A 56,482-nucleotide genomic window follows, 5' to 3' on the forward strand; every position below is an offset into this window, starting at 1 on the left:
ACCTCCGCATCCATAGGAATCAGACTTCAGTCGAAAAGGGAATCCCAACGATTCACCCTATTCGCCCGACGCTCTAAGCCAGCAGATGCGCCAGAAGCGCCCTGAGTTGTGCCGGCTTCAGCGGCTTGCGCATCAGTTCGATGCCGCCGGCCCGGGCCGCCTTCGCAACGTCCTCGGAAGTGTCGGCGGTGACGATTAGCGCCGGCGCGGCGCGGCCGAGATAGTCGCGGACCTCCGATATGGTGGCGGTGCCGAGATCGCCGTCGTCGAGATGCTGGTCGGCGATGATGATGTCCGGAATCCAGTCGGTGTCGCCGAGCAGGTCGAGCGCGTCATCGGTCGAGGTCGCGGATCGCACCAGGCATTGCCAGCGCTCGAGCAGGAAGGTCATCGCCTCCAGTACCTCGGTGTCGTTTTCGACCAGCAGCACCTTGGTCCCGAACAGGCCGTAGCCGCGAGGCCGCTCCAGGCCGGCGGCGCTGGCGATGGCGTCGGCCGGCGCGCCGATGCCGACGGGGACATCGATATGGAAGATCGTGCCGCGTCCGACCTTCGATGAAAATGTCACGGGGTGGCCAAGCGCGCTGGCCATGCGGCGCACGATGGCCAGGCCGAGCCCAAGCCCGCCGCCGTCGAATTCGGCACCGGCCTGCGAGGTGCCGCGATGGAACTCCTCGAACACCACCTCGCGCTGATCCTCGGGAATACCGCAGCCGGTGTCGGCGACGTCGATGCGGATCGTATCGCCGCGATGGCGAGTGCCGACGAGAACGCCTCCTGAACGCGTGTAGCCCAGCGCGTTGGACAGAATATTCTGCAGGATGCGGCGCAGCAGCGTCCGGTCGGAGCGGACAACGGCATTGACCGGCCGGAATTTCAACGACAAGCCTTTTATTTCCGCGACCGGCTGGAAATCCGAGCGCAGCGACGAGAACAACGCCTCGAGGCTGACGTCGCCGATGTCGGGCCGCACCACGCCGGCATCGAGCTTGGAGATGTCGAGCAGCGTGCGCAGCAGGTCCTCCATCGTTTCCAGCGAGCGCTCGACCTGCCGCACCAGCTTCCTGCCTTCGTCGCTGGTCTGCACTTCGGCGAGCGCGGAGACGGACAGATGGGCCGCGTTCAGCGGCTGCAGCACGTCATGGCTCGCGGCTGCAAGGAACCGTGTCTTGGACAGGTTCGCCAGATCGGCGTTCTCCTTGGCGGCGCTGAGGTCGATGTTCGACTGCTCAAGCCGCCGCAGCGTGGAGTGCAACTCCTCGGTGCGCGTACGCACCCGGTTTTCCAGCGAGATCGCCGTCTGGAACAGCGAGAATGCATTGCCCTGCTGGTCCATCGACCGCTCGACGCGGCTGACCAGGGCGGCGTTGATCTTCTTCAATTTTTCGAGATCGGTTATGTCCCTGAGCGGCATCTTCTTCCGCCGCCCTATTCAGCCGCTTGGCGGTCACCGAATGCTATGCCGGTGAAAGTCTGGTTGAGGTGCATTGACCGGTACTGCTCGCCATAGGTGCCGAAGCCGATGACATTGTTGACCCGGTAGAGCTCCGAAATGTCGCGAAAGACCTGCCGGTTGCGCGCGTCGAGGCGGCGCAGCACGCAGTCGAAGCCGAGGATCAAGTCGATGCCGCCCAGCCTCTCCTCGACCTCGCGCAACGCCGCGCGCGTCGATTCCACCATGTCCTTGGGCTGCGCGATCGACAGCACGACACCGTCGTCGATGGCGCAGAAGAACGACAGCGAGCCGTCGGCGTGCATCCTCTGGATCGAACGGCAGTAATATTCGCCGCCCACCTTCACCACCACCGGATGCGAGGCGAAGCTCAGCGGCGTCAGGGTCTGCGGCACGATGCCGACGGAAGCGGCATATTCCTCGGCCGCGTTGGTGGCGTTGAACTGCCGCACGATGCGGTGATCGGCATCGGACGCCGTCACCACCAGCTTCTCGTCGGTTGGAACGAAATTGTCGGTCTTGAAGACGTGGAAGGGAATTTCCGTGGCGATCAGCACAATGATCGCGCTGTCGGAGGTGACCTTGCCATCGGAGATCAGGCGCGTCGTTTCGAATTTCAGATCGTCGCCGGCCGAGCCGCCGAGCAGCGGGATGTCGTCAAGGCCCCAGTGGATGGCGGAGCTGACCGCTTCCTCGGCATAGGACAGCCCGTCGATGAAGCAGAGGGCGAAGGTGTTCCTGGTGCTCTCGCCGCCGACCCGGCCGCGCAGCGTGCGCCGAAGCGCCTCGACCTCGCCGGTGATCGTGTCCATGCCCGAAGAGGACAGGTTGTCGACCATGGCGCTGACCGCGGTGAACGAGGCCGAAGGAAGCAGCATCGCCAGCATGTGGCCTTCCTCGAGCCCCTGCGGCGTGATCTCGCCGGCAGTGGAACAGCCGGCGTGATGGAGCCCCGGTGCATGGACCGAAAGCGCCCGCGATAGGGCGCCGGCTTCGACAAGGCTCTGGGAAAAGAACAGGAGGGCAAAGCCGGCGTCGATTGCGGCGGCTTCAGCGGCCACCGCGCGTGCGAAGGCATCCGGATCCGGCTCGTCCGTGGTCAGCGCCGACAAGCCGCATGCGTAGCGCGTCCGTGAACTGGCCAGCGGCGTTCTCCCGCATTTCCTCCAACGCTGTTTTATGCGCGGCTGTTACAAGCTTCTGGCGCGCAGCGTCGAAGGCATTGTTGCTTCCAATCGGCGGTTTGGCAATGGGGGCGAGGGGCGCGCACCTTTGGCCTTGGCCATGACCGAAAGTACAATGATCCGACTTTTCCGTCGCGCTGTTTTTTGCCGGTTATGCGGTGTACGAATGCGCATGGCCGAGTGCCAGCGGCGCGTCGGCAGCGTGATGACCAAGGTTGATATCCAGGGAGGATTCATGTCGGACGTTTCGTTGATGGTCAACGGCAGGCGGGTCAGTGGCGTTGCCGAGGACCGAACGCTGCTGGTTCACTTCCTGCGGGAGAATCTTGGCCTGACCGGCACCCATGTGGGTTGCGATACCTCGCAATGCGGCGCTTGCGTCGTCCATGTCGACGGCAAGGCGGTGAAGTCCTGCACCATGCTCGCCGTCCAGGCTTCAGGGTCGACCGTTGTCACGATCGAAGGTCTCGCCAATGGCGCCGACCTGCATCCCATGCAGGCCGCGTTCAAGGAATATCACGGGCTGCAATGCGGTTTCTGCACGCCAGGCATGATCATGGCTGCAACCGACATGATCAACCGCCATCCCGAAGGCCTCGATGAGGCGACGGTGCGGGCCGAACTGGAGGGCAATATCTGCCGCTGCACCGGCTACCACAACATCGTCAAGGCGATCCTGGCCGCATCGAAGACGATGTCGAAGGGCGCCGCCAAGGGCAAAGCGAAACAAGCTGCGTGAGACTTAGGGCATTAAGGGAGTAGGGCAGTAAGGCAGTAGGAATTGGGAGCCGATTTTTCCTACTGCCTTACTTCCCTACTGCCCTATTCCCCTACTTTTTCGGGAGGATTTCTGCAATGGGCATTGAAGGTGTTGGCGCTCGCGTGGCGCGCAAGGAAGACAAAAGATTCATCACCGGCGCCGGCCGCTATGTCGACGACATGGTGGTTCCCGGCATGAAGCATGCTGCCTTCGTGCGCAGCCCGCACGCGCATGCGCAGATCAAGAAGATCGACGTCAAGAAGGCACAGGGCATGCCGGGCGTCATCGGCGTCCTGACCGGCAAGGAGCTCAAGACCGACGGCATCGGCAATCTGATCTGCGGCTGGATGATCCATTCCAAGGACGGCACGCCGATGAAGATGGGCGCATGGTCGCCGCTGGCCGTCGACAAGGTCCGTTATGTCGGCGATGCGGTCGTGGTTGTGGTGGCGGAAACCAAGGGCCAGGCGCGCGACGCGGCCGAGGCCGTCGAAATCACCTATAAGGAGTTGAAGGCTGTCGTCGATGCGACCAAGGCACTCGAAAAAGGCGCGCCGCAAATCCATGCCGAGGCCGAGAACAATCTGATCTTCGACTGGGAGCTCGGCGACGGCAAGGCGACCGACGCCGCGATCAAGGCGGCGGCCCATGTCACCCGCATGAAGATCGTCAACAACCGGCTGGTGCCGAATGCCATGGAGCCCCGCGCGGCGCTCGGCCACTACGACAAGGCCGAGGACCACTACACCTGCTGGACGACATCGCAGAACCCGCATGTCGCGCGGCTGGTGATGAGCGCGTTCTACAACATCGCGCCGGAAAACAAGCTGCGCGTGATCGCACCGGACGTTGGCGGTGGGTTCGGCTCCAAGATCTACATCTACCCGGAAGAGATCGTCTGCCTGTGGGCCTCCAAGAAAACCGGCGTGCCGGTCAAATGGGTCGCCGACCGCACCGAGAGCTTCCTGTCCGACGCGCATGGGCGCGACCACGTCTCGACCGTGGAGATGGCCTTCGACAAGAACAACAGGATCACCGGGCTGAAGGTCGACACGATCGCCAATCTCGGCGCCTACATGTCGCTGTTCTCGTCCTGCGTGCCGACCTATCTCTACGCCACGCTGCTGTCGGGCCAGTACGACATTCCAGCGATCCACGCCAATGTGCGCGCCGTCTACACCAACACGGCTCCTGTCGACGCCTATCGCGGGGCGGGGCGGCCGGAGGCGACCTATGTGCTGGAACGCACGATGGAAGCCGCCGCGCGCGAGCTCGGCATCTCCCCCGCCGAACTGCGGCGGCTGAACTTCGTCACCTCCTTCCCGCACCAGACACCGGTGATCATGAACTATGATGCCGGCGACTATGGCGCCTCGCTCGACGCGGCGATGAAGACCGCCGACTATGCCGGCTTTGCCAGGCGCAAGGAGGACGCGGCGAGGGAAGGCAAGCTGCGCGGCATCGGGATGAGCTGCTACATCGAGGCCTGTGGCCTCGCGCCGTCGGCTGCGGTTGGTTCGCTCGGCGCCGGCGTCGGCCTGTGGGAATCGGCCGAAGTGCGTGTGAACGCCGTCGGCACGATAGAGGTGCTGACCGGCTCGCACAGTCATGGCCAGGGTCACGAGACGACCTTCGCGCAGCTGGTCAACCAGCGCCTTGGGGTGCCGATCGACAGCGTCTCGATCGTTCACGGCGACACCGACAAGGTGCAGATGGGCATGGGCACCTACGGTTCGCGCTCGGGCGCGGTCGGCATGTCGGCGATCGTCAAGGCGCTCGACAAGGTCGAGGCCAAGGCCAAGAAGATCGCCGCCCACCTGCTCGAGGCCGACGAGGGCGATATCGTCATCGAGAACGGCGCACTGAAGGTCGCTGGCACCGACAAGAACGTGCCTTGGTTCCAGATGGCGCTTGCCGCCTATACCGCCCATAATCTGCCGGCCGGCATGGAACCGGGGCTGAAGGAGACGGCGTTCTACGATCCGTCGAACTTCACCTTTCCGGCGGGCTGCTACATCTGCGAGGTCGAGATCGATCCGGAGACCGGAACGACCGAGATCGTCCAGTTCGTGGCCGCCGACGATTTCGGCAACATCATCAATCCGATGATCGTCGAAGGCCAGGTGCATGGCGGCATCGCCCAAGGCATCGGCCAGGCGCTGCTGGAAGGCGCCCATTACGACGCCAGCGGACAACTGCTGACGGCGAGCTACATGGATTACACCATGCCGCGTGCCGGCGACCTGCCGTCGTTCAAGGTCTCGACGTCGAATACCCCATGTCCCGGCAATCCGCTCGGCATCAAGGGCTGCGGCGAGGCGGGCGCCATCGGCTCGCCGCCGGCGGTCATCAATGCCATCACCGATGCCATCGGCATCGCCGATATCGCCATGCCGGCTTCGCCGTCCACTGTGTGGGCCGCGATCCGCGCCGCGACGAAGCACTGAGGAGGAACAACCATGTACTCGGTCAACTATCACCGTGCCGCCTCGGTCGCCGATGCCGCGAAGCTGGTCAAGAGCGGCGATGCCAAGCTGCTATCGGGCGGCATGACTTTGATCGCTGCCATGAAGACGCGGCTCGCGGCGCCCTCCGATCTCGTCGATCTGTCGCGCATCAAGGAACTGCAAGGCGTCAAGGTATCGGGCAAGACGATCACCATTGGCGCCGCCACGACGCACTATGACGTCTCCAACGACGAGAAGCTGCGGAAGGCCTGTCCGGCGCTTGCCAATCTGGCGTCGCTGATCGGCGACCCGGCGGTACGCTACAAGGGCACGATCGGCGGCTCGATCGCCAACAACGATCCGGCGGCCGACTATCCGGCGGCGCTGCTGGCGCTGGGCGCCACCATCATCACCAACAAGCGCGAGATATCAGCCGACAAGTTCTTCAAGGGGCTGTTCGAGACTGCCTTGAAGGATGGCGAGATCATCACGGCGGTCTCCTTCACGGCGCCTGCGAAAGCTGCCTATGAAAAGTTTCGCAACCCCGCCTCGCGCTACGCAATCGTCGGCGTGTTCGTGGCCAAGGGCAAGGACGGCGTCAGCGTTGCCGTCACCGGCGCCGGCGACGACGGCGTCTTCCGCTCGAAGGAGATCGAAGCAGCACTGGCGAAGAATTTCGACGCCGCTGCGCTCAACGGCGTCAAGGTGCCGGCCAAGAACCTGATGAGCGACATGCACGCTTCCGCCGACTACCGCGCCAATCTGATCACGGTCATGGCCAAGCGCGCGGTGGCTGCGGCCAATGCCTGACATTAGAGCGGCTCATCGTTTCCATGGAAACGCCGAACCGCTCTATCCCTTGGGTTTTGACGCAATTCCTGACGGAAAACCGCTTCACACTTTTCCTGGCATTGCTTGGCGGTTGCAGACAAGGCAAGGGGGCCGTCGCAGGCCCCTTTTTCGCGTATGCGGCGGCCTGTAGCTGCCCCAGTTCCCGATGGAATGGCTGCAGCGCACCATCCTTTTGCTTGAAGCAATTCCGACCCGTGCCTGCCTCGGACCTGCGTCGGCGGCAATCTCGCACTTGCACAAACTTATATTGCACTGCAGTATGGGTTGGGCGGGAATGCGAGCCGGGTTCGGAATGCGTATCGCCGTGCCCTTTCGCATGCCAATGCGAAGGGATCGGCATGTCCGAAATTTCCGCAACCCATATGGTTCCGTCCCGATCCGTCGTCGACAGATCGGCCAGAGCAAGACTGGCCTATCTCGATGGCTGGCGCGGCCTGTCGATCGCCCTGGTGCTGATCGGGCATTTTTTCCCGGTTCCCGGGATCAATCTCGGCGTGCTGGGCGTCGAATTCTTCTTCGTCCTCAGCGGCCGGCTGATGGCCGAGATCCTGTTTATCGAACGCTACCCGCTGAAGAAATTCTTCAAACGCCGTTTCTCGCGCATCTATCCGGCGCTTCTGGTCTTCGTCGTCGCTGCCATGGTCGCGCTCTCCGGCACATTCGTCGCCTTCAAATGGAAGGCGGCGCTGACGGCTCTGACCTTCACCTACAACTACGCCGGAATTCTCGTCACCCGCGCGGGGGCGCTGGACCATATCTGGTCGCTCTGCGTGGAGGAGCACGCCTATGTGATCCTGGCCCTAATCAGCGCGACTGTTGTCAGCCGCGATCGCGTCATCCCATTGCTGCTGGGGCTGGCCCTGCTCGCGATGGCGAATGGCGCGGTCTCGTACTGGGCGTTCAAGCTGGACTACGAGGCCACTTACTGGCGAACCGATGTGCACATCGCATCGATCCTGCTGTCAGCCTCGATCTGCCTGCTCAAGGCCGACGGCAGGCTGCCGGCGGTGTTGAAGGGGCCTTATGTCGCTCCGTTGGCGGCTGCGACCGCGGTCTTGCTGTTCATGGACGCAGTGCCGACGCCGATCCACTATCTCCTGGCGGTGCCGCTTCTGGCTCTGGCCGTCAATGCGCTCGATTTCAGCACTGGCTACCTCTGCGGATTGCTGTCGGCCCTGCCAATGACGATGCTCGGCCTGTGGTCTTATTCGCTCTATCTGTGGCAGCAGCCATTTTATAAATTCGTTTATGAGCAAGGCAGCAACCCGTGGCCGATGCTGGCCGGCGTTTTTGCCTGCGCACTCTGCAGCTATTACGTCATCGAGCGCCCGGCGCGCGAATGGCTCAACCGCAACTGGTGAATGGAGCAACTGCAGCAGATTGGGTTGGCCGACCTGCAGGGTTGTCCAGACGGCCGGCCGACTTTCATGGTAAAACTAAACGGATCGACCTCTCTTCTTCTCGAGCAGATAGCGCCGCAGACCCGCTTCGCCGCGCGGCGTGGTCCAGCGATGATTCCAGGCGAACGCCGGTCGCAGCAACGGGGCGAGGAATTTGAGGATCGGCCTCTCGACCGTGACTTGCCAGGTCAACCGGACATGTGTGCCGGTGTCTGATGGCGACAGTTCCGCCCGCCACAGCCCGTCGAAATCGCCAAGGGTTTTCACCACGACCAGCCGGGCGGGTTCAAGCTCCGCGGCCTCGATGATGAAGTTCAACTCATAGGGCAGGGCGCCGCGCGCCCTTGCCCTTGCACGCGAACCGATGGTCGCCTTGCCCTTCTTGTCGAGCGGCACCACCTCCTTGTAGACATCTCCCCACCAGAGCGGCAGCAATTCAGCGTCCGATAGCACCTCCCAGACCTCCTGCGGCGTGCCTTCGGGAATGTGCCAGTTTTCGTCGAAGCGGAAGACGTTGCTTGGCATCGCGGTTCCTCCGTTGGGAACCTTATATTAGGTGTGGCTTCTTTATGTGGCCAGCGCCATCAGGTCAGGCGACGATCGGCTTCATGTAGTAGCGTACCGCTTTCTTGCCGCCATGGATCACCGCGTCGCCCACCTCGGCAAAGCCAAGGGCGGCGTGAAACGCATCCGAGGTGGGGTTGGGCGGGTCGGTGTTGACCTCGCAGGTGACCAGCGTGTGGCCGGCGCGCCGTGCATGATCGAACAGGTCCTGATAAAGCCGACGTGCATGGCCGCGGCCCCTTGCATGCACCGCCACGACGACGCGATCGACATAGATGAAGCGTTCGTAGCGTTCGCGGAACCAGACGAAGTTCGGGCTGTCGTAGTTCGCTTCCTGGTCGAAGGTCATGATGAAGGCTTCGAGATCGCCGATGCGGCGCGCGTAGAAAGCCTCACCGAGCAGGAACGACAGCCGCTCGGCTTCGAGCCATGACAATTCGGCGGCATGCTCGTTGTTGAGCGCCAGTATGGCCGCTTCGTCGTCCTGCGCTATGCGGTCTATCGGAGAGGTCATGCCTTGGCCGCCGCGATCATTGCCGCAACCAGCGGTGTATCGGTCAGTGTGTTGCGATATTCGCGGTCGAGGTCGGAGCCGCCCATGCCGACCTTCGGATTGCGGTAGCGCATGGCGCTCGGCACGTCCTTGAGGGCCGCGAAATGCATTTCGGCCAGCCCGGTCTTCGCGCGCACCTCGGCGATATTGCCGAGATCGAGCCCGCCGCAGCCCAGGATGATGATACGGTCGCCGGCCTGCCGCACCAGATCGGCCAGTAACGGCAAGCCTTCGATCGCGGTGTCGCGCTGGCCACTGGTCAGCACGCGACCGATCTTGCAGCGGATCAGCGCTTCCAGCGCCTCGATGGCATCGCGCGTCATGTCGAAGGCACGATGGCAGGTGACGTTCAGGGAGCCTGCGGCCTCTGTCAGTTCGCCCATGCGCCTCTCGTCGATGGTGCCGTCGGCGTTCAAGCAGCCGAACACCACGCCGGGCACACCGAGATCACGCAATGCCGCGACATCGGCGAGCATCGAGCGGTACTCGGTCTCGCTGTAGAGAAAATCGCCACCGCGCGGCCGCACCATGACGTGGAACGGGAGGGTTGCCTGGTCCAGCGCGGCGCGCACCGTGCCGAGGCTCGGCGTGATGCCGCCTTCGATAAGGCTGGCGCACAACTCGACCCGGTCGGCGCCGGCAGCTTGCGCGGCGAGCAGGCCATCAATGCCTTCGACACAGATTTCGATCAGCGGCGGGCGAGTTTCTGCGGTCAAGGGGCGATCCGGTCCATGATGGTGTGGAAAGCCCTAGCACTCGGGCGCGCGGCGCGAAAGCGTGAGCAGTGCGCCGCCATTTGGACCAGATGACATTTCCCTTCTTGACAGTCTTGCCCATGAGGACACGGGAAGCGTGTGGCGCTTGCCTTCCCGCTTTCCGGGCATGGCTTGGTAGCTACTGACGCAATTCCGTATTCTTGGCCCCTTCCTCGACCTGATCGATCACCAAGAGCTTGACCGGGCCGTCGCCGATATTGGTGGCCTGATGCCACTGACCGATCATTTCGATGATGAAATCGCCTGTCTTGTAGGTGTTGCTGTTGCCGGTCTCGACATTGGTGACCTTCAAAGTGCCGGCCTCGACATAGGCGTAGCGGGGGAAGGGGTGCCGGTGCACCGGCAGGGTCGCCCCCGGTGCGATGTCGTAGGTCGACACCAGCACCTGGACATTCTTCTGCGGAAGCGTGATCGGCTGGCCGGAAGCGGTTGCCGTGCGTGATGCAAGCGGAGTGACAACCACCGGGGTTCCGCCGCTGTCCAGCGCAAGGGCGCGGGTTGCATAAAGCGCGGCCGGGACCAGTAGTGCCGGTATCAAGATTTTCCGCATGATTCCTCCCGAAGCCGCGCCACCATCGCGCGGTGGGCACTTGCGCGCAAGCTTTCCCAATTTCGTCATTTGAGGGCGAACGCGAAGGCCGCTCAACCCAGACCCGATTGCGTTACAATTGCCGAGGCGCCAACCGTTGGAGGCACCAATCGCTGACGGTTTAGTCTCGGCTTCCAGCCCGCCGCCGAATTTGACCGCAGGTGGCGGCGGCGCAATCGCGGGCTGGCGCTGACGTTGAAAAGCCAGCTCGGCAACCGACGTCAGGTTGGGTGTGTGGCGGAGGCTGCCGAGCTGCACCGGTGGTGTGAGTCACCGGCAACATTAGTGTTATCTAATCTATATTGGAGCGCGTCATCCAATCGACGGATGAGGGCAATGCGCCGCCCGCATAGACCGATACGTGTAGTTGCGAAATTGCGCTACGGAGCGCCAGTTGAGGAGTGTCCCCCCTCTACACGTTGTTAGTCTGGCGCATTGGCCCGTTGCGCACACCGCGCGGCGGGCCATTTCGAATAGTCGTATGCCGATAGCGGCCCGACAGCCTGTTGGGGTAAATTAGCACGGGCCGCCGGGCCTGACCGGCCAGGGCCTGCCGGCTGAGTCGAAGCGTAATATTAGCAATCCCGCATAAGAAAACCGCGGAGGCGTTTTCCAATCAATATCTGTTTCATTTCGATACAAAGACACAGGCATCCGTCTTGCACCGAAGTCGCTGCCGGTTGACCCCGGTCCTGATCGCGCACTTCCGATCAGGTTGTAGGCTCGCCGGGCTTGAGGTGTTGGGTCTTCGCCCGGCGGGCTTCCTCTCAGTTTCCCATGGCAACCGGTCAAAGTCGGGCTTCTGCCTCGTGCACGGTAGACGTCTTGGGTAATGTCGCTGCATCTGGCCTTCTCCGGGACGCAGGCAAGGGGCGGAATTCCTGGACATCGGTAAGGCCTCCACCTTAGAAACTCTCCATCATAGAGGTTTTCACAGCCGTTTACATGAAGGGACAGCCGGCCATTGCAGCGGCGACCACCTGCGCATGCTCGGTCGACCGTGCGGCACGCGCGTTCAACGTCCATTCAGATGATGTAGGATCGGCTCTTGAGTGCGATATTCTACGCTGCTTGCGGCGGCACATTGCTCCCGCGATATCTCCGTAGACTGCGCGCTACTTATCGATGGAAGGGCCGCCCGGCTGTTTAGGGTCATTCTCCATGCCCAGCCCCATCTTGTCGGCGAAGCTGAAAGCAAAAACTCTTCCACGATTTTCGTCTGTGACACGAACCCATTTTCTCTTCCAGGTTCGCAAGGTCACGTCACGGCCGACGGCCTTGGACGCGGCCTTCAATGGACTGATGGCACGCGCCTGATGCACGGCCAGGACTTTGTTCATGTCCATTTCTTCGACAAGATAGATCGCCATCTTCGGAGCCTCCCCAATCCCCGGTTGCATATTCGCGCAACTTGAGCGCGCGCGCAAGCAGGCCCCTTTGGGAAGCGTTTGACGGTCAATCCTCGCGCGGCCGCATCCCTGCACCGCCATCCCTTGATGCCGGCTGAGATTTACGTCTGCCGCATCCCTGCCAGCGCTGTGGGATACGGCGTCCGTTTGCCAGCCTCGGTAAAACGCAGGACGTCGAAGGCCAAGCAATTCAAGATCACGCCGGCCGTCCTAGACGCGTTCCGCGCCGGTGACGACAGGGCATTGCATATCGCACTCAATCTTCCGCCATGGTGGCCAAATCCTTTGTACACAAACGGACCGCTTCCTCCGCCGTGGGCGCAGAACGACGGCACAGCGTGGTCGGAATGCTGGCCCGATGCTTGGGCGCTGCGCCAGGAACTAGAGGCCGCAGCGATGGAGGCCGGTTGATGCCCCGTCCTCGCCCTCATCGCATCCTGCGCCGTCGTCGGCGCGCTGCTGCTGCACTGAAAAGGCAAGCTCGCCGGGCCGAAGACCCCAAGCCCATGCCCGGCGAGCTTAACCTGATCCCCCGATCAGGACCGGGTGGAGGAATACCGGCATTCTGTTCAATGCAAAACCGGGGCCGGCTTTTTCGTCCCGAAACGAGACACATCTGAGGGCGAGTGTTGCCGCAGAGTTACAGCGCAGCAAGCAGGTTTAGCTCTACAAACGCTGATGCGTAGGGTTTCCTGGAGCGGCGGATTGTCTGGGGACTAGGGGGCGCAGGTATGAGGGAGATGGCCCGCTGACTTCGGTCAGCGGGTTTTTCTTTTAAGTCGGCTTGTCGACGAGCGGCCTCTTGCGCTTCGGCGGCACTAGGCGGTCACCAACCTCACCGTATCAATCGGTCAGCTTCTCCACCGTGGCGATGATTGCTTTGGCAAGCGCCTGAGCCTCGTCGATCGGGGCCGGCCCATAGAGCGCATTGACCATTTCTCGGCTAGGCAGCACGCCGCCGGACAGGTTTGCTCGATCGCCATTCTGATCAAGCCAAGGGCCTCATCGCAGTCCTCGGCCGGGATCATTATCGAGGGTAGAGCGCGAAGCCGCTCGAAACTCTCCGCCTTAGCTTTTGGCAAGGGCTTTCGCCTCTCGCTCTGACGTCTCGCGATCATTGCCGTGCTTTTTAATGAGGTCTCGCGCTTCCGGCATGGTGAGCTGGAATTTCCGCGCGAAGTAGGCGACCTCGTAATCTTCACTGCCAGACACCCGGTCGCGGTCGCGGAAGTCGCGCTTGGTCTTGTCGTCTGCCATGGCTGGTTCCTCCTGTGGCGAGATTCGCAACGTGCGATCGGCCGCTTTGTTTCAGCCGCTATTTCCCGTTTCGGAACAATTTTAGATGATGCTAATAGCGTCCGGGTTTTGCGAGTCCAGTTCATGCGTTTGAAGTTCATCCCGCCGATGATGCCCGAGCTTGTCGACCGTCCGCCCGAGGGCGACGATTGGAGCCACGAGGTCAAGTTCGACGGCTTCCGCACCCAGATCGTGAAGGATCAAGACGGCATCCGCTTCTACACGCGGCGCGGCCACGACTGGACGGCGAAATATCGGCCGCTGCGCTCAGCCATCACCAGCCGACCGCAAGACCTCTATTTCGTGGCGTTCGATCTCCTCCACCTCAACGGTCACGATCTGCGCGACGTGCCGCTGGAGGACCGCCGGGAAATCCTTCACGAGGTGATCCCGGCCGGCAGCCGCATTCAATTCTCTGAAGCGCTGCCGGGACAGGCGCCGCAGTCTATCACCTCGTCGACAATGCCGGCCTGGAGGGCATGGTGTCGAAGCGAAAGGACAGCGCCTACCGCAGCGGCCCGACGATGAACTGGCGCAAGATCAAATGTTTCGATGAAAAAGAGCTCGACATCATCGGTGTGAAGCGTGAGGCCCGGAAAGCCGGCAATGGCGCTCATGGCCGACAAGGGCCGCTATGTCGGCGGCGCCTTCATCACGATGAACCGCGAAATCCGAGAGCGGCTGTGGGATATGGTTCAAGGAAAGACGGGCGCACCGGCACCGAAGGGACTCGCCAAGGAAAAGGCGGAATGGCTGAGGCCAGGCTTGGTTGGCCGGGTGAAGTTCCTGAAGGGCGAAGACATGTTGCGCCACGCCTCTCTGAGGGATTTCCGACAGGAGTGAGCAGAACAGGGAATCGGCTGAAGTGCCTGACCGGATTTCAACACAAGGGTGCTGGCATCCCTCTTGCATAAGGACTGCATGTAGCAACGATTGGGATTCGGCGATGCGACTGAACGTTCGACCTGGGCGAAAGCCAGGTTCCCCAAAGAGAATATACTCTGAGCCGCTGCAAACTGAAGAATTGCAGGTTTGCGAAAATACCGTCACGATTTCCATCATCGCCGATGATATCTACACAAGAAACTCCAAACAACGCTATGAGATAGCGTTAACCGAAGCCGAAATAGGTTTGCTTGCTGTCACACTGAGAAGCGGCTCGCTCGGTGACCCATCGAAGGACGAATGTTAAAAGTCGATCGATCGAAGAAGCACTTCGGAAACGATGTTTAGTAGGGCTTGCTTCAGCGATTTACTGCTAAATAGAACGTGGCGGCTCCGGCCCTGGGGTAGGGTTGCCTGAAAGCCAGAGCCGCCGGCGCGGTACGGCAACAGGACCGCGCTGTCCTATTCTGAGACAGCGCGGTCTACAATTAGTTAATTCTAATGAACCTTATGGGCGGCAGGGCGCCGTGGCGTTTAGCCGGTCCGGGATTATGCCTTCGACGACCTAAAGCGGCTCTGGCCCACGACCAAACGCCTAAGGGCGGATTCAGCCCGTCTTCCCGGCTCGAATCATGGCACGAATAATCGCCAATTCGGCCTCGACCTTTGCGTTTTCCTTCTGCGTCATGTTGTCGGCCGCGATCAGCCGGCGAAGGGACCGCATGACCTCGCCGCGCGTCCAACCGGCCTCGATCATGCAATCGACGATTGCCTGAAAGCCTGGCTCCATTACCTCCTGGCAGTCGAGCTCGCGGTCTGCGTAGGCTTCAGAACGCTTCGGCGGGCTGATCATAGAAACTGCTCTCCCTCGCTTAAACAGAACCAATGCGACGGCTGCCGCTGCCTGGCAAAACCAAACGCGGCGTCCTTGCCGCAGCCGGCATGCTCACAGGCCGATTTTCGACCACGCGCTGCGGCGCCACCGTCATGCCGTCAGCCAGTTTGATGGGTTCGTCGCTCATAGCAGCTTGATCGGTTCTATCAGGCCGGCGTAGTCGTTCGGCAGCTTGTCTTTCACGCTGGCGTTGACCTCGCGGCCGACGCGATAGAACTGCAGCTGCCCATCGATGTCGTGGCTGAGAATATCCTTCAGGCCGCCAGCAGGCGTCTTCGGGTCCAGCCAGGCGTCGTAGAAGGCGGGATCGAGGATAAGGGGCTGGCGATCGTGGATCAGGTCGACGGGCGCTCCGGATGGCTCGGTGATGATCGTGCAGCTGGTGACGTCGAGGTTCGAATTGTGGGCCCACAGACCAGCGAACGAGAACGGCGCGTGGCCGGGCTGGAAGATGTGCCAAGGGTCTCTGCCCTTGTCGGCGGGAGAGATCGTCCACTCATAGTAGCCGTCGGCGGGGATCAGGCAGCGCTTCGACTTGAATGCATCTCGGAAGGCTGGTGTCGTGTCGACGCCTTCAATTCGTGCGTTGAACATCGCCGCTTTGGGCATCTCCTTCGCCCAAAACGGGACCAGCCACCAGCGGCCCGTTCGGAGCTTGTGGTTGCCATCGTCACCGGCGGTAATGAAGGGGACATCTTCGGTCGGCGCGATGTTGTAGCGGGGTGCATCATTGCGCCCGATTTCGGCCGGCGCCGTCAGCCTGTAGAGGCGGTGGATTTCTGACCACGACAGATATCTGGTGTAGCGACCACACATGCCCCGACCTTAGGTTCGTAGGATCTCCGGCACGCTAAGCGGCCCAAGCTCCAGAGTTCGCTCATAGTGGCCCACTCGGCGCCACACACCGTTAGCTCGGCCGTCTTCCCGGTCCTTCGAAGGATCGGACATGACGCCGCCGAAATGGTCAAGAAATGCCTTGGCGTCCTTCTGGTCAGCAAAGCAATGAAGCCGCCATTGCTCATATTTGCCGTCCGGCCAAATCGCCTGCATTTGTCGGATTTGGGGCCTGACGCCAAGCCCATCGCAGAAAGCCGTGATCTTTAAAATTTCGATCGGTACAAATGTCGTCAGGCAATGCCACTTGGTGCGGCCATTTGCGGTCGACGACAGATGGCGGTGGGATCGAACGGTTGCGTCGGACCATGGCTAGTCGATCAATTCGAGCATCAGATAGTTGCCCGGTTTCTCGGGCCAATCGGCGCAACACGCCTCAATCGCAGCCTTGTTGGCTTCCATCCACACGCTCGCCGCCTGATCCTCGTCTTCATCCGGCTCCATGTCATCGTGAAAACTGGCGTCGTCCCAACCTTCAAGCGCGAACATTCCATCCGCTCCCTGTTCCGGGGATATGCCCGCCGCAGAAAAAACTGCGCTGGCTGCGTCGATGCCGCGCTGCACCTCTTCCGGGGAAGCTCCTTTGATTTCCAGCCGAAGCCGCATAGCTCGCCTCCTGTGGCTATCTGGCCGGCAATGAACAAAATGAGAACGCAAGAGTCAACAGGCTCTTGACGGAGCAGGAATATGTTCCTTTTTCTCAGGCATGCCTGACCAACCGGAACAATGGCACAAAGCTGTGCCGTGGACCTTGATGCATGCCCACAATGCGGGGCAGGTGGCGCTGGTGACCTGCCGGTACTGCAACATCAAACGCTACTTCAAGCCAGCCGAGCTGTGCGGGGTTTTCGGCAACGTCTCCATCGAGGCGCTACGCGGCAAGATGACTTGTCAGAAATGCCGACGAAAGGAACACATCGACGCCGAGCTGCTTCACCTAGTAGGGCAGGAAGCTGTCAACGTGCGCTATCGGCGCCTAGCGGAGATCCGGTTCGTGCGCCGCGTGATCTGGAGGGATGAGATATGACGTTGCGTCAAATCACCTAACATTTCGCAGCTACAATCCTCGCTGAGCTTCACGGCGCTGTGGAAGGCGGGCATCACTGAACAACGACGTTTAGACCGGCAACTCTTTCCCTCATTCTCCAAGACGCGGCGGGCATCAACATGGAGATGAGCACATGCATGGCAATTTTGGCCCCATCCGCCGCGCTGGACGCGATGGGAGCACGGCCAGGGCGACGTCGACATCGATCGCGTCTGGTGGGCGGCACGGTGCCTGCATTTCCCGAAGCTCAATTTCAGTTGTTGGCTCGACGGTTCGGATCTCGTCGCAATCGCGCATTGGGGATATCGGCGTCCGCAATGGTGCATGAAGAAAAAACCGGCCGACTGGACGCCGTTGCCTGAAGTCTACCGGCGCGAGCGCGAGCGGGAGAGCGAAGAAATCATGGAGCGTCGCCGCGTTGCCGCCCAGCAGCGAATGTTGGTCACCATTGAGCGCGCTGGGAAGCGCCAGAGCACGCGCCAGAGGTTTCGGCGGTGTAGGACAGCGGAGAAGGGAAACGCGCGCTCGCGGGGTCCGGGCTTATCGGGAGCGGCCCGGCTTCCTGGCGGAGACCAGTATGCGCCGGGCCTAACCGGCGAGGGGGACATCATGCTAAGAAAGAGGACTTCACCGGCTGGGAGAAACATACGATTTCGTTGATGTGACTGGAACGCATCCATATGGACGAAAAGGTGGTAGCTGACTGGTGGTCATCATCGCCGGGATTGCGGTCGGGCTCGCCCAAGGAATAAGAAAAACGCCCACCACGTTCTTCCGCAGCGGGCGCCAGGACGCGCGAGACGCTTCGCCGGTGTAGGAAGGCCGAGGCCATGGCCAAGGCGATCGGTGACAAGGTGCGCATCGAGCAGATCACGCCGAAGAAGACGCGGCGATGATCGAGCTTTCTCAAGTCCGATCGTTAGTGCCTGCCGAGCGCGGCGGCCAGTTCGGACGCGCGCGCAAGGATTTCACGGGACCTCTTTGTCAGCCGGCGGTTCTGCTCGATGAGTTCCTGAGTTTCTTTGATGCGGATGAGGCTTTGCCGCTCCCTCTCATCGAAGTGCTTAACCAGCTTTTTGGTGTCGTTGATCTGTTGCATGACGATTCAACCCGCGAGGCTGGAAACCGTTCCCTGACCGCGACCAAACCGCAAATTTGAATCAAGTAAGCAATTGCCAACAAATCAAAGCGACACCGACAACGCCGAAAAGCGCGAGCCCAACGAAATTCATCCAGAAAATCATGGGGTGTGCGTTGCGTAGGATCAATCGATTGCCGCGAGCACGAAATGAACCGTCGCGAAACATTAGGAACACCTGACGGGAACTGACCAAAACGATCGCGATCCCCCCGAGGAAAAGCGAGATCTTGATCATTCCTTCCGCAGCCTCACCCCGGCGCCGCCGCCATTCTCTGGGATGAACTCGACGCCGGCAGATTCGAGGGCTGCGCGGATGGCGTCAACCGCTTCTGCCGACCCGCCATATCGGCCTGTCTCGAAGTTTGAGACCGTGTTTCTGTGAACACCGGCAGCCTTCGAAAGGTCTGCAAGGGACCAGTTCAAAGCGGCGCGAGCCATCCTCACTTGTGCAGGCTTCACAACTCAATTCCCTTGTGCTAATTTCACAAGTGTAAATATCACAACTGACTGGAGAGGACGGCGCGGACCATGAGCCATACATGGCGGGCTGGTCTGGCGACAACGACGACCGTGAGGCCGATCATTGCGACTTGGAAGACGACGGCACCGAGGAGCCGACGCTTGGCGCTCCGAACCGGTTCCACAATCAAGAGCATTGGGCGGACGGCGCGCGCGGCGATCACGAGCGGGAGGTGTGCGTCGATCGGGAGCAGCCGGATCACACTATTAACTGACACGAGGCCCCGCTAACCTCACGGGGGCGGGGCCTAATCGATCGTGCATTACGGCGTCGCCCAAAGTCAGAACTTGTAGGCGATCCCGATTCGGACCTCGTTGGTCTTGAGTTTTTCGTGCTCTACAAAGGAAGAGTCAGTGTTGGTGGTGGCCGTCGTAACCTTGCCGAAATCGGTATAACGGTATTCAACCTGACCGACCCAGTTTTTGTTAAAGGCATAGGCGACGCCAGCACCAACCGTCCAGCCAGCCTTGACTTTTGACTGGGAATCCGTTGCCGCCCCGTCTTCGAACTTAGTGTGAATATCCCCGAGGGCCAGACCGCCGGTGACGTAGGGTAGCCAATTGTCGAAGGCATAGCCCAAGCGGCCGCGCAATGAGCCTTGGGCGTCGATATGGGTGTTATCATCAGTGCCGAACGGCCAGTCGGGATTATGGCCGACAATACCGGAGGCCTCGATATCGCCTTCGATGCCGCCGACGATGTTGCCCCACTGCATGTTATAGCCGGCAAAAACACCGCCGGTAACGCCACGGAGCCTAAAGCTATCCGAATAGTCTGAAAGACCGCCGCCGAGAATTTCGTCCTGAATATGATCACGGCCCCACGCATAACCAATTTGGCCGCCGATATAGGCACCGGTCCAGTCATACGTGGAAGCGACTGGAAGCTCATTCAAAACATCGGCTGCCATTGCCGACGTGAGAGTGGCGCCGAGAAACGCCGCTGCCAAAATGTATTTCATTGCCTGTCCCCGCATGGACGCTTCGAATGAGGGCTGAACATATCAGACAAACGCCGTAACGGAATGTAAGCGAGTGTGAAGTGCAGCAATTTCACCGAATAGGTTGCAATTAAGCAACATGGGTTGGAATGCGGCAAGCGAGAGACCTAACTGGGGTTTGCTACGCAGGTTGGCCGGGGCTCGCCGTCAGTCGCGTTTCAGTCCATCGCGCCAGGCAATGGCTTCGAGTTCGACCCGGACAGCTTCCTCGATGGCAATCACGGGCCGCGCCTGGAATTCAAAAGCGGGGAAGGTCGAGCATGCCTTGTGAACGGCCACCGGATCATCACAGTCCACCAACATATGCCCACCCCACTCTCCCACTCTCACCACGAACAACTCGATCTTGAAATTGGCGGGCGCCTTCCATTGACTAAATACATCAAGTATCCACTTTTGGGCGTTCTCATACTCTACAGGCGAACCTTGCGGGCGTTCGATCCAGCTGACCATGTATTTCATCTGCTGCACCCTCCTCAATTGAGTTAAGACAATGAAGCTTCGGGGACGCGTGCTGCGGCAGGTCCGGGGCATCCCCCAACAAAACTACAGAATCCGACAGCGTCCCGCACGATGCAGGACAGCTGTTAAAGGCGGCGCGGTGACCCACCTCTAATATTAGCATTGTTGCACAAATTGAAATTGACCGCTATGGCGCGCCCGGCGGCTTCGGCTTCCGGGCCTTTTTGCGCCTACCAAAAGCCGTTAGCGTACCTATGCCGTACCTATTCGGTTTTCGTGCAGTTTGCGAGTCGAGCTAAGTTCTTTGGAATTGTTGGCTCCCCGGGCCGGATTCGAACCAGCGACCAACCGGTTAACAGCCGGTTGCTCTACCACTGAGCTACCGGGGAACAGAGGCTCTTCAGCAAGTGGCGCAGCCTATAGCAAACCCTTTTCGGCTTTGCAAAGAAGCATTTCGTATTTTTACGACACTTTTTCACGCGGCGCTTTCTCGCAATCGGCGGTGTTCGCTCTCATATTAGCCGTCTGGCGACCGGCGCGGAACCGAAATGGCGGTCGCGGCTTTCGTAAACAGGCATTCTCGAATCACCAGAGGGCAGCCATTGGCGATGACGGCAGCAGACGAAAACCGGTTACCGGCGCGAAAGATCTCGGTTTTCGGGCGCGAGTTCACCATGCCGCGTTCGCGCGGCCTCAGAATCACGATCGGTTTCCTTTTGACCATCGGCGGCATTCTCGGTTTTTTGCCTATCCTGGGCTTCTGGATGGTGCCGCTCGGATTGCTGGTGCTCTCCTATGAATTCGCCATGGTGCGCCGCCATCGTCGCCGTTTCGTCGTCTGGTGGGAGCGGCGGCGCCGGCCGGATTGAACGGCAGGCGCGCCTTTGACCGCGCCGCGCTTGTCCGCGTTATGCCGGGCTGCAGATTTTCGCGATTCGGTTCTACGGCCCGCGCTTCTTTCCAGATCCAGCGAATCTCCTTGAGAACGGCGGCGGCGGAAGCGAGGCGCGCGGTCGCGTGGCGAACGCCGGCTGGTGACTTCTATCGCGATACAGTCGATGGCGTGACGCAGCAATTCCTCGCATCCCGGTCGCGGCAAGCCGCCCCAAGCATCTGTCGCCGTGTTCAGGCTTGCCGGTTGCATCGCGTAGGCGTCCTCCTCATTTCTCTACCGCGGCCGGGGCTTGGAGTTTCTCGTCATCGCCTGCTATACATAACGAGATGCTAATGTGTGTCGTGGGCGCAGTGGTCCGCGACGCCGCATGCGGAGGTTGGATTGATGCAGAGGGAAACCGCGCCGAATGGGCGGTGGCCGCTTGACGGCATTTTCGCCGCAACCTATTGGAACCGGGTGGAACGCCGGGAGCAACGAGGCCTCGTGGCGGAGTGGTTACGCAGAGGACTGCAAATCCTTGCACCCCGGTTCGATTCCGGGCGAGGCCTCCAATGCCCGGGCTCCCGCGCGCCAGCGCGGGAGCTTGATGTTCCGGTCGAAATGAACCGCGGTTTTGACGCGGCAAGCGGATTGGTTGGAACATGAACGCTGATTTCTCCGAACGTCGGGTCAAGATGGTCGACGGTCAGGTTCGCACCACCGACGTCACCAGCGCACCGCTGCTGGAAGCCATGCTTGTCGTGCCGCGCGAGATTTTCGTCGGCGCCCCCCAGCGCGATCTCGCCTATATCGACGAGGATATCCGCATCGCGGACGGCGCCGGTGGCGCTCGCTACCTCATGGAACCGTCGCCGCTGGCCAAACTGATGCAACTGGCCGAGATCAGTCCCACCGATTCGGCGCTCGATATCGGCTGCGGCACGGGCTACGCCTCGGCCATCCTGTCACGGCTGGCAAGGTCTGTCGTGGCGCTCGAAAGCGAATCGACGCTGGCCGAAACCGCCAAATCGTTACTGTCATCCCTTGGCTGCGGCAATGTGACCGTGGTTCAGGGTCCGCTGGCGCAAGGCTATGCCGCCGCCGCACCCTATGACGTCATTTTCATCGGCGGCAGCGTCGCGAAAGTGCCGGCAACGCTGCTCGACCAGCTCGCCGAAGGTGGTCGACTCGTCGCGGTGGAGGGACAGGGCAATTCCGGCGTGGCGCGACTATTTTTCAAATCTGGGGGGATTGTAACCGGAAGAAGGGCATTTAATGCGGCAATTAAGCCACTACCGGGGTTCGAACGTGAGCGTGCTTTCGAATTCTGAATGATTTGGCCTTGCAGCAAAGGCTTTGTCATGGTCGCTTGCATTTGAACAATCGTTGCCGGTCCCGAACTGGGGGCACTTCGGGCCGAGCGACAGGGAGCATCAAACACGCTGCTCCGGCTACTCAAAGGAGAAGCTGGCGCGGCGTGGTTCCCATGGAAAACGAATGAGGGATATATCGTGCCGTCTGTATCCAAGACCCTTCTTGCAGCTGTCCTGGTTTCCGCGACCGCTTTGTCTCCGCTGGCCGCCTCGGCCGAAACCATCTCCGGCGCGCTCGCCAAGGCCTATCAATACAATTCCTCGCTGAATGCCTCACGGGCCGGCGTGCGCGTCACCGACGAGGGCGTTGCGATCGCCAAGTCCGGCTGGCGCCCGACCATCACCGGATCCGCCGACGCCAATTATGTGAACACCCACGCCAGGGGGTTCACCAGCAAGACATCGTCCGCCAGCGCAGGAATTGTGATCAACCAGAGCCTGTTCGACGGCTTTCAGACAAGAAACAATGTGGCGGCCGCGGAATCCCAGGTGAAAGCGTCGGTGGAGAGCCTGCGCAACACCGAGGAAAACACCCTGTTCAATGCGGCCACGGCCTATATGGACGTGATTCGCGACCGGCAGATTGCGGTCCTAACTCAGCAGAATCTCCAGTTCCTGACCGAGCAGGCGCGCGCTGCGCGCTCGCGTTTCGAGGTCGGCGAGGGCACCCGTACCGACGTCGCGCAGGCCGACGCCTCGCGCGCCTCGGCGGTGGCCTCGCTCAGCTCTGCCCGCGCACAAGCCCTGGCAAGCGCCGCGACCTACCATCAGATCGTCGGCGACGAACCCGGCAAGCTCAAGCCGGCTTCGCCAGTGTCCAGGCTGTTGCCGTCGAGCCTCGAGGCAGCGATCGGGATCGCGTCGAATGAACATCCGGCCATCCTCGCCACTCAGCATCTTGTCGACGCGGCTGCGTTTTCGGTGAAATCGGCAGAGGGAGCACTGTTGCCGCAACTTTCCGCCTCCGCAGGCATTTCGGACGACTATCTGAACCGCAATCCGAGCATCGGGACGAACGGCAATTCGACATCGGCCAATATTGGCGCGACGCTGACTATTCCGATCTATTCGGGCGGGCGGACCTCGGCGATCGTGCGGCAGAACAAGGAATCGCTCGGCGAAGCGCGTATCCAGGTTGACGTCAGCCGCGACCAGGTGCGCCAGGCCGTTGCGTCGGCATGGTCGCAGTACACCGCCGCGCAGCAAAGCGTCGCCGCCAACAGGCAGGTGATCGATGCCGCGCAGCTGGCGCTGAATGGCGTCATCGAAGAGCGCAATGTCGGCCAGCGCACGACACTCGACGTGCTCAACGCGCAGGCCACCGTCATCACCGCCAAGATCAACCAGGCCAATTCCGAACATGACGTGGTCGTGGCAAGCTATGCCATCCTGTCGGCAATCGGCCGTTTGTCGGCCGAGCGCCTTGCCCTGCAGGTGACCAAGTACAAGCCTGAGGAGCACTACAACGCCGTCAAGGACAAGTGGATCGGCCTGCGCACGCCGGACGGCCGCTAACGGGCGGCCACCTTAATTTCCCTGGAATGTCTGACAGGACCTTTCCTGGGACCGGCTCCACTTCGGTTTCGTGCTCTAATCTGTTGAAATCCCACATGTCCCCAGATTGGGGATTCTCGTGCGGCCATCCGTCGGGTACGCTGTTGCCATGATTCGAATCCGGCTCTTGCCGGAGCGGAAATCCACAGAGGTCACAAGGGCGGCGGATGTGACGATGGCAACGGCAAGCAGCGCACAGCGCGAACCTTCCATGGAAGAGATATTGGCTTCCATCCGGAGGATCATCGAGGACAGCGACAACGGCCGCAAGCAGCCGGGCGAGGCCGATGAGCTGCGGCAGGACCTGGCGCCGGCGCAAGGCGAGGCTCCAGCCGTCGACGTGGATGCGTTTCGCGCCGAACTGCATGCTGCCCCTGACGTCAGGAAGCCGGTCATGCTTGCCGAGATCAAGGCGTCGTCGCCAGAGCCGGTGATCGCACGGGGGGAAGCGCAGTCGCGCGTCGATCCCGTGCCCGTGAAGACGTCGATGACGCTTGCAGAGGTCAGCGCCAGGATCGCCGCGGAACCGGTGGCTGCCGTAAGGTCCGACGCGGCCCCGGAGGCCGGCGCGACAAGCGATGCCATCGTTGCCGATTGGCGGCACGAGATCGCGGCGGTTGGCGAGCAGGCCCAAGCGATGCCGGACAGGGGCATCCGCAAGCCGGTTGCCCAGCCCGATGTGCCGGTGAGCGAACCGGTGGCGGAGCCTGCCTTCGAGCAACCTGCTTCAAGCGGTGCTCCTACGGGCGCTACCGAGGTGCGTGCGGTGGCAAATGAAGCACCCGCGGCCCGTCCGGCAATCCTTTCCGAGCATGCGGGCAGGCAGGTTGCCGCGGCCTTTGGCGAGCTGTCCGACGCCTTTGCCAGCCGCAGCAAGAAGACATTCGACGAGATGGCCGAAGAAATGCTGCGGCCGATGCTGCAGGATTGGCTCGACAACAATCTGCCGACGCTGGTCGAGAGGCTGGTGCGCGAGGAGATCGAGCGCGTCGCGCGCGGGGCGCAGTAGGCCGTAAGCTCCAGGGCAATCGCCGATGTAAACGCCGCCGCCCGAGGCGGCGTTTTTCGTTGCCGCGCCATCAGCTCGCGCCTGCCGCCAAACAGACGAGATTTGCGTCGGGAGCCATGACAATGAATGTGCGGGCGCCTTCCGTTGAAATGAACACGGCCGCGCCTATCTGCTTGTGATGAACCAAGGCCGCCCTTGCGGTTGACTTGGCCAGGACCTTCCGATTTAGACCGAACCAGCAAAAATCCCGACAGCGCGGACCGTTCCCCCATGCTTGAAAAGACCTATGACGCAAAAACCGTCGAGCCGAAGATCGCCAAATTGTGGGAAGAGGCCGACGCGTTTCGCGCCGGCGCCGGGGCGGAGGAGGGCGCCGAGGCGTTCACCATCGTCATCCCGCCGCCCAACGTCACCGGATCGCTGCACATGGGCCACGCGCTCAACAACACGCTGCAAGACATCCTCGTGCGCTTCGAGCGCATGCGCGGCAAGAATGTGCTGTGGCAGCCGGGCATGGATCATGCCGGCATCGCCACGCAGATGGTGGTCGAGCGCCGGCTGATGGAAAAGCAGATCCACCGCCGCGACCTGACGCGTGAGCAGTTCATCGAGAAAGTGTGGGATTGGAAGGCCGAATCCGGGGGCGCGATCTTCAACCAGTTGAAGCGGCTCGGCGCCTCCGCCGACTGGAGCAGGGAACGCTTCACCATGGACGAAGGCCTGTCCAAGGCCGTGCTCGAAGTCTTCGTCACGCTCTACAAGGAAGGGCTGATCTACAAGGACAAGCGCCTTGTGAACTGGGACCCGAAACTGTTGACCGCGATCTCCGATCTCGAGGTCGAGCAGCAGGAGGTCAACGGCAACCTCTGGCACTTTCGCTATCCGATCGAGGGCGTCACCTTCGATCCGGAGAACCCGAAGACCTTCATCACCGTTGCGACGACGCGCCCAGAGACGATGCTCGGCGACACGGCGGTCGCGGTCAATCCCGAGGACGATCGGTTCCGGCATCTGGTCGGCAAGAATCTCGTCCTGCCGATCGTCGGTCGTAAGATTCCGGTGATCGCGGATGAATATTCCGATCCTGAAAAGGGCTCTGGCGCGGTCAAGATCACGCCGGCGCACGATTTCAATGACTTTGAGGTCGGCAAGCGTCACAAATTGCCGGCGATTAACATCCTGTCCGTCGAGGCTGCCATAAAGCTGAAAGACAATGAGGACTTCCTCGCCGGGCTCGATGTGACGCCGGAGCGCCAGGCTGTCTGGGACGAGCTCGACGGCCTCGATCGTTTCGTGGCGCGCAAGAAGCTCGTCGAACTGATGGAAGCCGGCGGCTTCCTCGACAAGGTTGAGCCGCATCGCCACGCCGTGCCGCATGGCGACCGCGGCGGTGTGCCGATCGAGCCGTTCCTGACCGAGCAGTGGTATGCCAACGCGGCCGAACTCGCCAAGCCGGCGATCGCCTCGGTGCGCGAAGGCCGCACCAATTTCGTGCCGAAGAACTGGGAGAAGACCTATTTCGACTGGATGGAAAACATCCAGCCCTGGTGCATTTCGCGCCAGTTGTGGTGGGGGCATCAGATCCCGGCCTGGTACGGGCCGGATGGACGCGTCTTCGTCGAGAAGTCCGAGGAAGAGGCGCTGAGTGACGCGATCGAATATTATCTGGCGCTTGAAGGGCCGTGGAAGGCCTGGGTCGAGGACAAGCTCGAGAACTTCAAGCCGGGCGAGATCCTGACCCGCGACGAGGACGTGCTCGACACCTGGTTCTCGTCGGCGCTGTGGCCGTTCTCGACGCTGGGCTGGCCGGATGAGACCCCGGAGTTGAAGACCTATTACCAGACCGACGTGCTGGTCACCGGCTTCGACATCATCTTCTTCTGGGTTGCCCGCATGATGATGATGGGCCTGCATTTCATGGACGAGGAGCCATTCCACACGGTCTATGTCCATGCGCTGGTGCGCGACAAGAACGGGCAGAAGATGTCGAAGTCGAAAGGCAACGTCATCGACCCACTCGATCTGATCGACGAATATGGGGCGGACGCGCTGCGCTTCACGCTGGCAGTGATGGCGGCGCAGGGCCGCGATGTGAAGCTCGATCCGGCGCGCATCGCCGGCTATCGCAATTTCGGCACCAAGCTGTGGAACGCCACGCGCTTCGCCGAGATGAACGAAGTCGCGCGCAATGATGACTTCTGGCTGAACGATGCCAAGCTGGCGGTCAACCGCTGGATCCTCACCGAACTGACACGCGCTGCCCGCGAGATCACCGACGGCATCACCTCATACCGCTTCAACGAGGCGGCCGGTGCTGCCTATCGCTTCGTCTGGAACCTGTTCTGCGACTGGTATCTGGAGCTCTTGAAACCAGTGTTCATGGGCACGGACGAGGCGGCCAAGGCCGAAAGCCGCGCCTGCGTCGCCTTCGTGCTGGATGAGATCTACAAACTGCTGCATCCGATGATGCCGTTCATGACGGAAGAATTGTGGGCGCAGACGGCGGGTGAGGGCAAGGAGCGTGACTCGCTGCTCTGCCATGCCGCCTGGCCGTCGCCGGATTTCGAGGATGCTGAAGCGGCCGCCGACATCAACTGGCTGGTCGATCTCGTGTCGGGCATCCGCTCGGTGCGTTCGGAAATGAACGTGCCGCCTGGGGCGATAGCGCCGCTGGTCGTGGTCGGCGCCAACGGCGTGACGCGTGAACGGCTGGTTCGTGAGGAGTCGGCGATCAAGCGGCTGGCGCGCGTCGGCGACATCTCGCTGGCTGACGCGGCACCCAAGGGCTCGGCGCAGATCGTGCTGAACGAAGCGACGATCTGCCTGCCGCTCGGCAGTCTGATCGATCTCGCCGCAGAGGCCGGCCGGCTGCAGAAGGAACTGGCCAAGGTGACCGAAGAGATCGCGCGCCTGCACAAGAAACTGTCCAACGAACGGTTCGTCGCCAGCGCGCCGGCCGAGATCGTCGAAGCGGAGCGCGAGAAGCTCGCCGAATATCGCGACGCCCAGGACAAGCTTTCAGTGGCGCTGACCAGGGTCCGGGACGCCGGTTGAAGCGCAGATTCGTGACGCTTCGTCCGGGCCTGGAGCGGGTATTTTTGCCTCGAAAACAGGCATTCCGTTGCGTTAATATTGACGTAAACGGAAACTTTTAGCCCCATTGTTGCCATAATGTAACAATGGGGTTCCCAGCCGCCAAAAACCGTTGTTTTTGCGCCTTTTCCGCAGATTTTCCGTCCTTTCGGCAGCTGTTGGACACTCCAGATGCCGGTTTTCCGTGTGCTGGTGCGGGTTGGCACTTTGGCAAAAATGCGTTCGGCGAACATGTACATGTACGCTCCAGGAATTCGTTGTTGCAGCGTTAACCTGAATTGGTTCTAGCTTGACGCACTAATTATTCGGGGAGGACATCCATGAACAATTTGCGTCTGAAAGCACTGCTGGGGGCAGGGTGCTTTTCGCTGGTTTTTGCAGGCTCGGTGCACGCTGGCGGCTTTTCGCGCGGCACGGCCGATACCGACATCCTTTTTGAGGACGGCAATTTCAACATGCGCACCAGCGTGACCTATGTCGCGCCCACCAGAAAATATTCGGTGAACCCGATGAATCCCTATCTGGTCGGGGAGAACTATTCCGACAGCTACGCGGTCCCATCGGCTGCGGTTAAATTCAAGCTGACGGACAGTCTCTCCTGTGCCGGTACTCTTACGGAATCATTCGGTGGCGGTGCGACGTGGTCGCGTTCGAGTGGAACGCTCGGCAAGTTGAATGAAGACTTCACCATGTATGAATATGGCGCGACTTGCGGGTTGAAATTCGACCTCAGCAAGGGGCGTATCTGGCTTATTGGCGGCGTCTACAATGAAGTTACCGATTACAATCTCGTAGCCGGTGCTCCCTTGGGTACAAACATACCGGTCCTTGGCGTCAGCCTGCACGACAGCAATTTCGGCTGGCGCGCCGGCATTGCCTACGAAATCCCGGAAATCGCGCTCCGCACGCAATTGATGTATCGGTCAGGTGTCGACATCAATGCCACCGGCACGGCAAGCTTGCTGGGAGGGAATCTTCCTGGTGGAGCAACCGGGCAAGCCAACTTTCCGCAGTCGGTCGAGTTCAAGGCGCAGACTGGTATCGCTCCAGGCTGGCTCGCCTATGGCAGCGTGAAGTGGACGAATTGGTCGGTTACGGAAGCGCTGATGCTGAACGTGCCGGCGCTATCGCTGAACAGTGGGAATCTGTATTTCTGGCGCGACGGTTGGACGGTCACCGGTGGCATCGGTCACAAGTTCAACGATCAAATCTCAGGAACCGTGTTTGCAACCTATGACCGTGGCGTCAGCACCGGTTGGGATCTGACGGGCGACAGCTATACAATCGGAACCGGTGTTTCGATGAAGGACAAATTAGGCGGCGAACTCCGCTTGGGTGTAGCGGCAGTATATCTGGCCTCGGTTTCCGAAACCAAATACAACAACAGTTACGTTCCGGGCAGTCCTGACCCACGCAACGGTTTCAACCGCTCCGTTCAGGGCGACTGGGGATACGCCCTATCCACCGGCTACAGCATCAAGTGGTAACGTCTTCGATCGTCGAGAAAAAGGCCGGCAATGTCCGGCCTTTTTCGTTAGCTGAGCCTTTTGACTTCATTGAAGGTCAAGTGGTAACCATCTGAAACTGAATATCAAAGGCTGGGCATTGTCCGCCTTTTATGTTGGACCGGACGTCGTCGGGGGTCCCGAAATCCAAGCTGCGTTGCATATTGGCCGCAGTGGGGCCGCTTCCTGCGATTGTGACGTTTTGGCAACAGTTTCTGAACAACCCCTGCGCTACAAATCCGCCTGAGGAAATTGCCCATTTCCCGCCATAAACCCGGCGCACCTCGATCTTGTCTCGGGACGCGCGCCAAAAGGCTCGGCGATGGGGCAGGCCGCGCCGCCCGCGGCAAGGAAGAGTATGGACGCCAGAGGCATTTCCAAGGCTAAGCTCCCCAGCCGCCATGTGACCGTCGGGCCGGCGCGTGCGCCGCACCGCTCCTATCTCTATGCGATGGGCTTGTCGGCCGCTGAAATCGCGCAGCCGCTGGTCGGCGTCGCCTCCTGCTGGAACGAAGCGGCCCCCTGCAACATCTCGCTGATGCGCCAGGCGCAAGTGGTCAAGAAGGGCGTGGTCGCCGCCAATGGCACGCCGCGCGAATTCTGCACCATTACGGTCACCGACGGCATCGCCATGGGCCACCAGGGCATGAAGTCGTCGCTGGTGTCGCGCGAGGTCATCGCCGATTCTGTCGAACTCACCATGCGCGGCCATTGCTATGACGCGATGGTGGGGCTCGCCGGCTGTGACAAGTCGCTGCCGGGCATGATGATGGCCATGGTGCGTCTCAACGTGCCATCCATCTTCATCTATGGCGGTTCGATCCTGCCGGGCAGCTATCGCGGCCGGCAGATCACCGTGCAGGATGTGTTCGAGGCGGTCGGCCAGCACTCGGTCGGTACGATCAGCGATTCCGAACTGCTTGAAATCGAGCAGGCGGCCTGTCCGTCGGCCGGCTCCTGCGGCGCGCAGTTCACCGCCAACACCATGGCCACCGTCGCCGAGGCGATCGGCCTGGCACTGCCTTATTCCTGCGGTGCGCCGGCGCCTTACGAGATGCGCGATCGTTTCAATTTCGCTTCCGGCGAAAAGGTCATGGAGCTCATCGCGAAAAACATCCGGCCGCGCGACATCGTCACGCTGAAGGCGCTGGAGAACGCAGCGACCGTGGTCTCCGCCACTGGCGGCTCAACCAATGCAGCGCTGCATCTGCCGGCGATCGCGCATGAGGCGGGGATAAAGTTCGATTTGTTCGATGTCGCCCGCATCTTCGAGAAGACGCCCTATATCGCGGACCTCAAGCCCGGCGGCAAATATGTCGCCAAGGACATGTTCGAGGCCGGCGGCATTCCGCTGTTGATGAAGACGCTGCTCGACCACGGCTATCTGCATGGCGATTGCCTGACGGTCACTGGCCGTACTTTGGCCGAAAATATGGAGCACGTTGCCTGGAATGAACACCAGGATGTGGTCCGCCCGGCCAACAGACCTATTACCCAAACCGGCGGTGTCGTGGGCTTGAAAGGAAACCTTGCCCCCGAAGGCGCGATCGTGAAGCTCGCGGGCATGACGGAGTTGAAATTCTCCGGCCCCGCGCGCTGCTTCGATTCGGAAGAGGAGTGCTTCGAAGCGGTGACGCACCGCAACTACCGGGAAGGCGAGGTTCTGGTCATCCGTTACGAAGGGCCGCGCGGCGGACCGGGCATGCGCGAGATGCTGTCGACGACAGCGGCGCTCTACGGCCAAGGCATGGGCGGCAAGGTGGCGCTGATCACCGACGGGCGCTTTTCGGGCGCGACGCGCGGCTTCTGCATCGGCCATGTCGGACCCGAAGCGGCAGTTGGCGGCCCGATCGGTCTCATCCGGGATGGCGACGTGATCTCGATCGACGCGGTGAACGGCACGATCGAGGTGGCGCTGACCGAGGCCGAGCTGGCGGCGCGGGCCAAGACATGGAAGGCGCGCACGACCGACTATCAGTCGGGCGCGATATGGAAATACGCACAGACGGTCGGGTCTGCCCGCGATGGCGCGGTCACTCATCCGGGCGGTGCGAAAGAAACACACTGCTATGCGGACATCTGAGTTGCTGAGGTCCTCTGTCCTTCCGGCACTGGTCGCCGTTGCGATCTTTGGCGCCGTGGGCCAGGCCATGGCCTTCGACGACAAGGTGTTCGATGACAAGACCGGCGTGAAGCCGCAGTCGAGCCCCTGGGCGGTGTTCCAGTTCGGCTTCTCCGCCTACAAGAACGGCCACAAGGAACAGGCCGCCGAGGCTTATAAATACGCCGCCGAGAACGGCCAGATCGGCGCCACCTGGAAGCTTGCCCGCATGTATGCCGAGGGCGATGGCGTGGCGCGCGACGACTATGAGGCATTCAAGTTCTTCTCGGAAATTGTCGATCAGGATGTCGAGCCCGGTTCGCCGGAAGAAAGCTACGTCTCCGATGCGCTGGTGGCGCTCGGCGATTATCTGCGCAAGGGTATTCCCGGCAGTCCGGTCACCGAGAACGAGGTGGCGGCCCAGGAATATTACATGCGTGCGGCCGCCAACTACCGCAACCCGAACGCCCAGTTCGAGATGGGGCAGATGTTCCTGAAAGGCGAGGGAGGCGTGAAGGCCAGCGTCAAGCAGGCCGGGCGCTGGTTCCAGCTCGCCGCCGAGAAAGGCCATGCCGGCGCGCAGGCGACGCTTGGCCATTTGCTCTTCCAGAGTGGCAAGATCGTTCGCGGCCTGGCGATGATGACGGCCGCCCTTGAACGTGCGCCGCCCGCCGACCAGCCCTGGATTCGTGGCATGCAGGAAGAGGCCTTCGCCGCCGCCGGTGAAGCCGACCGCCGCACCGCGATCTCGCTCGCCGACGACATCCTGACCAAGGGCAATAACACCGATCAGTAAAGGCGCGACGGCTGAGCCCGCCAATCTCTTCGACGAGCGTGGAGATAAGCTATGGGGAAAATCAGTTCTCGGTCGGTTCTGTCGGCACCCTGCTTGGCGCCGGCGTCGAGATCGGCGTGGCGGGCAGGCGCGGCGCCGTGGTGTTTCCAGGACAGCTATCGCCGACCTTCGTCCATGATGTGTTGTTGAGCACCATGTCGCAGCGGGCCAGATGACTTTGGTCGGCTGTCAGGCAGGCGACCTGACCGACCGGATAAGATTTTCCATTGGCCAGACATTCCGGGGCGGCGAAGGCCGGCACGATCGCAGCCATGGTGAAGGCCAAGCCGATCGGACAAAGAGCAAACCGAGTGGTCATGGGAACCCCAGCCGCCATGATGATTTCTCACCATGCGCCCGATTTGTGGCGATAGAAGGTCCGCCGTCGGCCGAAGGGCAGGGCTTCCCGGTCAGGCCGGCTGCAGGGCGAGGTCGATTGCCACCGGCACATGGTCGGACGGTTTTTCCCAGGCGCGCACGTGTTTTTCGATCGAGGCGGACGAGAACCGGTTGGCAGCTTCCGGGGACAGCAGCAAATGGTCGATGCGGATGCCGTTGTTCTTCTGCCAGGCGCCGGCCTGGTAATCCCAGAAGGTGTAGGTGTCGCGGGCGTCGGTGACGGCTCGCACCGCTTCGGTGAAACCGAGATTGAGCAGCCGGCGGAAGGCCTGCCGGGTCTGCGGCTGGAACAGCGCGTCGCCCAACCAGTTTTCCGGAAACCGCGCGTCGATCGGCTCGGGAATGACGTTGTAGTCGCCGGCCAGCACCAGGGCCTCTTCCAGCCTCAGGCGCTCCTCGGCCCAGCGCTCCAGCCGCGTCATCCAGGACAGCTTGTAGGGGAACTTCTTCTCGTCATCGATCGGATTGCCGTTCGGTAGATAGAGGGAAGCGACACGCAAGGCGCCCTTGTCGGTCGAGAAGACGCCTTCGATGAAACGCGCCTGCTCGTCGGCATCGTCACCGGGCAGGCCTTTGACAACTTCGTCGAAGCGCAGCTTCGACAGCAGGGCAACGCCGTTGAAACCCTTCTGGCCATGGGTCTCGACATTGTAGCCAAGCGCCTCGATCTCGGCGCGCGGGAACTGATCGTCGACCGTCTTGATCTCCTGCAGGCAGACGATGTCGGGCGCGCTCTCGGTCAGCCAATGGGTGAGGTTGCCGAGGCGGGCGCGCACGCCGTTGATATTCCAGGTGACGATTTTCATGACGGTCTCATTACTCTTGCGGCGGATGGCGTTCGACCAGACCGATCGTATTGCCGGCAGGGTCCTTTAGGAAGGCCATCCACTCGCTTTCCCCCGCTGGACCGAAAAGACCCTTGGCGTCGCGATGGACGAGAGCCGGCGGCGCGGTGAAGGGAACGCCCGCGGCCTTTGCCTCGGCGTGGAAATCATCGAGGCCTGATATGTCGAGATAGACGGTTCCGGCCGGTATGCCATCGGTGAACAGCAGCCTGATGTCGCCGGCCATGATGAAGGCTATGCCCGGCGGCTCGAAGCGCGCATGCACATTCATGCCGAGCACGTCGTGCCAGAAGGTCAGCGTCGCGTCGAGGTTCCGTCCGGCCGACAGCGCGACCTGACGGACCGCGCCGATGGCAGGCATGCCGCTAGATGGAGAAACTGGTGCCGCAGCCGCAGGAAGCCACCGCATTCGGGTTCCTGATCTGGAAAGACTGGCCCATCAAATCGTCGACGAAGTCGATCACCGAGCCGCCCATGTAGGCCAAGGACACGTCGTCGATCAGCACCGTGGCGCCGTCCTTCTCGATGGCGACGTCATCGTCGTTGCGCGTATCGACCAGGTCGAACTTGTAGGAAAAGCCCGAGCAGCCGCCGCCTTCGACGGAAACGCGCAGTGCCGTCTTGCCGGCTTCGCCAGAGACGATCTTGGCGATCCGCTTGGCCGCGGCCTCGGTCATGTCGACTTTCATGGCAGTCTTGGCATCCGCGCCCATGGGCGTCACCTTGCTTTCCGTTTCACATGATAGGTATGAAGCGCGAGCGGCCAAGTCAACCACATCCCAAGTCAACTGCACCAAGTCAACCTGCGGCATCGATCATGACCAACGAGTTGGGCGACATCGGATTTGGCTACCGGCCACGCGCGGCTTATGCCACCGATCCGGCGCGCTCGCGCGGCCGGCTGTTCGACGAGGTCGAAAGCCCGACCCGCACGCCGTTCCAGCGCGACCGGGACCGCATCATCCATTCGACCGCGTTCCGGCGGCTCAAGCACAAGACCCAGGTCTTCATCGCCCATGAAAGCGACCATTATCGCACAAGGCTGACCCATTCGATCGAAGTGGCGCAGATTGCCCGTGCGCTGGCGCGGGCGCTGCGCGGCGACGAGGATCTCGCCGAGGCGGTCGCGCTGGTGCATGATTTCGGCCACACACCCTTCGGTCACACCGGCGAAGACGCGCTGAACGACAAGATGGCCGCCTGGGGCGGCTTCGATCACAACGCTCAATCGCTGCGTATCGTGACGAGGCTGGAAGCGCGATATGCCGAATTCGACGGGTTGAACCTGACCTGGGAAACGCTTGAGGGCCTGGTCAAGCACAACGGTCCACTGACGGACACCAGCGGCAAAGGCCTGAAAGGACCGGTGCCGCAGGCGATCCGCGATTATTCGCAGCTGCAGGACCTCGAACTCGACCGGTTCGCCGGCATCGAGGCGCAATGCGCGGCGATCGCCGATGACATCGCCTACAACACCCATGACATCGACGACGGCCTGCGGGCAGGGCTGCTGACGCTCGACATGCTGGAGGCCGTCTCGCTGCCGGGAGCGATCCTGAAGGGCGTGCGCCAACGCTATCCGGCGCTCGATGACGTACGCACCGGCCACGAATTGATGCGGCGGCAGATCACCGCCATGGTCGAGGACGTCATTGTCTGCGCGACCGCCAATCTGGAGCGTGCAGGGCCGCGCAGCGCCGATGCTGTGCGGGCGGCGGGCGAGACGATGGTTACTTTTTCCGCCGAGATGGCCGCGGCCGAGAAGGAACTGAAGGCGTTCCTCTACAAGCACCTCTACCGGCACGCGGAGGTGATGCGGGTGCGCGCCGGTGCCGAGCAGATCGTCAGGGACCTGTTCGACGCCTATTTCGCCGATCCTCGTGCCATGCCGGACGGCTGGCGCGAGGGGCTGGACCGGGCCGAAGATCGCATCAAGGCGCGCAGCGTTGCCGATTTCCTCGCGGGCATGACCGACACCTACGCGCTGAAGGAACATCGGCGTTTGTTTGACCGCACACCGGATTTGAGCTAGGGCGGGCGCGATTTTGCCGGCCAACGAGCCGGATTCGCTATAAAGCCGCCAGAGCAATACCCATGAACATCTTCGCCGATTTCACCGCGCGAGTCACAAAGGCTGTCGAAGCGCTCGATCTGAAAGACAAGGACGGCGTTTCGCCCGACCTGTCGCGGATTGCCGTCGAACCACCGCGCGACGCCAGCCATGGCGATCTCGCGACCAATGCCGCGATGGTGCTGGCCAAGCCAACCGGCCAGAATCCGCGCGCATTGGCCGAGAAACTGGCGGAGGCGCTGCGGGCCGACAAGGATGTCGCCGCCGCCGAGGTCGCAGGCCCAGGCTTCGTCAATCTCCGGCTCAAGGACGGCTTCTGGCAGGCTCATCTGTCGGTGCTTCTCGGCGAGGGCCGCAACTATGGCCGCTCGACGATCGGGGCCGGCCGGAAAACCAATGTCGAATATGTCTCGGCCAACCCGACAGGGCCGATGCATGTCGGCCATTGCCGGGGCGCGGTAGTCGGTGACGCGCTCGCCAACCTGATGGCGTTCGCCGGCTACGACGTGACCAAGGAATATGTCATCAACGACGCCGGCTCGCAGATCGATGTCCTCGGGCGTTCGGCGATGCTGCGCTACCGCGAGGCGCTCGGCGAGGACATCGGCGAGATTCCGGCCGGACTTTACCCGGGGGACTATCTCGTCCCGGTCGGCGAGGCTTTGGTCCGGGAGTTTGGCCGCTCCCTGCTGCAGATGCCGGAAGACGAGGCGCTGGCCATCGTCAAGGACCGCACCATCGATGCGATGATGGCGATGATCCGCGAGGACCTCGCGCTGCTCAACGTGCACCACGACGTGTTCTTCTCCGAGCGCATGCTGCATGCCGACAATGCCAGGAAGATCCGCTCGGCGATCAACGACCTGACGCTGAAGGGCCACATCTACAAGGGCAAGCTGCCGCCGCCCAAGGGCGAGAAACCGGACGACTGGGAAGACCGCGAACAGACGCTGTTCCGTTCGACCGCCGTGGGCGACGACATGGACCGGGCGCTGGTCAAGTCCGATGGCGCCTTTACCTATTTCGCCGCCGACGTGGCGTATCTGAAGGACAAGGTCGATCGCGGCTTTGTCGACCTGATCTATGTGCTTGGCGCCGACCATGGCGGCTACGTCAAGCGGCTGGAAGCGCTGGCGCGGGCGATTGCCGGTGACGACGTCAAGCTCACCGTGCTTTTGTGCAACTTGGTCAAGCTGTTTCGCGATGGCGAGCCGGTCCGCATGTCGAAGCGGTCCGGCGACTTCGTGACGTTGCGCGAGGTGGTTGAAGAAGTCGGGCGCGACCCGATCCGCTTCATGATGCTCTACCGCAAGAACGATGCACCGCTTGACTTCGACTTCGCCAAGGTGACGGAGCAGTCGAAGGACAATCCGGTGTTTTATGTCCAGTACGCCTCGGCGCGCTGCCATTCGGTGTTCCGGCAGGCGAGCGAGCAATTGGGCGAGGCGAATTTCGATCGCAATCGCCTGGCTGCCGCGGTGACGTCGTTGACAGACGAGGGCGAGATCGGCCTGATCCGCAAGCTCGCAGAATATCCACGCCTGATCGAGTCCGCAGCACTTGCGCTCGAGCCGCATCGACTGGCATTTTATCTCTATGATCTGGCGTCCAGTTTCCACGGCCATTGGAACCGTGGCACGGATAATCCGGACTTACGTTTTGTTAAGGTTAACGACCGAGAATTGACGCATGCCAGACTAGGGCTGGTGCAGGCTGTTTCGGACGTTTTGACGTCCGGCCTGACGTTGATCGGAGCCGCCGCGCCCACCGAAATGCGTTAGGTTTAACTAAAAAACCTGTCACCTTTTGCCCACATTGCGCTGGTAAGGGCCAACCCTGCGCGACGTCCATGGCGTCCGACTGAGTGCGAGTTCGGGAACAATAATGGCAGACAGAACCCAGCTGAGAATAGCCGACAACAACGACATCGCCGACGATGATCCGTTCGCGGAGCTGACCAGGATCATGGGATTCGACCCACGCCAGCCGGTCAAGCCGCAGGCGCCGGTCCCGTCACAGGTCACTGTCGCCGGTCCGTCAGTGCAAGAGGACGATTTCGATATCGATCTCGAAAAGGAACTGATGGGCGAGTTCAACGCTGGCGACAGCGTCGTCGCTCCCGTCGTCGAGGTTCATGAGCCGGCATTCGAAACGGCGGCCATCCATGCGGCGGACGACGATCTTGCCCTTTCGCTCGACGACGATTTCCATCTGGACATGGCCGATGTCGATGATCAGGCGGTCGTCGCCAGCCATGCGAGTGCCGCTGCGGCCGATGCCGCGCCATCCGTCGAGCCTGCCTTCGACGCCGATTTCGACAATGCCGTCGCCAGTTCGCTTGAAGGCGTTTCGCCCTATGAGGACGATCTGCCGATGGAGGACGAGCTTGCCGCGTCGCTCGACCGGGACTTCCATGTCGAGGATGAGGCCGCCGAGACTCAGCACGCTGTTGCCGAAGAGCCGGTGATTGAGGAGCCGGTCTCGGACCATCAGTTCGACGATGCGGTCGCCATGTCGCTCGAAGACGAACTGATGCTTGACGACCATTCGGCGGATCAGCACCACGCGGCTGCCGTCGAATACCCAGAACCGGCGCAGGCCGCCGCGAATGAGGCCCAGGCGGTCTCCGATGAGGCTTTCGCGGGCCACTTCGACGACGCCATGGCCGATGTCGGCGCGGATTTTGACATTCAGGCGGACGAGCCGGTGGCCTTTGATGAGGCGGAGGCGGACGAAGTGTTCACTCATGCCGAGGAAACGAAGGGCGAGATCCCAAGCGCCGAACCCGTGTCGGATGACGCTTTCGATGTGAACCTCGATGACGCGTTTGCCGAGCCTGCCGAAGAGCCGGCCGCCGAGCTCGCGGCTGCTGCGGTTCAACCGGCGGCGACGGCAGCCCCCGCTGCCAATATGGCCGAGCCGGCGCAAGCCCCCATGGCCGATGAACGGAGCCTCGAGGACGAGTTGAATGCGCTTCTCGGCGCCATGACCGCACGCGCGGTGCCGTCTGCCAAGGAGCCGGCCATGGCCGGACCCGTCGTGGCTCAACCTGCTGCTATTCCAATTCAATCGCCTGTCGCAGCCGCAAAGACCACCGAGGAGCCCGCCGATCTTGTTGGCGAACTCGACTGGGATCTCGACGAACCGGCATCCGAAGAGGAAATGCATCACTCCGATGCCGCACAGGCCGCCGATACCGATCCCGATAATCTGCTGCTCGATGAGCTTCAGGATCTTGGCTCGCATGCCACTGATGCTGATCAAGTCGATGTCGATATCGACAATGATGCGTTCGATGCCGCCTTGGCCAAGAGCCTGGATCCGAGTGACGGAGCAGTCTTCCGGCAGGATCAAGCTGATTCTCCCGATTGGCAGGCGGAACGCTCCGCACCGGCGGAACCGGCCCGTTCGTGGAGCCGCGTAACACCGGTTCCCCAGCAGCCGGCATTTGCCGCGCAGCCAGCCGCTTCGATGGCTGCCGGGGCCGTGGCACCGGAAGTGGCCGCGATGCCGCCCTACCATCCGACCGAGCCCGTTGCGGCCGCCCCTTATGCGACGCCGGTATCCGCGCCGCAGCCCCGCCAGTCCTCCCGCTACGAAGAGATGCCTGATGTCGAGACGGTCGACGTGCCGGAGCGCGTTGTGGCGCTGGCTGACGATCTCGACATTCCGGAGCTGCATTTCGAGGAAGATGAACCGGCGGCATCCGGCTATGACGATCTTGACGCAGAGTTCGCCAGCCTTCTGACGGAAATGAATTCGGTGGATGTCGCGCCGGCTCCCGCTGCTGCCGCAAGCAGCGCTTCCCATGCGGATGAATCCTATAATGCCGGTTTCAATTCGGGATATGAGGCGCTCAATCCGGGATATGAGGGGCTCAATCCGGGATATGAGGGCCCCAATCCGGGATATGAGAAGCTCAATCCGGGATATGAGAAGCTCAATCCGGGATATGCGCTCAATCAGGGATACGAACAACCCAAGTCGGCCTATCAGCCGGAAGCGCGGACCTATGCGGCGCGGCCGGCCGAAATGCCTGCCCGCGGGGCGGCGACCACAGGCTACGCCAATGCCGCCGACGGCTTCGACCTCGACAGCCTGCCCGGCAGCCAGCCGGTCTCGCAGGCGGACGATTTTACCGTCGATGAACTCGACTACGATCCTGAACTTGACGAGGCCATGTCTGTTCCCGGGCTCGGCGAGCGGGAAGCGGCCAGGCCGTCGGGCCGGCGCGGCCTGTTCATCGCTGCGATCGTCGGCGCGGTGGCGGTTGCAGGCGGTCTTGGTGCCTTTGCCCTGTCTCTTGGCGGCAAGGGTGGCAGCGAGGCCCCGGTGATCGTGAAGGCCGACAATTCGCCAATCAAGATCAAGCCCGAAAATCCGGGCGGCACTGTGGTGCCGAACCAGGACAACAAGGTCTATGACGCCGTGGTCAAGGGTGCGAAGCCCGCCGAGCCGGTGCAGCAGAAACTTGTCACCAACACCGAGGGACCTGTGGATGTGCAGGCGAAGGATCCGGCCCGTGCCGTCGATCTTTCTTCTGGCCAGAGCGCTGCCGCTGGCGTGACGGACGAGGGCAACACCGCCCCGATCGCCAATGCCGTCGCGACCGCCAATGCAGCACCGGCCGCCAGTGCGCCGGCCGACAATGCGGCACCGGCGCCCAAGTCCGAGGATCGCATCGCGCAGGTGCTGCAGGATGCCGACAAGGGCACCAGCACCGACGTCGTCGCCGTTGCGCCGCGCAAGGTGAGGACCATGGTGGTCAAGTCAGACGGCTCGCTGGTGCCGCGCGAGGATCCGGCACCGGCCGCACCGCAGGTGGCCGCCACTGAACCAGCCGATCCGGCGCCCCAGCATGTCGCCCCTTCGGGCCAGTCCGATGCCGACCAGACCGGTACCGTGGCGACCGCCGCCGCCCAGGCGGACGAGCCTGCGCTCAAGCCGGCAGCCAAGCCGCCGGCGAAGGCGCAGTCGGCCAACACGCCGGCCAAAGTTCCGGTGGCGCCGCAGCGTCCGTCCGACCAGCCGGTCGACGTCGTCGGCGAGGTCAAGCCCGATCAGGTCGCTTCCATCGATCCGGCAACGGCGGCGACCGGCGGTTCATGGTCGATGCAGATCGCTTCGCAGCCGACCGTGGAAAGCGCCCAATCGACTTACCAGGATCTGCAGCGCCGCTACGGCAGCGTGCTTTCCGGCCGCACCGCCAACATCGTCAAGGCCGAGATCGCAGGCAAAGGCACATTCTACCGCGTCCGCGTTCCGGCTCAGTCGCGCAACGATGCCATCAATTTGTGCACCAGCTACAAGGCAGCCGGCGGCAACTGCTTCGTGTCGCGTTAGACGCCGATAACCATTCAAAAACCGGCGCGGCCCAAGGCCGCGCCGGTTTTCGTATAGGCTGCCCCTATGCGCCCGGCTTTTTCATGTGCCCGTTTTTCATGTGGGAGCATATCTTGTGGTCGCGGCCTGCGAGCCGAGACGATTCCCTTTGATCGCGCGAGGCCTTAGACTCCAGCCATGACCGAATCAAAATCCATGATCCTCGGCTGTGCCGGGAAATCGCTCACCCGCGAAGAAATCAACTTCTATCGCAATGAATGCCCCTGGGCCTTCATCCTGTTTGCCCGCAACATTAGCGAGACCGAGCAGATCCGTGATCTGGTCGCCGAGATGCGCGACTGCATCGGGCGTCCGGATGCGCTGGTGTTCATCGACCAGGAAGGCGGCAGGGTGCAACGCCTTCGGCCACCGCTGGCGCCAAACTATCCGGCGGGCGGCGCGCTTGGCGCGCTGTGGCGCGACGATCACGACGCCGGCGCCCGTGCGGCCTGGCTGATGGCGCGCCTGCACGCTTTTGACCTGCTGCGCTACGGCATCACAGCAGATTGCCTGCCGGTGCTCGACGTGCCGATCGAAGGTGCCAGCGATGTCATCGGCGCGCGCGCCTATGGCAAGGAGCCGCGCGCGGTCATCGAACTTGGCCGCGCCACGGCCGAAGGCCTGATGTCGGGCGGCGTGCTGCCTGTCATGAAACACATTCCGGGCCATGGCAGGGCCTTTGCCGACACGCACTTCGAGTTGCCTACAGTCGACGCTTCGCTCAGCGACCTGCAGCGGCATGATTTCGCTCCGTTCAGGGAGCTTAACCATCTGCCGATGGCGATGACCGCGCATGTCGTCTACAGCGCCATCGATCCCAAGAATCCGGCAACGACGTCCGGCAAGGTCATCGACGAGATCATTCGCTGCGACATCGGCTTTGACGGGCTCCTGATGAGCGACGACACTTCGATGAAGGCACTTTCTGGGGATTTCCCGACAAAGGCGGCCTCGATCCTTGCGGCGGGCTGCGATCTGGTCCTTCACTGCAACGGCGTTTTCGAGGAGATGGCGGGCATCGCATCGCGCACCCGGGGGCTTGAGGGCAAGTCGCTGGAGCGCGCAAAGCGGGCGATGACCTATATCAGCAAAAGCGACACGGCCGAGGAAACCGAGATACGCGCTGAATTCGCCACCTATTTCGATGCGGTGGCCTGACCAAGAGGAAGTGGAAGGACTGTGGCGGAAACATTGGAGAGCAAGGCCCCGATGGACCGCCTGTGGGCCGAGAATGACGATTCACGGCTGACCGGCGATCCGTCGCTGGTGGTTGACGTCGCCGGGTTCGAAGGTCCGCTCGATCTCCTGCTGCATCTTGCCCGCAACCAGAAGGTCGACCTGGCGCGCATTTCCATCCTTGCGCTGGCCGAGCAATATCTGGCCTTTGTCGAGACGGCGAGGGCGCTGCGCCTCGAGCTTGCCGCCGACTACCTGGTGATGGCGGCATGGCTGGCGTTCCTGAAATCGAAGCTTTTGATCCCCAAGCAGCCGGGCGAGGAGGGTGAAAGCGGCGAGGAACTGGCGGCGGTGCTGCAATTCCGGCTGAAGCGGCTCGAGGCCATGCGCGACGCGGCGGCGCGTCTCGTCAATCGCAACCGACTCGGCCGCGACGTGTTCGCGCGCGGCATGCCGGAGATGGTCATCATCGAGAAGCGCAACTCTTACTCGGCCTCGCTCTACGACCTTTTGACCACTTATGCGCAGCAGCGGCAGAAGCAGGCGATCACCAATGTGACGATCGCCAGGCGCGGTGTCTGGTCGCTCAAGGATGCCCGAGATATCCTGACGCGGCTGATCGGCTCGCTGCGGGACTGGACGGCGCTCGACAGCTTCCTCATCCAGTATCTGACCAGCCCGGAAGAGCGGCGCACGGCCATCGCCAGCTCATTCGCAGCGACACTGGAGCTGGTGCGCGAGCGCAAAATGGATATGCGGCAGGACCAGGTGTTCGCGCCGATCTATCTGCGCGACCACCGCGCACAGACAATCAAGCCAGTCGAGGTGGCATCATGAGCGAACGCGCCAACGCTTCGGTTATCCCGTTCAAGGTGGACGAGGAGCAGGAAGAGGGCGAACTCGACCAGGCTTCAGCCCTGAATCCGGAACAGAATCCGGCCGAGCGCCTGCACATGGCCGAGGCCATCCGCATGGCCGAGGCGATCGTCTTCGCCAGTGCCGAACCGGTCAGCGAAAAGCAGCTTGCCGCACGCCTTCCAGATGGCATCAACATCGCGCTTGCGATGGTGGAATTGCAGCAGATCTACGCCCGGCGCGGCGTCAATCTGGTCCGGGTCGGCGATGCCTGGGCGTTCCGCACCGCCGGCGATCTTGCCTTCCTGATGAGCCGCGACACGGTGCAGCAGCGCAAGCTGTCGCGGGCCGCGCTCGAAGTGCTGGCGATCATTGCCTATCACCAGCCGGTGACGCGCGCCGAGATCGAGGACATCCGTGGTGTCGAAACCTCGAAAGGCACACTCGACACGCTGCTGGAGACGGAATGGGTGCGTATGCGCGGCCGTCGCAAAACGCCTGGCCGTCCCGTCACTTATGGCACCACCGAAACCTTCCTTGACCATTTTGCGCTCGAGGAAATCCGTGATCTTCCCGGCATGGAGGAATTGAAGGGCGCCGGCCTGCTTTCGGGCCGCATGCCGTCGAATTTCTCGATCCCGCTGCCGCCGGCCGACCCCGACGTGCTGAGCGAGGACGAGGATCCGTTGACCGACATCGATCTCGAGGAACTCGGCCTGCTGACGCCGCGCGTCACGGAAGATTGACCACGGGCGCCTATCAAAAGCTGCTTTCCGGCTTTACATGCGCCGTTTGGTAGCGGGCCGCTTCGCCGAAAATGCGTGACATCCGCCAGCCTTTCATAAACTCTGTCGCGGTTGTGTTTGAATCCCAACGCGAAAACGCATAGATCATCGCCAGGGAAAACATTCGAGAGAGATTTGCTATGGGTTCATTTTCAATTTGGCACTGGATGATCGTGCTGGTCATCGTGCTTCTGGTGTTCGGCCGCGGCAAGATTCCGGAGCTGATGGGCGACATGGCCAAGGGCATCAAGAGCTTCAAGAAGGGCATGGCCGACGACGACGTTGCCGACGACAAGCGTACCGTCGAGCACCGCGCCGACGAAACCGTTTCGGCAGCCAAGGAAAAAGTCAGCAAGAGCTGAGCCCAACGGTGTTGCTTTGTGCATGTCGTTGTCCCAAAACCGCTTCGCACTTTCGGGCGACAAGCACTAGTCGGAACTGATAGCCATGTTTGAAGTCGGCTGGACCGAAATGCTGGTGATCGCGATCGTCATGATCGTGGTCGTCGGGCCGAAGGATTTGCCCAACATGCTGCGCACCTTCGGCCGCACGACGGCGAAGCTGCGCACCATGGCGGCCGACTTCCAGAAACAGTTCAACGAGGCGCTGAAGGAAGCCGAGCTCGACGACGTCAAGAAATCGGTCGACGAGCTCAGGGGCCTCAGCCCGGTTGCAGAGATCCGCAAGCAGCTCAATCCGTTCGAGCAGGCGGCGGCCGATGTGCGCGCCGGCGTCGACGCGGCGATGAAGCCGAAGCCGGCCGCTGATCCGGCGGCACCTGCCGCCTCGACGCCGCAGGCGGCCGAGCCGTTGAAGAACGGTGCGACGGAAATGCCTGGTGTCAACGGGCCAGATGCCGCGCCGACAACGCCGATTTTTCCGGCAATGACCGATGCTTCGGCGGTGCCGGCATCCACGGAACCTGCCGTGGCGCCGAAGGCACCTGCGGCAAAGAAGGCCGCCAGGACGGCGCCGGAGGCAAAAGAGCCGTCGAAGGCCTCGACACCCGCGAAGGCGGTGACGGCAAAAGCCGCACCAGCGCCCAAGGCGTCGGCAAAGCCCGTGACGGCGGCAAAGCCTGAGACCGCCGCGATGAAGCCCGCCGCCGCCAAGGCGACTGCTGCAAAGGCGACAGCTGCAAAGGCTGGGGCGAAAGCCGAACCGAAACCTGCTCCGACGAAGCCGGTGACCAGGAAGACGTCGGGAGCCGCCAAGTGAGCGTTTCGGACAAGGAAAAAGACGAGATCGAAAAATCGTCTGCGCCGCTGATCGAGCATCTCATCGAATTGCGTCGCCGACTGATCTGGTCGCTCGGGGGTTTCTTCGTTGCCTTCCTGGTGTGCTTCTTCTTCGCCAAGCGGTTGTTCAACCTGCTGGTTGTCCCCTTCAAATGGGCGACGAAATGGGCCGGGCTCGATCCGCACAAGGTCGAGCTGATCTATACCGCGCCGCAGGAATTCTTCTTCACCCAGGTCAAGCTCGCCATGTTCGGCGGTATGGTCATCGCGTTTCCGCTGATCGCCACGCAGATCTACAAATTCATCGCCCCCGGTCTCTACAAGAACGAGCGCAACGCCTTCCTGCCGTTCCTGATCGCGTCGCCCGTCCTGTTCCTGATGGGCGCTTCGCTGGTCTATTTCTTCTTCACGCCGATGGTGATGTGGTTCTTCCTTGCCATGCAGCAGGCCGGTACCGACGAGCAGGTGCAGATTTCGCTGTTGCCGAAAGTGTCGGAATATCTCAGCCTGATCATGACGCTGATATTTTCCTTCGGCCTGGTGTTCCAGCTGCCGGTGGTGACCAGCCTGATGACGCGCGTCGGCATGCTGTCGTCCAAGGCGCTGGCCGAGAAGCGCAAATGGGCGATCGTCATCGCCTTTGTCGTCGCCGCCGTGCTGACACCGCCCGATCCGATGAGCCAGATCGGTCTCGCCATCCCGACCATCCTGCTCTACGAGGTCGCCATCTGGTCGTCCCGGCTGATCGAACGCAGCCAGGCGCGCGAGCGCATGGCGCGCGAGAAGCAGGAGGCAGGCGAGACCGTCGCGGACAAGACCCCGGACGAACCTCCAGCGCCGGCAGCTTCGTAACGCACGCAGCCAGGCCCGAGACAGCGGCGGAAAACGGCAGCCGCCGCCCAGCCTCATCTTGCATCGATCAAAATTGCGGTTTACGCCCCTCAAACTGAAACGCATCGCTATCAAGGCGATGCGTTTCAGTTTTTGCTTTGCATGCCGTTGTCCCAAAACCGCTGCGCACTTGGGCGACATGCTACCTGAGGACGGATAAACCATGCTCGACATCAAATGGATTCGCGACAACCCGAAAGCCCTTGTCGAGGCGCTCACCAAGCGCTCGTGGCCTGCGGGCGAGGCGCAATCCACCGTCGACGGATTGATCGCCAGGGACGAGGCGCGGCGCGAACATGTCACCGAGCTGCAGACCAAGCAGGAGCGCCGCAACGCCGCCTCGAAGGAGATCGGCAACGCCATGCGTTCGGGCGATGCCGCCCTTGCCGAAAAACTGAAAGCCGAAGTCGGCGAGATAAAAACCTTCATCCAGAATGGCGAGGCGCGCGAACGCGAACTCGACAAGGCGCTGAACGACGCGCTGGCGGTGCTGCCCAACGTGCCGCTCGATGATGTGCCTGTCGGCAAGGACGAGCACGACAATGTCGTCAGGCATGTCGTCGGCAAGCTGCCGACGCGGCCGAACTGGGTGAAGGAGCATTTCGAGATCGGCGAAGCGCTCGGCATGATGGATTTCGAGCGGGCGGCGAAGCTGTCGGGCTCGCGCTTCACCGTGCTGAAGAGCGGACTGGCGCGGATGGAACGGGCGATCGGCCAATTCATGCTCGACCTGCACACGACCGAGCATGGCTATGAGGAAGTAATCCCGCCGCTGATGGTGCGGGACGAGGTGCTTTTCGGCACCAACCAGTTGCCGAAATTCGAGGAGGATCTGTTCTTCACGCCGCACGGGGGGGGCAGGCTTGGCCTCATCCCCACCGCCGAGGTGCCGCTCACCAACCTTGTGCGTGAAGAAATCACCGCGCATGAGAAACTGCCGTTGCGCTACACGGCGCTGACGCCGTGCTTCCGGTCTGAAGCGGGCTCGGCCGGGCGCGACACGCGCGGCATGCTGCGCCAGCACCAGTTCTACAAGGTCGAGCTTGTATCGATCACCGACCAGGACTCATCACTCGCCGAACATGAGCGGATGACGCAATGCGCCGAGGAAGTGCTGAAGCGGCTGGAGCTGCCGTTCCGCACCGTGGTTCTGTGCACCGGCGACATGGGGTTTGGCGCGCGCAAGACCTACGACATCGAGGTCTGGCTGCCCGGCCAGAATGCGTACCGCGAAATTTCATCGTGCTCGGTCTGCGGCGATTTCCAGGCGCGCCGCATGGACGCCCGCTACAAGGACAAGGACGGCAAGGGCAACCGTCTCGTCCACACGCTCAACGGTTCGGGCACCGCTGTCGGCCGCGCTCTCATAGCTGTCATCGAAAACTACCAGAATGAGGATGGCAGCGTAACCATTCCTGAAGTGCTGCGGCCTTACATGGGCGGCCTGGAAAAGATCGAATCGAAATAATGCGCATCCTTCTGACCAACGACGACGGCATTCATGCCGAGGGGCTGGCATCGCTCGAGCGCGTCGCCCGTACGCTGTCCGACGATGTCTGGGTGGTGGCGCCGGAGCAGGACCAGTCCGGCTACGCGCATTCGCTGTCGATCTCGGAGCCGCTGCGGCTGCGCAAGATCGGCGAAAAGCACTTTGCCGTGCGGGGCACGCCGACCGATTGCGTCATTATGGGCGTCAAGAAGATCCTGCCCGGCGCACCCGACCTGATCCTGTCCGGCATCAATTCGGGCGCCAACATCGCCGACGACGTCACTTATTCGGGGACCGTCGCCGGCGCCATGGAAGGCGCGCTGCTCGGCATCAGGTCGATCGCTCTCAGCCAGGGCTACAGCTATGTCGGCGAGGACCGCGTCGTTCCTTACGAGACCACCGAGGCGCTGGCGCCGGCGCTGCTGAAGAAGCTCGTCGCGACGCCGCTGCCCGACGGCGTGCTGCTCAACGTCAATTTTCCGAACTGCCTTCCCGAGGAAGTCGCCGGCACCGTGGTCACCACACAGGGCAAGCTGGTGCACAGCCTCTGGGTCGACGAACGCCGCGACGGCCGTGGCCTGCCTTACTATTGGCTGCGCTTCGGCCGCGAGCCGGTCGAAGGCAAGCAGGGCACCGACCTTTTTGCCCTGCGCAACCGTCTGGTGTCGGTGACGCCGTTGCAGCTCGACCTCACCGCGCATGAGATCCGTGACCAGCTGAGCAAGGCGCTTGCATGAACCATGGCATCGACGATCGCGAAGGCTTCGCCGCTTTCCTGCTGCGCCTGCGCGGCAGGGGGACCGTGCCGAAGGCGCTGATCGCGGCTTTCGAGGCGACACCACGGCGCGGTTTCCTGGCGCCCCACTTCCACCAGATCGCCTGGTCCGACCGAATGTTGCCGATCGAATGCGGCGAGGCGATCGAAGGCGCCGACATGCAGGCGGCGGTGATCGCGGCACTTGCCATCGAGCCCAGCAATCGTGTGCTCGAGATCGGCACCGGCTCGGGCTACACCGCTGCGGTGATGTCGCGGCTTGCCGCGCGCATCGTTACCATAGATCGCTACAAGACCCTGACAGAACAGGCAAAACAGCGCTTCGACGCGCTCGGTATCAGCAACGCCATCGCGCGCCAGGCCGACGGTTCCGCCGGTTTGCCCGCTGAAGGACCGTTCGATCGCATCGTCGCCTGGGCGGCATTCGACAGCCTGCCGCGCTTTCTGCTCGACCAACTGTCGAGCGGCGGCATCGTCATCGCACCGATCGGCCCGGAGGAGGGCGAGCAGGTGCTGGCCAAGCTGACCAAGGTCGGCAGCCGTTTCGAGCGCGAGGATATCGGTCTTGTGCGCCTGCAGCCGATCCTGCGCAGCCTGGCAGCGGTGATGTAGCTTTTCGTCAGGCGCCGCCCGCCATCCGGGTTCAGCCTGCCGAAGTGCATGACCGGCCGCTCCAAATATTTTAAGAAAATTTATGTCGGATTCCATGGGGTTAACCGACCAGTAACATTAACGCGCTTTAATCCTGACCAGTTGGTGCAGAGTTTGTGCGGGTTAGTGCGATGCAACTCAATGTTTTGAAGGCAAATAGTCGCAATCTGGCGCGGGGCTGCGCTGTTCTCATGATTGCAGGCGCGGCCGCCGGGTGCAGTTCCCAGGCTTCGCGGTTCAACAGTGTCGACGACGTGTTTACTTCCTCGACCAATAATCAGCGCGCGATCATCAACAAGCAGGATGCCGTACAGCCCTATCCGGGCGACGTCTCGGCAGCCCCACTCGACGGCAGCCACACGCAATCGGTCGCCCGCTCCAGCCTTGAACCGGTTTCGAGCCGGCCGTTGCCGCCGCCGGTTTCAGCCGAGGCCGCTCCTGCGCTCGCGCCCGCCGCCAATCCGGTGCGTGTCGCATCGGCGCCGGCCCTGGCTCGGCCCGCTCCCCATGTCGACAGGACGACAACCGGCACCGTCGCGCCGGCCGCGAAGCCATTCAAAAATGCCCAGCCCGACGAGCCGAAGATGGCTGAGGCCGGCCGGCCGCACGCGACCGAGATCGTCGTCCGGGACGGCGAAACCATTTCCGGCCTGGCGGCGCACTACAAGGTGCCGGCCGATGTCATCATGAAGGCGAATGGCCTGAGCCCGACCAAGGGGCTGAAGACCGGTCAGAAGATCGTCATCCCGGCCTATGCCTATTCGAGCAAGGCTGAATCGAAGGTCGCTGATGCGAAGCCGGCCAAGGATGGCAAGCACGACCTGCCGGCCACCGCGCCGGACAAGGTCGCCGTTCTGCCGCAGCAGCCGAAGGTCAAGGAGGGCAAGTCCGCGGCTCAGGTCGATACGTCGGCTGCCACAAGCCAGCCCAAGGAGCCCAAGCCAGCGCAGGTGGCCAAGGCTGGCCCCGCCGGCACCTATACGGTCCAGTCCGGCGACACGATGTCCTCGATCGCCAGGAAGACCGGCGTTGGCGTCGTTGCCCTGAAGCAGGCCAACGGCATGAAAGATGGCTTGCTCAAGATCGGCCAGACCCTGAAGGTGCCGGCCGGTGGAACCGCGACAGTCGCCAGCGCAAAGCCGGCCAAGGTCGACCCGGTGACCACGGCCACCACGCAGCCCGCCGCAAAGGCCACGCCGTCGGAAACGCTGGCATCCTACACGCCGCCGAAGAAGGATGCGAAGGTCATCCAGCAGGCCGAGGACGACGAGGCGGTGGCGCCGGATGCCACGGGCATCGGCAAGATGCGCTGGCCGGTGCGCGGCCGGGTGATCTCCGGCTTCGGATCCGGCAGGGACGGTGTCGACATCGCCGTGCCCACGGGAACGCCGATCAAGGCAGCCGAGAACGGCGTCGTCATCTATGCCGGCGACGGGCTCAAGGAATTCGGCAATACGGTGCTGGTGCGCCACGAGAACGGTCTAGTCACCGTCTACGGCCATGCCAGTTCGATCGAGGTGCAACGCGGCCAGAAGGTCAAGCGCGGTCAGGAGATCGCACTCTCGGGCATGAGCGGCACGACGGACTCGCCGAAGCTGCACTTCGAAGTGCGCAAGAACTCGGCCCCGGTCGATCCCTCGACCTATCTCGAATAGAATAAAAAAAGCGATTTGCGGGCCGTCTGACCTCCAGTCCGGCCCGCCGGCTCAGGCCGTTCCGCAAGGAGCGGGCTCTTTCAGTTGATTTCTTGGTTTAAGTCTTTGTTTCCGTGCATGTCGTGGTCGCGAGACCGAGCTCGCCTGAGCGACATGGATCAATCCTTCAATGGCTTGCCGAGCCGGCCCGCCAGGTCCTGGGTGAACTGCCAGGCAACGCGGCCCGAGCGGCTGCCGCGCGTCGTAGCCCATTCCAGCGCCTCGGCGCGAAGCTGCCCGGGGTCGATGTCGAGGCCATGATGGCTGGCATAGCCGTTGATCATGTCGAGATATTCGTCCTGCGAGCATTTGTGGAAGCCGAGCCAAAGTCCGAAACGATCGGACAGCGAAACCTTTTCCTCGACCGCTTCGGACGGGTTGATGGCGGTCGAGCGCTCATTGTCGATCATGTCGCGCGGCAACAGGTGGCGGCGGTTCGAGGTGGCGTAGAAGATGACGTTGGCCGGGCGGCCCTCGACGCCACCTTCGAGCGCCGCCTTCAATGACTTGTAGGACGTGTCGTCGTGGTCGAAGGAGAGGTCGTCGCAAAACAGGATGATGCGGAAGGGAGCGGACTTCAGCAATCCCATCAGCTTCGGCAGCGTGTCGATGTCCTCGCGGTGGATTTCGATCAGCTTCAGTGGCAGGTCGGACTTGGCCTTGGCGTTGATCTCGGCGTGCACGGCCTTGACCAGCGACGATTTGCCCATCCCGCGTGCGCCCCACAACAGCACGTTGTTTGCGGCAAAGCCGGCGGCGAAGCGTTCGGTGTTATCGACAAGGATGTCGCGGACGCGATCGACACCCCGGATCAGGCGAATGTCGACGCGGTTGACCTTGCGCACCGGCTCCAGATAGCCGGGATCGGCCTGCCAGACGAAGCAGTCGGCCTCGCCAAGGCTGGTTTCAGGCACTGGCGGTGGGGCGAGGCGGCCGACAGCCTCGATCAGGCGGTCAAGTTTCTCGTTGAGGGCGTCGATGGTGCTGTCGGTCATTTCGGGTCTTCTTGGTTCGTCTGTTTGGGTCGGGCGAGTGGGACCCGTTCGCTTCCGGCGGTTGCGAAACCGCGTGCAACCATTTGTTCGAGCGTAATCTTTTCCGAAAACCGGCTCGCGCTTTTCGCGATCCTGCTCTAACACGGCTAAACAGGCCGGAAAAGCAGCCGATTTGCCCGGCCGCGCAGTTGCATTGACAACTTTACCGACTATATTCCGGCCAAATTTCGCGGGGCCGCCAAATTTTCACTGCATTCGGTTTGGCGGCCGTTTTTCAAAATTCAGGAGTACCTTGATGTTCGTGACACCGGCATACGCCCAAGGCATTGGCGGCGCCTCTCCCGATATGTTCATCAGCATTTTGCCGTTTGTCCTGATTTTCGTAATCATGTATTTTCTGATCATCCGCCCGCAGCGCACGCAGTTGAAGAAGCGTGGCGAGATGCTGGCGGCGGTCCGTCGCGGCGACACGGTCGTCACCGGCGGCGGTTTCGTCGGCAAGGTGACGAAGGTGATCGACGACAACGAACTCGAGATCGACCTTGGCGGTGGCACCAAGGTGACGGCGCTGCGCTCGACGATCGCCGACGTGCGCGTCAAGGGCGAGCCGGTAGCCAACCAGAACGCCAAGAAATAATCCAATTCCAGGCGGAGTGATCCGCGGGTACGCTCGGACGGACGACGCCATATGCTCTATTTTTCGCGCTTCAAGATGATCCTGATCTGGCTGGCCGTGGCCGCCACAGTGGTCCTCGCCGCGCCCAATCTCATTCCCGCAAGCACATTGGCCCAGCTCCCGAGCTGGGTGCCGAAGCGGCAGATGACACTTGGCCTCGACCTGCAGGGCGGCTCGCACATTCTGCTCGAGATGAACCAGAACGACCTGATCAAGGATCGGCTAGAGACGGCGCGCGATGAAATCCGCACGCTGCTGCGCGATGCCAAGATCGGCTATACCGGCCTTGGTGGAACGGGGCGGACCCTGCAGGTCCGCATCACGGACCCGGCCCAACTCGATGCCGCCAAGAAGGCATTGAAGTCGCTGACCGACCCGGTTGCCGCTGGCCTGTTCTCCGGCGGTTCCATCCAGGAAATGTCGCTGGACGATTCCGAGCCCGGCCTGCTGAAGTTCACCGTCACCGACGCCGGCATTAAATATCGCACGTCGACCGCATTAGCGCAGTCGATCGAGGTGGTCGGACGTCGCGTCAACGAACTTGGCACGACCGAGCCTATCGTGCAGCGGCAAGGCGAGGATCGCATCCTTGTGCAGGTGCCGGGCCTGCAGGACCCGCAGCGGCTGAAGGAAATCCTCGGCCAGACTGCAAAGCTGACCTTCCAGATGGTCGACCAGTCGATGCCGGTGCAGGACGCGCTCAAGGGCCGCCCGCCCGCCGGCTCGACGGTGCTTTATTCGCAGGATGATCCGCCGGTTCCGTATCTGATCGAAAACCGCGTCATCGTTTCGGGCGAGAACCTGGTCGACGCGCAAGCGACATACAATTCGCAAAACAACGAACCGGTGGTGTCGTTCCGCTTCGATTCGAAGGGTGCTGCCCGCTTCGGCCAGGCCACCGCGCAGAATGTGGGCAAGCTGTTTGCCATCATCCTCGACAACCAGGTGATCTCGGCGCCGCAGATTCGCGAACCGATCCTTGGCGGCACCGGTCAGATCTCCGGCAATTTCACCGCCCAGAGCGCCAATGATCTGGCCGTGCTTCTGCGCGCCGGTGCGCTGCCGGCGACGTTGACGGTCATCGAGGAACGCACCGTGGGTCCGGGCCTCGGCCAGGATTCGATTCATGCCGGCAAGGTCGCGGGCGTCATCGGTTCGATCCTCGTCGTTGCCTTCATGTTCGTCGCCTACGGGTTCCTCGGCTTCCTCGCCAACATCGCGCTGGCGGTGCACGTGGCGATGATTGTCGGACTGCTGTCGCTGCTCGGCGCGACGCTGACCTTGCCCGGTATCGCCGGTATCGTGCTCACCATCGGCATGGCGGTCGATTCCAACGTGCTGATCTACGAACGTATCCGAGAGGAGCGACGCAACGGCCGCTCGGTGATCCAGGCGATCGATACCGGGTTCTCCAAGGCGCTGGCGACGATCGTCGATTCCAATGTCACCTCGCTGATCGCAACGGTGGTGCTGTTTTATCTCGGCACCGGGCCCGTCAAGGGCTTTGCCATCACCTACGCCATCGGCATCCTGACCACGGTGTTCACCGCGTTCACCTTCACCCGAATGCTGGTGTCGATCTGGCTGCGCCGCGCCCGGCCGAAGGAACTGCCTCGGGCGCCAGTGACCTTCATTCCGCCCGGCACGAAGATCCCTTTCATGGGCATCCGGCGGTGGACGTTCGCACTGTCGAGTGCGCTGTCGATCCTGTCGGTCGTGCTGTTCTTTACGGTCGACATCAATTACGGCATCGACTTCAAGGGCGGCTCGCTGATCGAGGTGCAGTCCAAGAGCGGTGACGCCAATCTCGGCGATATCCGCAGCAGACTGTCGGAGCTCAACATCGGCGAAGTGCAGGTGCAGCAGTTCGGCGCTCCCAACGACGTCCTGATCCGCGTCGGCACCCAGGGCGGCGGCGAAAACGCCGAGCAGACGGTGATCGACAAGGTTCGCGGCGAACTGCAAGACAACTACGACTTCCGTCGCGTCGAGGTCGTCGGGCCGACCGTATCGGGCGAACTCGCAAAGCAGGGCACGATCGCCATGCTGGTCGCGCTTGTCGGCATCCTGGTCTATGTCTGGTTCCGGTTCGAATGGCAGTTCGCGGTCGGCGCTATCGTCGCGACCGTGCACGACGTGGTCATGACGATCGGCTTCTTCGTCATCTCCGGGCTGGAGTTCAATCAATCATCGCTGGCGGCGATCCTGACCATCATCGGCTATTCGTTGAACGACACGATCGTGGTCTACGACCGCGTTCGAGAAGATCTGCGAAAATACAAGAAGATGCCGTTGCCGCAGCTATTGAACAACGCCATCAACGAGACGCTGTCGAGAACGACGTTGACCTCTGTGACGACCAGTCTGGCGCTGCTCGCGCTGGTGCTGTTCGGCGGCGAGGTGATCCGCTCGTTCACCTTGGCGATGCTGTTCGGCGTTGTCTTCGGCACCTATTCGTCGATCTTCATCGCCGCGCCACTGCTGATCCTGTTCAAGCTGCGGCCGCAGGCTTCGGCCGACGAGGAGAAGCCGGTCAGCGGCGGCAAGGCGGTCGCGACCTGACGCGGCGGCCCGAAGGGGTGACAGAATGGTGACCGGCAAAGGCATCGTCATCCGCGAGGCGCATTTCCCCGGCCGTGCGCCGATCGAAGCCTACGGCAATGGCGGGTTTCGCTTTGCCGACATGTCGCATCGCGGCTCGCTGCTGTGCCTGCCATCCGGCATCCACGGCTGGGAGCCGGCGGATCCCCTGGCGCTGACGGTGGCGGATTTCGATAAGCTTCTGGCTGAAGCGGACAAGATCGAGATCCTGCTGATCGGCATGGGCAGAGATCTCCGGCCATTGCCGGCGCCGCTGCGTGCTACGCTGAAAGAGGCAGGTATCGCGTCCGATCCGATGTCGACGGGGGCGGCGGCGCGGACCTACAACGTGCTTCTGGCCGAGGACCGCGCCGTGGCCGCCGCGCTCATCGCCGTCGACTGACATGCCGCAAAACATTGAGATCGTCATGAGCGCGGTGCGCGCCGCCGACCGCGACCGCTATCTCAGCGCGCTCTATGCGCCGGCCGACAAGCGCGACGCGCTGGTTTCGCTTTATGCCTTCAATGCCGAGATCGCGAGCATACGCGACCGCATCCACGAGCCGTTGCCCGGTGAGGTGCGGCTGCAATGGTGGCGCGATGTAGCCGCCGGCGGCGAGGCTGGCGCCGGTCACCCCGTCGCCGAAGCCTTGAACGCTACCATTGCCGCGTTCAAACTACCGAAACTGGCCTTCGAGAACATGCTCGAAGCCCGCATATTCGACCTGTACGACGATCCGATGCCGTCGCGCACCGATCTCGAAGGCTATTGCGGCGAGACGGCCGCGGCATTGATCCAGCTTGCGGCGATGGTGCTCGATCCCGCCGAGGCGCCCCGGTTTGCCGAACTGGCGGGCCGGGCGGGCTGTGCGCAGGCAGTGACCGGCCTGCTGCTTCTGTTGCCGCTGCACCGCAAGCGCGGGCAGTGTTTCGTCCCGGTCGACATCCTGGCGGCGGCGGGGTCGTCGCCAGAGGAATTTGTTGCCGGCGATGGCGGGCCGGGTGCACAGCGCGCCGTGGCGGCGATGAGAGCGCTGGCGCGCGAACACCTTTCCGCCTTCGAACAGGGCGCCGCGGCGCTGCCGGTGTCGTTGCGCCCGGCCTTTCTGCCTCTGGTCCTGTCGCGTGCCTATCTCGACAAGATGGAGGGCTCGCGCCGTTCACCGCTTGATGGCGTCGTACGGCTGTCTGCGTTGCGCCGGCATTGGTTGCTGTTGCGGCGCGCGAGCAGGGGCTGGCCGGCACTTTGACGTAAACGTCAATCGTGTTAAGGAGTCGGCCCAGCCGAGAACTGTCGCCGAAGACAACAGGCCGGCCCGGAGGAAATCCATGAGTTTGCCTGTGCTGGTCGCGATCGTCATCCTGGGCATTGCGCTGTCGGTTGCCGCCGTGCATTTCACCGGCGGCAGCAAGCCGGCAACGCTATCCGGCGCGGATTAGGCGCTGAGCCGCTTCGCCGAGGATTTTCCCGACGAGGCGGCCACGACCGTCCGGCTCACGGCTGACGC

General features: G+C 62.1%; 53 protein-coding genes, 2 tRNA genes and 1 pseudogene. 34 read left to right on the top strand and 22 right to left on the bottom strand.

Going from position 1 to position 56,482, the window contains the following annotated elements; genetic code table 11:
* Positions 1–73 precede the first annotated feature (73 nt).
* Together FJ548_RS21480 and FJ548_RS21485 are read right to left on the bottom strand one after the other, a co-directional pair.
* The gene (locus FJ548_RS21480; protein ID WP_140778916.1) at positions 74–1,414 is read right to left on the bottom strand and encodes a hybrid sensor histidine kinase/response regulator; all 1,341 of its coding nucleotides are present in this window, start codon (positions 1,412–1,414) and stop codon (positions 74–76) included.
* A 14-nt stretch (positions 1,415–1,428) separates the two neighbouring features.
* Positions 1,429–2,598 (bottom strand): FIST signal transduction protein, encoded by a 1,170-nt coding sequence (locus FJ548_RS21485; RefSeq protein WP_246678733.1) that lies wholly within the window; start codon positions 2,596–2,598, stop codon positions 1,429–1,431.
* 274 nt (positions 2,599–2,872) lie between these two features.
* Here FJ548_RS21485 and FJ548_RS21490 point away from each other — a divergent pair, with 274 nt between their 5' ends.
* The 4 genes from FJ548_RS21490 to FJ548_RS21505 all read left to right on the top strand — a co-directional run bounded on the left by FJ548_RS21490 (position 2,873) and on the right by FJ548_RS21505 (position 8,057).
* Complete coding sequence (locus FJ548_RS21490; protein WP_140694275.1) at positions 2,873–3,376, top strand: (2Fe-2S)-binding protein; 504 nt, start codon at positions 2,873–2,875, stop codon at positions 3,374–3,376.
* Between the two features lie 116 nt (positions 3,377–3,492).
* Complete coding sequence (locus tag FJ548_RS21495) at positions 3,493–5,844, top strand: xanthine dehydrogenase family protein molybdopterin-binding subunit (RefSeq protein ID WP_140778918.1); 2,352 nt, start codon at positions 3,493–3,495, stop codon at positions 5,842–5,844.
* Between the two features lie 12 nt (positions 5,845–5,856).
* Positions 5,857–6,654: a xanthine dehydrogenase family protein subunit M gene (locus FJ548_RS21500; RefSeq protein WP_140607581.1), complete on the top strand. Its 798-nt coding sequence runs from the start codon at positions 5,857–5,859 to the stop codon at positions 6,652–6,654.
* Positions 6,655–7,034: 380 nt separating this feature from the next.
* Positions 7,035–8,057 (top strand): acyltransferase, encoded by a 1,023-nt coding sequence (locus FJ548_RS21505; protein ID WP_140607580.1) that lies wholly within the window; start codon positions 7,035–7,037, stop codon positions 8,055–8,057.
* Between the two features lie 75 nt (positions 8,058–8,132).
* Here the strand turns inward: FJ548_RS21505 and FJ548_RS21510 are convergent, their stop codons facing one another.
* From FJ548_RS21510 to FJ548_RS21540, 6 genes are all read right to left on the bottom strand, one after another.
* Positions 8,133–8,621: an SRPBCC family protein gene (locus tag FJ548_RS21510; RefSeq protein WP_140778919.1), complete on the bottom strand. Its 489-nt coding sequence runs from the start codon at positions 8,619–8,621 to the stop codon at positions 8,133–8,135.
* Positions 8,622–8,685: 64 nt separating this feature from the next.
* Positions 8,686–9,174: a GNAT family N-acetyltransferase gene (locus FJ548_RS21515; protein WP_140694284.1), complete on the bottom strand. Its 489-nt coding sequence runs from the start codon at positions 9,172–9,174 to the stop codon at positions 8,686–8,688.
* Entirely contained in the window at positions 9,171–9,929 is a 759-nt protein-coding gene (locus FJ548_RS21520; RefSeq protein ID WP_140778920.1) for a copper homeostasis protein CutC, read from the bottom strand. Before FJ548_RS21520 ends, FJ548_RS21515 begins: the two co-directional genes overlap by 4 nt.
* A 178-nt stretch (positions 9,930–10,107) precedes the next feature.
* A complete protein-coding gene (locus FJ548_RS21525; protein WP_140778921.1) occupies positions 10,108–10,539 on the bottom strand; it encodes a cupin domain-containing protein in 432 nt (143 codons plus the stop codon).
* Between the two features lie 1,154 nt (positions 10,540–11,693).
* The gene (locus FJ548_RS21530) at positions 11,694–11,948 is read right to left on the bottom strand and encodes a hypothetical protein (protein ID WP_181165525.1); all 255 of its coding nucleotides are present in this window, start codon (positions 11,946–11,948) and stop codon (positions 11,694–11,696) included.
* A 1,107-nt stretch (positions 11,949–13,055) separates the two neighbouring features.
* Positions 13,056–13,244, bottom strand: a complete 189-nt coding sequence (locus FJ548_RS21540) for a DUF3606 domain-containing protein (RefSeq protein WP_140778922.1) — start codon at positions 13,242–13,244, stop codon at positions 13,056–13,058.
* 123 nt (positions 13,245–13,367) lie between these two features.
* On the opposite strand from FJ548_RS21540, the pseudogene FJ548_RS21545 reads away from it, so the two are divergent.
* Positions 13,368–14,126: pseudogene (locus FJ548_RS21545) on the top strand (ATP-dependent DNA ligase).
* Between the two features lie 649 nt (positions 14,127–14,775).
* On the opposite strand, the gene FJ548_RS21550 reads toward FJ548_RS21545, so the two are convergent.
* The 3 genes from FJ548_RS21550 to FJ548_RS21560 form a co-directional block, all read right to left on the bottom strand.
* Positions 14,776–15,021, bottom strand: coding sequence for a hypothetical protein (locus FJ548_RS21550; protein ID WP_140778923.1), 246 nt, complete (start codon positions 15,019–15,021; stop codon positions 14,776–14,778).
* Positions 15,022–15,186: 165 nt separating this feature from the next.
* Positions 15,187–15,879, bottom strand: a complete 693-nt coding sequence (locus FJ548_RS21555) for an SOS response-associated peptidase (protein WP_140778924.1) — start codon at positions 15,877–15,879, stop codon at positions 15,187–15,189.
* 390 nt (positions 15,880–16,269) lie between these two features.
* Positions 16,270–16,563 carry a hypothetical protein gene (locus FJ548_RS21560; protein ID WP_140778925.1) on the bottom strand — a complete coding sequence of 98 codons (294 nt, stop codon included), beginning with the start codon at positions 16,561–16,563 and terminating at the stop codon, positions 16,270–16,272.
* A 148-nt stretch (positions 16,564–16,711) separates the two neighbouring features.
* Here FJ548_RS21560 and FJ548_RS21565 point away from each other — a divergent pair, with 148 nt between their 5' ends.
* Entirely contained in the window at positions 16,712–16,984 is a 273-nt protein-coding gene (locus FJ548_RS21565) for a hypothetical protein (protein ID WP_246678730.1), read from the top strand.
* Positions 16,985–17,612: 628 nt separating this feature from the next.
* On the opposite strand, the gene FJ548_RS21570 is transcribed toward FJ548_RS21565, so the two are convergent.
* Positions 17,613–17,915, bottom strand: coding sequence for a hypothetical protein (locus tag FJ548_RS21570; protein ID WP_140778927.1), 303 nt, complete (start codon positions 17,913–17,915; stop codon positions 17,613–17,615).
* Here FJ548_RS21570 and FJ548_RS21575 point away from each other — a divergent pair.
* The gene (locus tag FJ548_RS21575) at positions 17,898–18,164 is read left to right on the top strand and encodes a hypothetical protein (RefSeq protein WP_140778928.1); all 267 of its coding nucleotides are present in this window, start codon (positions 17,898–17,900) and stop codon (positions 18,162–18,164) included. The genes FJ548_RS21570 and FJ548_RS21575 overlap by 18 nt on opposite strands.
* A gap of 1 nt (position 18,165) precedes the next feature.
* Here the strand turns inward: FJ548_RS21575 and FJ548_RS21580 are convergent, their stop codons facing one another.
* Positions 18,166–18,381, bottom strand: a complete 216-nt coding sequence (locus FJ548_RS21580; RefSeq protein WP_140778929.1) for a hypothetical protein — start codon at positions 18,379–18,381, stop codon at positions 18,166–18,168.
* On the bottom strand, positions 18,378–18,584 hold the full coding sequence (locus tag FJ548_RS21585; protein WP_140763386.1) for a helix-turn-helix transcriptional regulator: 207 nt from the start codon (positions 18,582–18,584) through the stop codon (positions 18,378–18,380). The genes FJ548_RS21580 and FJ548_RS21585 overlap by 4 nt, the downstream gene beginning before the upstream one ends.
* Positions 18,585–18,685: 101 nt before the next feature.
* On the opposite strand from FJ548_RS21585, the gene FJ548_RS21590 reads away from it, so the two are divergent.
* Entirely contained in the window at positions 18,686–18,880 is a 195-nt protein-coding gene (locus FJ548_RS21590; protein WP_140778930.1) for a hypothetical protein, read from the top strand.
* Between the two features lie 66 nt (positions 18,881–18,946).
* Here FJ548_RS21590 and FJ548_RS21595 read toward each other — a convergent pair whose 3' ends face one another.
* The 3 genes from FJ548_RS21595 to FJ548_RS21605 all read right to left on the bottom strand — a co-directional run bounded on the left by FJ548_RS21595 (position 18,947) and on the right by FJ548_RS21605 (position 20,517).
* Entirely contained in the window at positions 18,947–19,627 is a 681-nt protein-coding gene (locus FJ548_RS21595; protein ID WP_181168866.1) for an outer membrane protein, read from the bottom strand.
* Between the two features lie 186 nt (positions 19,628–19,813).
* Positions 19,814–20,128, bottom strand: coding sequence for a DUF3303 family protein (locus tag FJ548_RS21600; RefSeq protein WP_140778931.1), 315 nt, complete (start codon positions 20,126–20,128; stop codon positions 19,814–19,816).
* 314 nt (positions 20,129–20,442) lie between these two features.
* A tRNA-Asn gene (locus FJ548_RS21605) sits at positions 20,443–20,517 on the bottom strand.
* 219 nt (positions 20,518–20,736) lie between these two features.
* On the opposite strand from FJ548_RS21605, the gene FJ548_RS21610 reads away from it, so the two are divergent.
* From FJ548_RS21610 to FJ548_RS21650, 9 genes are all read left to right on the top strand, one after another.
* Positions 20,737–20,997, top strand: coding sequence for a hypothetical protein (locus tag FJ548_RS21610; protein WP_140607575.1), 261 nt, complete (start codon positions 20,737–20,739; stop codon positions 20,995–20,997).
* Between the two features lie 503 nt (positions 20,998–21,500).
* A tRNA-Cys gene (locus FJ548_RS21615) sits at positions 21,501–21,574 on the top strand.
* 90 nt (positions 21,575–21,664) lie between these two features.
* On the top strand, positions 21,665–22,333 hold the full coding sequence (locus tag FJ548_RS21620) for a protein-L-isoaspartate O-methyltransferase (protein ID WP_140778932.1): 669 nt from the start codon (positions 21,665–21,667) through the stop codon (positions 22,331–22,333).
* Positions 22,334–22,513: 180 nt separating this feature from the next.
* Positions 22,514–23,890 (top strand): TolC family outer membrane protein, encoded by a 1,377-nt coding sequence (locus FJ548_RS21625; protein ID WP_140607573.1) that lies wholly within the window; start codon positions 22,514–22,516, stop codon positions 23,888–23,890.
* Between the two features lie 214 nt (positions 23,891–24,104).
* Entirely contained in the window at positions 24,105–24,938 is an 834-nt protein-coding gene (locus FJ548_RS21630; protein WP_140778933.1) for a PopZ family protein, read from the top strand.
* A gap of 270 nt (positions 24,939–25,208) precedes the next feature.
* The gene (locus tag FJ548_RS21635; RefSeq protein WP_140778934.1) at positions 25,209–27,992 is read left to right on the top strand and encodes a valine--tRNA ligase; all 2,784 of its coding nucleotides are present in this window, start codon (positions 25,209–25,211) and stop codon (positions 27,990–27,992) included.
* 359 nt (positions 27,993–28,351) lie between these two features.
* A complete protein-coding gene (locus tag FJ548_RS21640) occupies positions 28,352–29,518 on the top strand; it encodes an outer membrane protein transport protein (protein ID WP_140694321.1) in 1,167 nt (388 codons plus the stop codon).
* Positions 29,519–29,894: 376 nt separating this feature from the next.
* Positions 29,895–31,619 carry a dihydroxy-acid dehydratase gene (ilvD, locus tag FJ548_RS21645; RefSeq protein ID WP_140778935.1) on the top strand — a complete coding sequence of 575 codons (1,725 nt, stop codon included), beginning with the start codon at positions 29,895–29,897 and terminating at the stop codon, positions 31,617–31,619.
* Complete coding sequence (locus FJ548_RS21650) at positions 31,606–32,433, top strand: tetratricopeptide repeat protein (RefSeq protein ID WP_140694325.1); 828 nt, start codon at positions 31,606–31,608, stop codon at positions 32,431–32,433. The genes ilvD and FJ548_RS21650 overlap by 14 nt, the downstream gene beginning before the upstream one ends.
* A 61-nt stretch (positions 32,434–32,494) precedes the next feature.
* Here the strand turns inward: FJ548_RS21650 and FJ548_RS21655 are convergent, their stop codons facing one another.
* The 4 genes from FJ548_RS21655 to erpA form a co-directional block, all read right to left on the bottom strand.
* Positions 32,495–32,809: a hypothetical protein gene (locus tag FJ548_RS21655; RefSeq protein WP_181165524.1), complete on the bottom strand. Its 315-nt coding sequence runs from the start codon at positions 32,807–32,809 to the stop codon at positions 32,495–32,497.
* A gap of 73 nt (positions 32,810–32,882) precedes the next feature.
* Entirely contained in the window at positions 32,883–33,677 is a 795-nt protein-coding gene (gene xth, locus FJ548_RS21660) for an exodeoxyribonuclease III (protein WP_140778936.1), read from the bottom strand.
* A 10-nt stretch (positions 33,678–33,687) separates the two neighbouring features.
* Complete coding sequence (locus FJ548_RS21665) at positions 33,688–34,077, bottom strand: VOC family protein (protein ID WP_140778937.1); 390 nt, start codon at positions 34,075–34,077, stop codon at positions 33,688–33,690.
* Positions 34,078–34,081: 4 nt separating this feature from the next.
* A complete protein-coding gene (gene erpA, locus FJ548_RS21670) occupies positions 34,082–34,429 on the bottom strand; it encodes an iron-sulfur cluster insertion protein ErpA (protein ID WP_140778938.1) in 348 nt (115 codons plus the stop codon).
* A 104-nt stretch (positions 34,430–34,533) separates the two neighbouring features.
* Here erpA and FJ548_RS21675 point away from each other — a divergent pair, with 104 nt between their 5' ends.
* The 13 genes from FJ548_RS21675 (at position 34,534) to FJ548_RS21735 (ending at position 50,684) form a co-directional block, all read left to right on the top strand.
* Positions 34,534–35,748, top strand: a complete 1,215-nt coding sequence (locus FJ548_RS21675) for a deoxyguanosinetriphosphate triphosphohydrolase (RefSeq protein WP_140694336.1) — start codon at positions 34,534–34,536, stop codon at positions 35,746–35,748.
* A gap of 62 nt (positions 35,749–35,810) precedes the next feature.
* Positions 35,811–37,568 carry an arginine--tRNA ligase gene (gene argS / locus FJ548_RS21680; protein ID WP_140778939.1) on the top strand — a complete coding sequence of 586 codons (1,758 nt, stop codon included), beginning with the start codon at positions 35,811–35,813 and terminating at the stop codon, positions 37,566–37,568.
* 103 nt (positions 37,569–37,671) lie between these two features.
* Positions 37,672–41,130, top strand: a complete 3,459-nt coding sequence (locus FJ548_RS21685; RefSeq protein ID WP_140778940.1) for an SPOR domain-containing protein — start codon at positions 37,672–37,674, stop codon at positions 41,128–41,130.
* 177 nt (positions 41,131–41,307) lie between these two features.
* Entirely contained in the window at positions 41,308–42,327 is a 1,020-nt protein-coding gene (gene nagZ, locus FJ548_RS21690; protein WP_140778941.1) for a beta-N-acetylhexosaminidase, read from the top strand.
* 51 nt (positions 42,328–42,378) lie between these two features.
* A complete protein-coding gene (locus FJ548_RS21695) occupies positions 42,379–43,182 on the top strand; it encodes a ScpA family protein (RefSeq protein ID WP_140763158.1) in 804 nt (267 codons plus the stop codon).
* Positions 43,179–43,946, top strand: coding sequence for an SMC-Scp complex subunit ScpB (scpB, locus tag FJ548_RS21700; protein WP_140778942.1), 768 nt, complete (start codon positions 43,179–43,181; stop codon positions 43,944–43,946). The genes FJ548_RS21695 and scpB overlap by 4 nt, the downstream gene beginning before the upstream one ends.
* 179 nt (positions 43,947–44,125) lie before the next feature.
* Positions 44,126–44,347 (top strand): twin-arginine translocase TatA/TatE family subunit, encoded by a 222-nt coding sequence (locus FJ548_RS21705; RefSeq protein WP_140607559.1) that lies wholly within the window; start codon positions 44,126–44,128, stop codon positions 44,345–44,347.
* An 85-nt stretch (positions 44,348–44,432) separates the two neighbouring features.
* Positions 44,433–45,203, top strand: a complete 771-nt coding sequence (gene tatB / locus FJ548_RS21710) for a Sec-independent protein translocase protein TatB (RefSeq protein ID WP_140778943.1) — start codon at positions 44,433–44,435, stop codon at positions 45,201–45,203.
* Positions 45,200–46,075 carry a twin-arginine translocase subunit TatC gene (tatC, locus tag FJ548_RS21715; RefSeq protein ID WP_140607557.1) on the top strand — a complete coding sequence of 292 codons (876 nt, stop codon included), beginning with the start codon at positions 45,200–45,202 and terminating at the stop codon, positions 46,073–46,075. Before tatB ends, tatC begins: the two co-directional genes overlap by 4 nt.
* 202 nt (positions 46,076–46,277) lie before the next feature.
* The gene (gene serS / locus FJ548_RS21720) at positions 46,278–47,582 is read left to right on the top strand and encodes a serine--tRNA ligase (protein WP_140778944.1); all 1,305 of its coding nucleotides are present in this window, start codon (positions 46,278–46,280) and stop codon (positions 47,580–47,582) included.
* On the top strand, positions 47,582–48,340 hold the full coding sequence (surE, locus tag FJ548_RS21725; RefSeq protein WP_127281111.1) for a 5'/3'-nucleotidase SurE: 759 nt from the start codon (positions 47,582–47,584) through the stop codon (positions 48,338–48,340). Before serS ends, surE begins: the two co-directional genes overlap by 1 nt.
* A complete protein-coding gene (locus FJ548_RS21730; protein ID WP_140694350.1) occupies positions 48,337–48,990 on the top strand; it encodes a protein-L-isoaspartate(D-aspartate) O-methyltransferase in 654 nt (217 codons plus the stop codon). Before surE ends, FJ548_RS21730 begins: the two co-directional genes overlap by 4 nt.
* A 170-nt stretch (positions 48,991–49,160) precedes the next feature.
* The gene (locus FJ548_RS21735) at positions 49,161–50,684 is read left to right on the top strand and encodes a peptidoglycan DD-metalloendopeptidase family protein (protein WP_140778945.1); all 1,524 of its coding nucleotides are present in this window, start codon (positions 49,161–49,163) and stop codon (positions 50,682–50,684) included.
* Positions 50,685–50,842: 158 nt separating this feature from the next.
* Here the strand turns inward: FJ548_RS21735 and FJ548_RS21740 are convergent, their stop codons facing one another.
* The gene (locus FJ548_RS21740; protein ID WP_140607553.1) at positions 50,843–51,718 is read right to left on the bottom strand and encodes an ATP-binding protein; all 876 of its coding nucleotides are present in this window, start codon (positions 51,716–51,718) and stop codon (positions 50,843–50,845) included.
* A 295-nt stretch (positions 51,719–52,013) separates the two neighbouring features.
* On the opposite strand from FJ548_RS21740, the gene yajC reads away from it, so the two are divergent.
* The 4 genes from yajC to FJ548_RS21760 are packed head-to-tail and all read left to right on the top strand — an operon-like array spanning position 52,014 to position 56,224.
* Positions 52,014–52,355, top strand: coding sequence for a preprotein translocase subunit YajC (gene yajC, locus FJ548_RS21745; RefSeq protein ID WP_010909882.1), 342 nt, complete (start codon positions 52,014–52,016; stop codon positions 52,353–52,355).
* Positions 52,356–52,406: 51 nt separating this feature from the next.
* Entirely contained in the window at positions 52,407–54,956 is a 2,550-nt protein-coding gene (secDF, locus tag FJ548_RS21750; RefSeq protein WP_140778946.1) for a protein translocase subunit SecDF, read from the top strand.
* A gap of 25 nt (positions 54,957–54,981) precedes the next feature.
* Positions 54,982–55,377: an Mth938-like domain-containing protein gene (locus FJ548_RS21755; RefSeq protein ID WP_181168867.1), complete on the top strand. Its 396-nt coding sequence runs from the start codon at positions 54,982–54,984 to the stop codon at positions 55,375–55,377.
* Between the two features lies 1 nt (position 55,378).
* Positions 55,379–56,224 carry a phytoene/squalene synthase family protein gene (locus FJ548_RS21760; protein WP_181168868.1) on the top strand — a complete coding sequence of 282 codons (846 nt, stop codon included), beginning with the start codon at positions 55,379–55,381 and terminating at the stop codon, positions 56,222–56,224.
* Positions 56,225–56,482: the final 258 nt, after the last annotated feature.

The sequence above is a fragment of the Mesorhizobium sp. B2-4-17 genome, from assembly GCF_006441275.1.
Classification (GTDB): Bacteria; Pseudomonadota; Alphaproteobacteria; order Rhizobiales; family Rhizobiaceae; genus Mesorhizobium.

What these genes read in the sequence shown, in the direction of transcription:
- FJ548_RS21480 (WP_140778916.1), bottom strand. Translation starts at nt 1,414, where the DNA reads ATGCCGCTCAGGGACATAACCGATCTCGAAAAATTGAAGAAGATCAAC.
- FJ548_RS21490 (WP_140694275.1), top strand. Translation starts at nt 2,873, where the DNA reads ATGTCGGACGTTTCGTTGATGGTCAACGGCAGGCGGGTCAGTGGCGTT.
- FJ548_RS21495 (WP_140778918.1), top strand. Translation starts at nt 3,493, where the DNA reads ATGGGCATTGAAGGTGTTGGCGCTCGCGTGGCGCGCAAGGAAGACAAA.
- FJ548_RS21500 (WP_140607581.1), top strand. Translation starts at nt 5,857, where the DNA reads ATGTACTCGGTCAACTATCACCGTGCCGCCTCGGTCGCCGATGCCGCG.
- FJ548_RS21505 (WP_140607580.1), top strand. Translation starts at nt 7,035, where the DNA reads ATGTCCGAAATTTCCGCAACCCATATGGTTCCGTCCCGATCCGTCGTC.
- FJ548_RS21510 (WP_140778919.1), bottom strand. Translation starts at nt 8,621, where the DNA reads ATGCCAAGCAACGTCTTCCGCTTCGACGAAAACTGGCACATTCCCGAA.
- FJ548_RS21515 (WP_140694284.1), bottom strand. Translation starts at nt 9,174, where the DNA reads ATGACCTCTCCGATAGACCGCATAGCGCAGGACGACGAAGCGGCCATA.
- FJ548_RS21525 (WP_140778921.1), bottom strand. Translation starts at nt 10,539, where the DNA reads ATGCGGAAAATCTTGATACCGGCACTACTGGTCCCGGCCGCGCTTTAT.
- FJ548_RS21530 (WP_181165525.1), bottom strand. Translation starts at nt 11,948, where the DNA reads ATGGCGATCTATCTTGTCGAAGAAATGGACATGAACAAAGTCCTGGCC.
- FJ548_RS21540 (WP_140778922.1), bottom strand. Translation starts at nt 13,244, where the DNA reads ATGGCAGACGACAAGACCAAGCGCGACTTCCGCGACCGCGACCGGGTG.
- FJ548_RS21550 (WP_140778923.1), bottom strand. Translation starts at nt 15,021, where the DNA reads ATGATCAGCCCGCCGAAGCGTTCTGAAGCCTACGCAGACCGCGAGCTC.
- FJ548_RS21555 (WP_140778924.1), bottom strand. Translation starts at nt 15,879, where the DNA reads ATGTGTGGTCGCTACACCAGATATCTGTCGTGGTCAGAAATCCACCGC.
- FJ548_RS21560 (WP_140778925.1), bottom strand. Translation starts at nt 16,563, where the DNA reads ATGCGGCTTCGGCTGGAAATCAAAGGAGCTTCCCCGGAAGAGGTGCAG.
- FJ548_RS21565 (WP_246678730.1), top strand. Translation starts at nt 16,712, where the DNA reads ATGCATGCCCACAATGCGGGGCAGGTGGCGCTGGTGACCTGCCGGTAC.
- FJ548_RS21575 (WP_140778928.1), top strand. Translation starts at nt 17,898, where the DNA reads ATGATCGAGCTTTCTCAAGTCCGATCGTTAGTGCCTGCCGAGCGCGGC.
- FJ548_RS21580 (WP_140778929.1), bottom strand. Translation starts at nt 18,381, where the DNA reads ATGATCAAGATCTCGCTTTTCCTCGGGGGGATCGCGATCGTTTTGGTC.
- FJ548_RS21585 (WP_140763386.1), bottom strand. Translation starts at nt 18,584, where the DNA reads ATGGCTCGCGCCGCTTTGAACTGGTCCCTTGCAGACCTTTCGAAGGCT.
- FJ548_RS21590 (WP_140778930.1), top strand. Translation starts at nt 18,686, where the DNA reads ATGGCGGGCTGGTCTGGCGACAACGACGACCGTGAGGCCGATCATTGC.
- FJ548_RS21595 (WP_181168866.1), bottom strand. Translation starts at nt 19,627, where the DNA reads ATGAAATACATTTTGGCAGCGGCGTTTCTCGGCGCCACTCTCACGTCG.
- FJ548_RS21600 (WP_140778931.1), bottom strand. Translation starts at nt 20,128, where the DNA reads ATGAAATACATGGTCAGCTGGATCGAACGCCCGCAAGGTTCGCCTGTA.
- FJ548_RS21610 (WP_140607575.1), top strand. Translation starts at nt 20,737, where the DNA reads ATGACGGCAGCAGACGAAAACCGGTTACCGGCGCGAAAGATCTCGGTT.
- FJ548_RS21620 (WP_140778932.1), top strand. Translation starts at nt 21,665, where the DNA reads ATGAACGCTGATTTCTCCGAACGTCGGGTCAAGATGGTCGACGGTCAG.
- FJ548_RS21630 (WP_140778933.1), top strand. Translation starts at nt 24,105, where the DNA reads ATGGCAACGGCAAGCAGCGCACAGCGCGAACCTTCCATGGAAGAGATA.
- FJ548_RS21635 (WP_140778934.1), top strand. Translation starts at nt 25,209, where the DNA reads ATGCTTGAAAAGACCTATGACGCAAAAACCGTCGAGCCGAAGATCGCC.
- FJ548_RS21640 (WP_140694321.1), top strand. Translation starts at nt 28,352, where the DNA reads ATGAACAATTTGCGTCTGAAAGCACTGCTGGGGGCAGGGTGCTTTTCG.
- ilvD (WP_140778935.1), top strand. Translation starts at nt 29,895, where the DNA reads ATGGACGCCAGAGGCATTTCCAAGGCTAAGCTCCCCAGCCGCCATGTG.
- FJ548_RS21650 (WP_140694325.1), top strand. Translation starts at nt 31,606, where the DNA reads ATGCGGACATCTGAGTTGCTGAGGTCCTCTGTCCTTCCGGCACTGGTC.
- FJ548_RS21655 (WP_181165524.1), bottom strand. Translation starts at nt 32,809, where the DNA reads ATGGCGGCTGGGGTTCCCATGACCACTCGGTTTGCTCTTTGTCCGATC.
- xth (WP_140778936.1), bottom strand. Translation starts at nt 33,677, where the DNA reads ATGAAAATCGTCACCTGGAATATCAACGGCGTGCGCGCCCGCCTCGGC.
- FJ548_RS21665 (WP_140778937.1), bottom strand. Translation starts at nt 34,077, where the DNA reads ATGCCTGCCATCGGCGCGGTCCGTCAGGTCGCGCTGTCGGCCGGACGG.
- erpA (WP_140778938.1), bottom strand. Translation starts at nt 34,429, where the DNA reads ATGGGCGCGGATGCCAAGACTGCCATGAAAGTCGACATGACCGAGGCC.
- FJ548_RS21675 (WP_140694336.1), top strand. Translation starts at nt 34,534, where the DNA reads ATGACCAACGAGTTGGGCGACATCGGATTTGGCTACCGGCCACGCGCG.
- argS (WP_140778939.1), top strand. Translation starts at nt 35,811, where the DNA reads ATGAACATCTTCGCCGATTTCACCGCGCGAGTCACAAAGGCTGTCGAA.
- FJ548_RS21685 (WP_140778940.1), top strand. Translation starts at nt 37,672, where the DNA reads ATGGCAGACAGAACCCAGCTGAGAATAGCCGACAACAACGACATCGCC.
- nagZ (WP_140778941.1), top strand. Translation starts at nt 41,308, where the DNA reads ATGACCGAATCAAAATCCATGATCCTCGGCTGTGCCGGGAAATCGCTC.
- FJ548_RS21695 (WP_140763158.1), top strand. Translation starts at nt 42,379, where the DNA reads ATGGACCGCCTGTGGGCCGAGAATGACGATTCACGGCTGACCGGCGAT.
- scpB (WP_140778942.1), top strand. Translation starts at nt 43,179, where the DNA reads ATGAGCGAACGCGCCAACGCTTCGGTTATCCCGTTCAAGGTGGACGAG.
- FJ548_RS21705 (WP_140607559.1), top strand. Translation starts at nt 44,126, where the DNA reads ATGGGTTCATTTTCAATTTGGCACTGGATGATCGTGCTGGTCATCGTG.
- tatB (WP_140778943.1), top strand. Translation starts at nt 44,433, where the DNA reads ATGTTTGAAGTCGGCTGGACCGAAATGCTGGTGATCGCGATCGTCATG.
- serS (WP_140778944.1), top strand. Translation starts at nt 46,278, where the DNA reads ATGCTCGACATCAAATGGATTCGCGACAACCCGAAAGCCCTTGTCGAG.
- surE (WP_127281111.1), top strand. Translation starts at nt 47,582, where the DNA reads ATGCGCATCCTTCTGACCAACGACGACGGCATTCATGCCGAGGGGCTG.
- FJ548_RS21730 (WP_140694350.1), top strand. Translation starts at nt 48,337, where the DNA reads ATGAACCATGGCATCGACGATCGCGAAGGCTTCGCCGCTTTCCTGCTG.
- FJ548_RS21735 (WP_140778945.1), top strand. Translation starts at nt 49,161, where the DNA reads ATGCAACTCAATGTTTTGAAGGCAAATAGTCGCAATCTGGCGCGGGGC.
- FJ548_RS21740 (WP_140607553.1), bottom strand. Translation starts at nt 51,718, where the DNA reads ATGACCGACAGCACCATCGACGCCCTCAACGAGAAACTTGACCGCCTG.
- yajC (WP_010909882.1), top strand. Translation starts at nt 52,014, where the DNA reads ATGTTCGTGACACCGGCATACGCCCAAGGCATTGGCGGCGCCTCTCCC.
- secDF (WP_140778946.1), top strand. Translation starts at nt 52,407, where the DNA reads ATGCTCTATTTTTCGCGCTTCAAGATGATCCTGATCTGGCTGGCCGTG.
- FJ548_RS21755 (WP_181168867.1), top strand. Translation starts at nt 54,982, where the DNA reads ATGGTGACCGGCAAAGGCATCGTCATCCGCGAGGCGCATTTCCCCGGC.
- FJ548_RS21760 (WP_181168868.1), top strand. Translation starts at nt 55,379, where the DNA reads ATGCCGCAAAACATTGAGATCGTCATGAGCGCGGTGCGCGCCGCCGAC.